Source organism: Nocardioides silvaticus (genome assembly GCF_003160695.1).
Lineage (GTDB): Bacteria > Actinomycetota > Actinomycetes > Propionibacteriales > Nocardioidaceae > Nocardioides > Nocardioides silvaticus.
Genome location: NZ_QGDD01000008.1, coordinates 1 through 57,122, shown reverse-complemented (window position 1 = coordinate 57,122; position 57,122 = coordinate 1). Strand labels below are relative to the sequence as shown.

The following is a 57,122-nucleotide window of genomic DNA, read 5'->3' as shown; positions in this document are numbered from 1 at the left end:
CGCTGGACGAGCCGAGCGCCTATGAAGTGGTGGGCCCGAGCTCGGTTCTGAACGTCCAGCAGGCCCGCGTAACCTAAGGGTCTCGACAAGCTCGACCAGCGAGAAAAGAGCGCTCCGCAGCCGGCGGAGCGCCCCCTGAAGAAGGAACCACCGTGGCCAAGCCCCCGCCGTCCGCCGTCGACCAGGTCGTCTCCCTCGCGAAGCGCCGAGGTTTCGTCTACCCGTGCGGCGAGATCTACGGCGGCACCCGGTCCGCGTGGGACTACGGCCCCCTGGGCGTGGAGCTCAAGGACAACATCAAGCGCCAGTGGTGGAAGTCCATGGTGCAGATGCGCGACGACGTGGTGGGTCTCGACTCCTCGGTGATCCTGCCGCGCCAGACCTGGGAGGCCAGCGGCCACGTCGCGACCTTCTCCGACCCGCTGACCGAGTGCCAGTCGTGCCACAAGCGGTTCCGGGCCGACCACCTGCAGGAGGAGTACGCCGAGAAGAAGGGCCTCGACGACCCCGACTCGGTCGACCTCGCCACCCTCGCGTGCCCCAACTGCGGCACCCGCGGCGCCTGGACCGAGCCGCGCCAGTTCTCGGGCCTGCTCAAGACCTACCTCGGCGTGCTCGAGGACGAGTCCGGCCTGCACTACCTGCGCCCCGAGACCGCCCAGGGCATCTTCCTCAACTTCGCCAACGTGCTGACGTCGAGCCGGATGAAGCCGCCGTTCGGCATCGCCCAGGTCGGCAAGAGCTTCCGCAACGAGATCACGCCGGGCAACTTCATCTTCCGCACCCGTGAGTTCGAGCAGATGGAGATGGAGTTCTTCGTCAAGCCGGGCGAGGACGAGGAATGGCACCAGTACTGGATCGACAACCGCACGCAGTGGTACGTCGACCTCGGGGTGAACAAGGACAACCTGCGCCACTACGAGCACCCGAAGGAGAAGCTCTCCCACTACTCCAAGCGCACCGTCGACATCGAGTACCGCTTCCGGTTCGCGGGCTCGGAGTGGGGCGAGCTCGAGGGCATCGCCAACCGCACGGACTTCGACCTCTCGACCCACGCCGAGGCGTCCGGCCAGGACCTCAGCTACTTCGACCAGGCCGCGGGCGAGCGCTACGTGCCCTACGTCATCGAGCCGGCCGCCGGCTTGTCGCGCAGCCTGATGACGTTCCTCGTCGACGCCTACTCCGAGGACGAGGCGCCCAACACCAAGGGCGGCGTCGACAAGCGCACCGTGCTCCGTCTCGACCCGCGCCTGGCGCCGGTCAAGGTGGCTGTGCTACCGCTCTCGCGCAACGCCGACCTCACGCCGAAGGCCAAGGACGTGGCCGCCGAGCTGCGCCGGTCGTGGACCGTCGACTTCGACGACTCGGGCGCGATCGGCCGCCGCTACCGGCGCCAGGACGAGATCGGTACGCCGTACTGCGTGACGGTGGACTTCGAGACGCTCGACGACCACGCGGTCACCGTGCGCGAACGGGACAGCATGGCCCAGGAGCGGGTCGCTCTCGACCAGCTCACGGCGTACTTCGCCCAGCGCTTCGTCGGCTGCTGAGCCGGTCCTCTCCGGCGACGCACGCCTCCCAGCACGCCACTACTGCCACAATGACCACGTGACCACTGTCTCCTCGCTGTCGATGCGCGCCGGTGCGACGGCGCTCGCTGGTGTGCTCGCGCTGGGGGCGCTCGCCGGCTGCAGCGACGACGGCGGCGACCAGGCCGAGGCGGACGAGCCGACGACCGGGACGACCGCCACCGAGACGACCAGCGCGGCCCCGACCGACTACCTGACGGTGCCGAGCAGCGTCACGCTCACCGAGCCGGGCACCGACCTCGGGCTGACCGAGACGGCATCGGTCGCGTGGGAGCCGCGCCAGGACGCCGTGGTGGCGCTCGACCTGACCGTCGACCGGATCGACGAGACGTCGTTCAAGGAGTCGTTCGAGGGCTGGGTCGTCACCAAGCAGATGAAGGGGCAGACGCCGTACTTCGTCCACGTGACGGCGACCAACGTCGGCGACGCGCCGGTCGGCGGGCTGCTGGTGCCGCTGTACGCGCTGGCCGGGGGATCGAGCCTCTACGAGCCGCTGGACTTCCGCGACGAGACGTTCGAGCCGTGCCCCGGCGGCAAGCTGCCGAAGCGGCTGAAGGCCGGCAAGACGGCCGACCTGTGCTTCGTCTACCTGCTGCCGCAGGTCGAGCCGTTCATGTCCGCGGCGTTCGACCCGGTCGGCGACCTCGCGCCCATCACGTGGACCGGCGAGATCACCGAGATCGAGAAGCCGAAGAAGGACGAGAAGAAGCGCGCCAAGAAGCCGGGGAACGAGCAGCGCGGATGACGACGGGCCTGCAGCTGGGGCCGCTGCACATCGGGACGCCGGTCGTGCTGGCGCCGATGGCGGGGATCACCAACGCCGCCTACCGCCGGCTCTGTGCGGAGCACGGAGCCGGCCTCTACGTGTGCGAGATGATCACCAGCCGTGGGCTGGTCGAGGGGGACGCCACCACCAAGCGGATGCTGGTCTTCGACGACCTCGAGCAGGTGCGCTCGGTGCAGCTCTACGGCACCGACCCGGTCTACGTCGGCAAGGCCGCGGAGATCCTCTGCGCCGAGTACGGCGTCGCGCACATCGACCTCAACTTCGGCTGCCCGGTGCCGAAGGTGACCCGCAAGGGCGGTGGGGGCGCGCTGCCGTGGAAGCGGGGACTGCTCGCGCGCATCCTCGAGTCGGCGGTCGCCGCCGCGACGCCGTACGGCGTGCCCGTGACGATGAAGACCCGGAAGGGGCTCGACGACGATCACCTCACCTACCTCGACGCCGGCCGGATCGCCCAGGAGGCCGGGTGCGCGGCGATCGCGCTGCACGGGCGCACCGTGGCGCAGGCCTACTCCGGCGCCGCCGACTGGGACGCCATCGCGCAGCTGGTCGACCACGTCGACATCCCCGTGCTCGGCAACGGCGACATCTGGGAGGCCGCGGACGCGGTCCGGATGGTCGAGCAGACCGGCGCCGCGGGCGTGGTCGTCGGCCGCGGCTGCCTCGGCCGGCCGTGGCTGTTCCGCGACCTCGCCGCTGCCTTCCGGGGCCCGTCGTCGGTCGAGCCTGTCGAGACCACGCTCCCGACCCTCGGCGAGGTGGCGGCGATGATGCGTCGCCACGCCGAGCTGCTGGTGGAGCACATGGGGGAGGAGCGCGGCTGCAAGGAGTTCCGCAAGCACGTGACGTGGTACCTCAAGGGGTTCGGCGCCGGCGGGGAGATGCGACGCTCGCTGGGCCTGGTCTCGACGCTGGCCGACCTCGACCGGCTGCTCGCCGACCTGGACCCGGGCGAGCCGTTCCCGGTGTCCGAGCTGGGTGCCCCGCGGGGCCGCCAGGGGTCGCCGCGGAGCCGGGTGGTGCTTCCCGAGGGGTGGCTGGACGACGCCGACGGCAGCGACTGCCACCTGCAGGAGTCGGTCGACGAGACGACCGGAGGGTGACGGGAAACACCCTCCGAGCACGGTGCGAGGATTCGGATTCAGCAAAAGTGCCGTGGTTTAGTCGACGTTCGTGCCTGGCGCCGCTACGGTGGCCCGGGCACTGTCATTGAAAGCGAAAGCAAAGGAATTCAGCGCGTGGCAACACATCGCCACAAGCGGGAAACCGCGCGACGCACCCCTCGGGCAGCGCTCATCGCGGCCCCCCTGGCAGTCCTCGCGACCGGTGCGGCCGTCTCGGCCGGCGTCGCCGGGTCCGCCCCCGCCCCCGACCTCCTGTCGGCCGACCTCTCCGTCGCCGCCGCCGGCACGGGTGACCGTGACCGCGACCGCCCGCTCGGCGTGGTGTCGCGTGAGTCCGGCGCCTCGCGCGGCGAGTCCGCCGAGAAGGCGCCGGCCATGGTGCTCAGCCCGGTCGAGAAGCTGCTCACGCCCAAGGCCGTGTCGACCGCGGTCAAGCAGGCCGACAAGCGGCTCTGGACGACCACGACGCTCAACCTCTGGACGCGCCCGGACGCCAAGGCCAAGAAGATCGGCGAGATCGAGAGCGCCGAGAAGGTCCTGGTCACCGGTCGCACCATGAAGGGCCGCGAGGAGATCGTGCTGGACGGCGAGGCCCGCTGGGTCACGGCCGGCTACCTCAGCGCCGAGAAGCCCTTCGCCCTCGGCGGCGAGTGCACCAACGGCACCTCGGTGCCCGCGGCGGTCAGCCCGAACATCAAGAAGGTCCACGAGGCCGTCTGCGCGGCGTTCCCGGAGATCACGGTCTACGGCACCTTCCGCAGTGACGGCGAGCACTCCCAGGGCATCGCCGTCGACATCATGGTGTCCGGCGACCGCGGCTGGCAGGTGGCCGAGTTCGTCCGGGAGCACTACGCCGACCTCGGCGTCAGCTACCTCATCTACTCCCAGCAGATCTGGTCGGTCGAGCGCTCGAGCGAGGGCTGGCGGGGCATGGAGGACCGCGGGTCCGCCACCGCCAACCACTACGACCACGTGCACGTCACGACCTACTGACACCGAGCCCGGTGCCGGTCACCCTCGCCCATCCCGCGGCGATCCTGCCGCTCCGGCGGATCGGGCTGCCCGTGAGCGCGATGGTCGCGGGCGCGATGGTGCCCGACATCCCGCTGTTCGTCTGGTGGATCGCGGGGTACGACGCCACGCACAGCCTGGTCGGCATCCTCCTCATCGACCCGGTCGTGGTGACCGGCGTGCTGCTGGGGTGGTTCCTGCTGGTCCGGGACGCGGCCGTCGACCTGGCGCCCGGGCCGGTGCGGGCGCGACTGGCGGAGCGAGCCCGGCTGACCACGCGTCAGTGGCTGCTCGTGCCGGTCGGCGGCGCCGTCGGCGCCGCGACCCACCTGGCCTGGGACTCCTTCACGCACCCGGGCCGGTGGGGGCCGGACCACATCGAGTGGCTGCGGGCGGAGCACGCCGGGCTCGAGGGCCTGCGGTGGGCGCAGTACGTCTCCGGCGTCGTCGGCATGGCCATCGTGGTCTGGGCGGTGGTCGCGCACCTGCGCTCGCTCCCGCCGCTGGCCGAGCCGCGCAGGGCGCGGGCGCTGCCCGCCCCGACGCTCCCGGCAGTGGTCCTCGCCTCGCTCGGCATCGGGGTCGTGTCCACGGTCCGCAGCGTGCCGGAGGGGTTCCACGTGATGGCGTTCAACGGGGTCGTGGACAGCCTCACGGCGGTGGTACTCCTCGGCGCGGCGACGTGCGCGGTGTGGCAGGCGGTGCGGCTACGTCAGCCGCGCGTGCCAGCTCAGCGCTGAGGCGTCGGTCAACGACGCGACCTGGTCGATGACGACGCGCAGCCGGGCGCCGTCGTCCGCTGCAGCGCGCCAGTCGCCGAGGAAGGCCTCGTCGAGCTCGTCCGGGGCGCGGTCGAGCAGCATCGCGACCAGCTCGGCCAGGAGCTCGCGCTGACGGGCCTGCAGGGCGACCCGGTCGTCAGCCTGCATCACGTAGTGGGCCGCGATGCCCTTGAGTGCGGTGATCTCCGTCCAGGTGTCGTCCGGGATGACCAGGTCGGCCTGGTAGCGGACGAACGGGCCGTCGCTCGCGGCGAACGTCGCCTGCTGGACCGCGCCGCAGAACCTGCCGATGAGGTCGCTCGTGAGGTTCTTCAGCGCCGCCAGGCTGGCCCGGGTGCCGTCGTACGACGAGCGCGGCCAGCTGCCGACCCGCTGCAGCCGGTCGAGCACCTCGTCGAGCTCGTCGTCGGTCGCGTCCGGGGCGTACCACGCCCGCACCGTCTCCCAGACCGCCGGACGGTCGAGCTGGGTGAGGTCGATCCGGCCGGCGACGGTGCCGTCCTCGACGTCGTGCACGGAGTAGGCGACGTCGTCGGCCAGGTCCATGACCTGAGCCTCGACGCAGCGCCGACCGTCCGGAGCGCCGGTGCGCAGCCAGTCGAAGGCGGGCCGGTCGTCGTCGTACACCCCGAACTTCGCGCCCTCTCGCGTCATCCCGTCGCTGTGCACGCCGCCGGGCACGGGCGCGTCGGCCAACGGCCAGGGGTACTTCGTGCACGCGTCGAGCGTCGCGCGGGTCAGGTTGAGCCCGACGGAGGCGCCGGCATCGTCCATGGACTTCGCCTCCAGCCGGGTCAGCAGCCGCAGGGTCTGCGCGTTGCCCTCGAACCCGCCGCAACCGGCCGCGAGCCGGTGGAGCGCACGCTCGCCGTTGTGACCGAACGGCGGGTGCCCGAGGTCGTGGGCCAGCGCGGCCGTCTCGGCGATGTCGGGGTGGGTGCCGAGGGCGCGGGAGAGGTCACGGGCGATCTGGGCGACCTCGAGGCTGTGGGTGAGCCGGTTGCGCACGAAGTCGTCGCTCTGCGGCCCGACCACCTGGGTCTTCGCCGCCAGCCGGCGGAAGGACGCGGCGTGGACGACGCGGGCGCGGTCGCGCTCGAACGGCTTGCGCTCCGGCGCGTCGACCCGCTTCGGCGGCTCGGGGACGATCCGCTCGCGATCGGCCTCGCCGTACCGCTCCTCGACAGCGTGCACCGGCTCCACCGGCGGGACACTACCGCCCGTCCCCGGACGCGTAGGCTCGCGGACCGTGAGTGCACTGGTCTGGCTGCCGTTCGAGCCGGCGCTGCTCGGTGACGCCCCTGCCGGCCTTCGCTACGAGGTGGTCGACCCGACCGTCGAGGTGCCCGACTCGGTCGGCGAGGTCGCGTTCTACGTGCCGCCCTACCAGGTCGGGCCACGGCTGGCCGAGGTCATCGGGCAGATGACCAGCGTCCGGGTCGTGCAGACGCTCACGGCCGGCGTCGACAACATCCGCGACCGCATCCCGGAGGGCGTGACCCTCTGCAACGGGCGCGGCATCCACGACGCCTCGACCGCCGAGCTCGCGTTGACCCTCACCCTGGCCTCGCTGCGCGGGATCCCCGCCTTCGTCCGCGCCCAGGGTCGGCACGAGTGGACGCCCGGATGGCGGCCGGCGCTGGCGGACAAGCGGGTCCTCGTCGTCGGGTACGGCGCCGTCGGGCGGGCCGTCCACGCCCGGCTGACGCCGTTCGAGGCCGATGTCGTCCCGGTCGCGCGGACGGCCCGCGACGGGGTGCACGGGATCGACGAGCTGCCGGCGCTGCTGCCGGAGGCCGACGTCGTCATCCTGATCGTCCCGCTGACGACCGAGACCCGTGGGCTGGTCGACAGCTCGTTCCTCTCGCGGATGAAGGACGGCGCGCTGCTCGTCAACGTCGCCCGCGGACCGGTGGTCGTGACCGACGACCTGGTCGCCGCGCTGGCCACCGACCGGATCTCCGCCGCCGTCGACGTGGTGGACCCCGAGCCGCTGCCCGCCGACCACCCGCTCTGGCAGGCCCCCAACCTGCTGATCTCGCCCCACGTCGGCGGCGCGAGCAGCGCCATGTGGCCGCGCGCCCACCGGCTGGTGCGCGACCAGCTGCGCCGGTTCGCCGCGGGCGAGCCGCTGGCGAACGTGATGGTGGGGGAGTACTGACGCCTCGTCGGAGCCTGCGCCTAGGATCGCCGCATGGCCGGCCGGATCCGCGATGAAGACATCGCCGAGGTGCGCGAGAAGGCCAAGATCGAGGACGTCGTCTCGGCGTACGTCACGCTCCGTAACGCCGGTGGGGGTTCACTCAAGGGCTTGTGCCCGTTCCACGACGAGAAGTCCCCGTCGTTCAACGTGCGCCCAGGCCGCGGATTCTACTGTTTCGGCTGCGGAGAGGGCGGCGACGTCATCGGCTTCCTTCAAAAGATCGACGGGCTGACCTTCGTCGAGGCGGTGGAACGGCTGGCGGACAAGTACGGCGTTCAGCTGCGCCGGGAGGAGGGCGGCTACGAGGACCGGCCCAAGGGCCCGCAGCGGCGACGGCTGATCGAGGCGCACGCGGTGGCGCAGGAGTACTACGCCACCCAGCTCGGCACGCCGGAGGCGCTCCAGGCCCGGCAGTTCCTCGACCAGCGTGGGTTCGACCAGGCGGCGGCCCAGCATTTCGGTGTCGGCTTCGCGCCGCGCGACGGCGACGCCCTCTGGCAGCACCTGCGAGACCGGAGGTTCACGCTCGACGAGGTGGTCGCCGCCGGGCTGGTGGCGGTCGGGCGCGGGCCCTACGACCGGTTCCGTGGCCGCCTGCTGTGGCCGATCCGGGAGACCAACAGCGACACGATCGGCTTCGGCGCCCGGCGGATCTTCGACGACGACAAGATCGAGGCGAAGTACCTCAACACCCCCGAGACGCCGATCTACAAGAAGAGCCAGGTGCTCTACGGCGTGGACCTGGCCCGGCGCGACATGGCGCGGACGTCGCAGGCGGTCGTCGTCGAGGGCTACACCGACGTGATGGCGTGCCACCTCTCCGGCGTGACGACAGCGGTCGCCACCTGTGGCACGGCCTTCGGCGACGAGCACGCGAAGGTGCTCCGAAGACTGCTGGCCGACCACGAGGAGTTCCGCGGCGAGATCATCTTCACGTTCGACGGCGATGAGCCCGGGCAGAAGGCGGCGCTCAAGGTGTTCCAGAGCGATGAGAAGTATGTCGCGCAGACCTACGTCGCCATCGCCCCCGACGGCATGGACCCTTGCGATCTGCGGATCAAGAAGGACGACGCCGCCGTGCGCGAGCTGATCGCGACCCGCCAGCCGCTCTACCGGTTCGTCCTCGGCAACGTGGTGCGGAAATTCGACCTCGACCGTGCAGATGGGCGGATCGACGCGATGCGCGACGCTGCACTTCTGGTGTCCTCCGTCCGCGACCAGTCGAAGGTGACCGCCTTCGCACAAGAGATCTCGAGGATGATCGGCGCGGACATCGACACCAATACCGTTCTCGCCGAGGTGCGACGGGCCTCCGGACGCAGATCCAAGAACGGGGACCGTCCCGCCCCGCCCGTCGAGGACGTATCGGCGAGGCCGCGCAAGGAGCTGCCGGACCTGCGCGACCCGCGTTTCAAGCTCGAGCGGGAGACGCTCAAGCTCGTTCTCCAGCACCCGATCGCCATCGGTCGCACCACGGCCGACATCGGCGCCAACGACTTCACCCACCCGACCTACCGCAGCGTGTGGATGTTGGTTGAGGCTGCGGGCGGCGTGGCCGCCGGTGACGGCGACGCGGACTGGGCCAACAAGGTCCGTGACAGCGCGAACGACCCCGAGGTCGCGAGTGCCGTGAGCGCACTCGCGGTCGAGCCGATCCCGACGCGGGGCGAGCCGGACGCGTCGTACGTCGGGTTGCACGTGTTCCGCCTGCTGGAGCTCACCGCGCTCCGGCGGATCGCGGCGGTGAAGTCACGGCTCCAGCGCACCAACCCGGTGGACGAGGCGGCGGAGTACAACAAGATGTTCGGTGAGCTCGCCGCGCTCGAGCAGCACCGTCGTGGCCTCCGCGACCGGATCGTGGGGGCTTGAGTGGGTCTCGTGAGGCTCGACCACCGACGGAAGGCCCGGGTGCCCACGCTGGCCCGCGGTGAGCGGCTGCTCGCCTGGGCCGCGACCGCCGACGGCGCAACGGTCGGTGGCTCCCGCGACGCCCTCCACCTGCCCGACCCGGAGCCGCTCCGACTGCCCTGGGAGGAGATCGCTACCGCCGAGTGGGACACCGACGAGAGCGTGCTCCACGTGGTCGAGGTCGGCAGCTACGGCGAGGTCCGCCCCGAGCACCTGCTCCGGCTGACCGACGCCGACCGGTTGCTATCGCTGGTGCGCGAACGGGTGACCGCGAGCATGGTCGTCCAGCGCCACGTGCCCGTCCGCGGCCGGCTCGGTGCCCGGGTCCTGGGTCGTCGGGCGCCGTCCGGGCGCGGCCCCGTCGCGTGGTTCGTCGAGTACGACGCCGGCCTGGACCCTGACGACCCGGCCGTCGCGACGGTGGTCGACGAGGCGCTCACGCTGGCCCGGGGCGACGTCGGCGGTTGAGGGACCCCTCCGATTTTCTCGCCCCGGCGTGACCTTGCTAACCTGTGCGGGCCGTCGGCGAGACCGGCGGTCGATCCCCTGTAGCTCAACTGGCAGAGCATTCGGCTGTTAACCGGAGGGTTGTTGGTTCGAGTCCAACCGGGGGAGCCAGACAGAACGGCCCGCGACCTGTGGCGACACAGGACGCGGGCCGTTCCGCATCTCCGCGACCGCGAGCTCCTCGGGACACGCCGACACAACATGTGGTCCCAGGAATTGCCGCCGCCCCTACATATCGTGTGCAACGCAGCTGGTTCGACCGGTCAGCCAGACCGGTCGAGGCAAGAGGGAACCCGGTGTGACTCCGGGACTGCCCCGCAGCGGTGAGTGGGAACGACCGCCGTCAACAGCACTGGGTCGCACGGCGACCTGGGAAGCGACGGCCAGTAGGCGTCCGCGAGGACGTGCCCGCGAGTCCGAAGACCTGCCAGCGCACCGCACCCGTCGGGCGCGGTGGTCCGAGGCCTCGTGGGAAGGCCGACGCCGCTCACTCGCGACGTGTCCTCGGGCCTTCCGGACACGTTCTCGCGAGGAGAGAGACGATGCAGGTTCGCAAGAGGAACGGCGACGACGAGGCCGTCGACGTCAACAAGATCGTCCGGGCGGTCGACCGCGTCAGCGGCGACCTGAAGGACGTCGACCCGATGCGGGTCGCGACGCGCACGATCAGTGGCCTGTACGACGGCGCGACGACCGCCGAGCTCGACCGGCTGTCGATCCAGACCGCCGCGGAGCTGATCGGCGAGGAGCCCGAGTACTCGCGGCTCGCAGCCCGCCTGCTCGCGGGCTACATCGACAAGGAGGTCCGCAACCAGGGCGTGGCGTCGTTCAGCCAGTCGGTCTCCCTGGGCCATGCGGAGGGGCTCATCGGGGACGAGACGGCCCGGTTCGTGAAGGACAACGCCCGCAAGCTCGACTTCGCGATCGACGGCGAGGCGGACCGTCGGTTCGAGTACTTCGGTCTGCGCACGGTCTACGACCGCTACCTGCTCCGCCACCCCACCACCCGCCAGGTCGTCGAGACGCCGCAGTACTTCCTGCTCCGTGTCGCCTGCGGGCTGGCGCACCACCCGGCCGAGGCGATCGAGTTCTACCGGCTGATGTCGCGCCTGGCCTACCTGCCGTCCAGCCCGACGCTCTTCAACTCCGGCACCCGCCACACGCAGATGTCGTCCTGCTACCTCGTCGACAGCCCGCGCGACGAGCTGGAGTCGATCTACAGTCGCTACACCCAGGTCGCGCAGCTCTCGAAGTTCGCCGGTGGCATCGGGCTGGCGTTCTCGCGGGTGCGCTCCCGCGGAGCGCTGATCCGGGGGACCAACGGCCAGTCCAACGGCATCGTGCCGTTCCTGCGCACGCTCGACGCGAGCGTCGCCGCCGTCAACCAGGGCGGCCGGCGCAAGGGGGCCGCGTGCGTCTACCTCGAGCCGTGGCACCCCGACATCGAGGAGTTCCTCGAGCTGCGGGACAACACGGGGGAGGACGCGCGCCGCACCCACAACCTCAACCTCGCCAACTGGATCCCTGACGAGTTCATGCGCCGGGTCGAGGCCGACGAGGACTGGTCGCTCATCGACCCCGACGTCGCGCCGGAGCTGCCCGACCTGTGGGGCGAGGCGTTCGACCGGCGCTACCGCGAGCTCGAGCAGGACGGCGCCGTGGTCCGCACCCTCAAGGCGCGCGAGCTCTACGGGCGGATGATGCGGACGCTGGCGCAGACCGGCAACGGCTGGATGACGTTCAAGGACGCCTCCAACCGGTTGTGCAACCAGACCACGGACGCGACGGGCACCGGCCTCGGCTCACCGGGAGGGCCGGTCGTGCACCTCTCCAACCTGTGCACGGAGATCATCGAGGTCTCCTCGGACGCCGAGACCGCGGTGTGCAACCTGGGCTCGATCAACCTCGCGCAGCACGTGGTCTCGACGGGCTCGACCACCTCGGACATCGACTGGGAGGCGCTCCGTGCCACCGTCCGTACGGCGGTGCCGCTGCTCGACCGGGTGATCGACATCAACTACTACCCGAGCGAGCAGGCGGCTCGCTCGAACCCGCGCTGGCGACCGGTCGGCCTCGGCCTGATGGGTCTGCAGGACGCGTTCTTCGCGCTCGGGCTGCCCTTCGACTCCGAGGACGCCCGGGAGCTCTCCACCAGGGTGCAGGAAGAGATCTACCTGACCGCGCTCGAGGTGTCGGCCGACCTCGCCGAACGGCACGGCGCGCACCCGTCGTTCCCGGAGACCCGGGCGGCAGGAGGCAGGCTGCAGCCCGACCTGTGGGGCGTGACGCCCACCCAGACCGAGCGCTGGGACCAGCTGCGGGAGCGGGTCGCGGCGACCGGCCTGCGCAACTCGCTGCTCGTGGCGATCGCACCGACGGCGACCATCGCGTCGATCGCGGGATGCTACGAGTGCATCGAGCCGCAGGTGTCCAACCTGTTCAAGCGCGAGACCCTGTCCGGAGAGTTCCTGCAGGTGAACTCCGCGCTCGTCCGCGAGCTCAAGTCCCGTGGCCTGTGGACCGCGGAGGTGCGGGAGGCGATCAAGAAGGCCGAGGGCTCGGTCCAGGGCATCGAGGCGATCCCGGCCGACGTCCGTGCGCTCTACCGGACCGCGTGGGAGCTGCCGCAGAAGGCGCTGATCGACCTCGCGGCCGCGCGCTCGCCGTACGTCGACCAGAGCCAGTCGCTCAACCTGTTCATCGCCGGGCCGACGATCGGGAAGCTGTCGTCGATGTACCGCTACGCCTGGCAGTCCGGCCTGAAGACGACGTACTACCTCCGGTCGCGCCCCGCGACCCGGATCCAGCAGGCGACGGTGAGCGTCGCCGAGCCCACCACCCTGACCGTGAGCGCGGAGGCGGCGATCGCCTGCTCGCTCGAGAACCCCGAGACCTGCGAGGCCTGCGAATGACCACCACGACCACGACGACCACCGGCACCGGCGCCCAGATGCTGCTCGACCCCGGCATGAACCTCACGCTGCGGCCGATGCGCTACCCGCACTTCTACGACCGCTACCGCGACGCGATCAAGAACACCTGGACCGTCGAGGAGGTCGACCTGCACTCCGACCTCAAGGACCTGCAGCGGCTCAGCGACGCCGAGCGGCACCTGGTGTCCCGCTTGGTCGCGTTCTTCGCGACCGGCGACACGATCGTCGCCAACAACCTGGTGCTCAACCTCTACCAGCACATCAACTCGCCGGAGGGCAGGCTCTACCTGAGCCGACAGCTCTTCGAGGAGGCCGTGCACGTGCAGTTCTACCTGACGCTGCTCGACACCTACGTGCCCGACGAGAAGGAGCGGCACGAGGCGTTCGCCGCCGTCGACAACATCCCGTCGATCAAGCACAAGGCCGACTTCTGCTTCAAGTGGATCGACTCGGTCTTCGACAAGCAGGAGCTGGTGTCGCAGGACGACCGTCGGGCCTTCCTGCTCAACCTGATCTGCTTCGCGGCCGTCATCGAGGGGCTGTTCTTCTACGGCGCGTTCGCCTACGTGTACTTCCTGCGGTCCCGCGGCTTCCTCAACGGGCTCGCCTCCGGGACCAACTGGGTGTTCCGCGACGAGTCGATGCACATGGCGTTCGCGTTCGACGTCGTCGACACGGTGCGGGAGGAGGAGCCGGACCTGTTCGACGACGCGATGAAGCAGCAGATCCGGGAGATGCTGATGGAGGGCGTCGACGCCGAGGCGCAGTTCGCCGAGGACCTGCTGGGCCAGGGTGTCGCGGGGCTGTCGACCGCCGACATGCGCTCCTACCTGGAGTACGTCGCCGACCGGCGGATGGAGCGCCTCGGCCTGCCCCAGATCTACGGCTCGACGAACCCGCTCGCGTTCATGGAGCTCCAGGACGTCCAGGAGCTCTCGAACTTCTTCGAGCGGAAGGTGTCGGCCTACCAGGTCGGCGTCACCGGCGCGGTCGGGTTCGACGAGGAGTTCTAGACCGCTGCCAAGATCTCGGATCCGATACCGGATGCACGACGTGGCGGCGGGTACCGCGCGGACGGCTCAACCGCCACGTCGTGCTCGGGCGGCCTCCGGCGGGTGGGTCAGACTCCCTCCAACCCGAGAAAGACAGCGACATGAAGCGTCTACTTTGTGCTGCCCTCATGGTCGTGGGAACCATGACCGCAGCAGGCATCGCTCTGCCCGCCTCCGCACAGGCCGCCCCACCCAACCGGCTGATCTGCGACAACCAGAAGAACGACCCCTACACGGGCACCTACGCCAGCGTGACCGTTCCCAAGGGCGCCTCCTGCTACCTGGAGAACGCCGTGGTACGGGGCAACGTCAAGGCCCTCCACGGCTCGGGCGACGTCTACATCCTCGACACCGAGGTCCGCCGCAACATCATGGTCCGCAAATCTCGGGGGACCGTGAAGATCGGCGCGGCCGGCTGCCGTATCGACCCGCCTGCCGGCAACAACATCAAGGTCACCCGCTCCCACAACGTGCTCATCTGCTGGATGACCGTCGGCAACAACATCGCGGTCACCCGCAACGACGGGCGGATCTCGCTGTTCCACAACACCGTCGGCAGCAACATCAAGGTCTCGAAGAACCTGCCCTACGACCGCAAGCCGGGCGACGGGCAGCACCAGCAGATCGACGCCATCCGGCTGCGTCACAACGTGGCCGAGCGGCACATCTGGGTCACGGACAACGCCGACCGTCCGGTGCTGCAGGTCAACAACACGCCGGAGCCCATCATCTGATCGAGACCGCACCGCGTCGACGGGCACGCCCATCGGCTAGCGTCCGGCCATGTTCCCAGAGCTGGGCTTCTACGGACTGGCCGGCCATGCTGCCGACCCCGGCGTGCTCGTCGACGAGGTGCAGCAGGCAGAGCGCCTCGGCCTCGGAGCGGTCTTCCTCTCCGAGCGCTTCAACTTCAAGGACGCCGCCGTCCTCGCAGGAGCGGCGGCGGCGTCCTCGAGCACGCTCGGGATCGCCACGGCGGCGACCAACCACAACACCCGGCATGCCCTGATCACCGCCACCATGGCGACCACGCTGCACCGGATGTCGAAGGGCCGGTTCGCGCTCGGTCTCGGCCGCGGGTTCGACGCGCTCTTCGACGTCATGGGCGTCCCCCGGATCACCAACGCCCAGCTGCGCGACGCGATCGCGGTGCAGCGTCGGCTCTGGGCAGGGGAGCGGTTCGACCACACCGGCCCGTCCGGCAGCTACCCCTACCTGTTCCTGATGGACGAGGACATCGCCGAGGACATCCCCGTGCTGATGGTGGCGCTCGGCCCGAAGGCGCTGACGCTGGCGGGCGAGCTCGCAGACGCCGTCGTGCTACACACGTTCATGACCGACGAGGCCGTCACGCGGAGCGTGGCTGCCGTCCGAGCGGGCGCCGAGGCCGCGGGACGCGATCCGGCCGCCGTCCGCGTCTGGGCCTGCACCGCGGTCGTCCCCGACGCGCTCCCGCACGACGTCGTCCTCAAGAAGACGGTCGGCAGGCTGGCGACGTACCTCCAGGGGTACGGCGACCTGCTCGTCCGCATCAACGACTGGGATCCCGCCGCGCTCCGGCGGTTCCGCGAGGACCCGCTGGTCACCGGGTTCGCCGGCGCGTTCGACGCGGCTGCGACGCCCGACCAGCTCGAGCACCTCGCAGAGAAGGTGATCCCGCAGGAGTGGCTGGACTGTGCGATCAGCGGCTCCGGCGTCGCGTGCGCCCGACAGGTCGCCGACTCCTTCGCCACCGGCGTCGACAGCGTGATCCTGCACGGCGCGACGCCGGTCGAGCTGGCGCCCGTCCTCGAGGCGTACGGCGACGTCCGCGACCCCCGAAGGATGGAGCTGCCCGCCAACCCGGGGCGCACGAGGCGCTGACGTCAGGACAGCCCGACGATGGTCCCGTCGTCGAGCAGGTCGATCCGGGCGGCGGCGGGGGTGACGGGAAGTCCGGGCATCGTCATCACGTCGCCGCAGACCAGCACGACGAAGCCCGCGCCGGCGGAGAGCCGGACCTCCCGCACGTGCAGGTCGTGGCCGGTCGGGGCGCCGCGCAGCGTGGCGTCGGTCGAGAAGGAGTACTGCGTCTTCGCGATGCAGACCGGAAGCCCGCCGTACCCGTCCTTCTCGAGGCGCTCGATCCGCCGCTTGGCCTTGTTGTCCCAGGTGACGATCGACGCTCCGTAGAGCCGGTGCGCGATGGTCTCCGCCTTCTCCTTCAGCGGCAGCTCGTCGGGATAGGTGAAGGAGAACTTCAGGCCCTCGGCGTTCTCGAGCAGCTTCAGGACCCCGTTCGCCAGGTCGGTCGCGCCCGCGCCGCCGTCGGCGAAGTGGGTGGCGGGATAGGTGCGGACGCCGAGGGCCTCCACCAGCTCGACCACCCGCGCCACCTCGGCGTCGGTGTCGCCGGGGAACCGGTTGAGCGCGACCACGCACGGGATGCCGTAGACCTCGCGGACGTTGCGCAGGTGGCGGGCAAGGTTCTCCATCCCGCGCTCGATCGCGCCCAGGTCCTCGCTCGCCAGGTCGGGCACCTCGACGCCGCCGTGGAACTTCAGGGCACGGACCGTCGCCACGACCACCGCAGCGTCGGGGCGCAGCCCGGACTTGCGACACTTGATGTCGACGAACTTCTCCGCGCCGAGGTCGGCGCCGAAGCCGGCCTCGGTGACGACGTAGTCGGCCAGCCGCAGTGCCGCCCGCGTCGCGACGACCGAGCTGCACCCGTGCGCGATGTTGGCGAACGGCCCGCCGTGCACGAACGCCGGCGTGTGCTCGAGCGTCTGCACCAGGTTGGGTGCGAGCGCGTCGCGCAGCAGCACCGCCATGGCTCCGTGCGCGTCGAGCTCGCGGGCGGTCACCGGCGTCTTGTCCCGGGTGTAGCCGATGACGATGTCGCCGATCCGCCGCTTGAGGTCGGCCCACGACTCGGTGAGGCAGAAGATCGCCATCAGCTCCGACGCGACGACGATGTCGAAGCCGTCCTCGCGCGGGTAGCCGTTGGGGGTGCCGCCGAGGCCGACGACGACGTCGCGCAGCGCGCGGTCGTTGAGGTCGAGGACCCGTTTCCAGTCGACGGAGCGGACGTCGATGCCCAGCGTGTTGCCGTGCTGGAGGTGGTTGTCGATCAGCGCTGCCAGGAGGTTGTTCGCCGCTGCGAGCGCGGCGAAGTCCCCGGTGAAGTGAAGGTTGATGTCGGTCATCGGCACCACCTGGGCGTAGCCGCCCCCGGCCGCGCCGCCCTTCATGCCGAAGACCGGGCCCATCGACGGCTCGCGCAGGCACGCCATCGAGCTGAGCCCGAGTGCGGACAGCGCGTCGGCCAGCCCGACCGTGGTGGTCGTCTTGCCCTCACCGGCCGGCGTCGGCGACATGGCCGTCATCAGGATCAGCTTCCCGAGCGGGCGGTCGTCCAGCGACTGCAGGTAGCCCAGGTCGACCTTCGCCTTGTGGTGCCCGTAGGGCACCAGGTGCGCCGGGTCGATCCCCAGCGCCTCCTTCGCCACGTCCACGACCGGACGCAGCTCCGCTGCGTCCGCGATCTCGATGTCCGACAGCACTAGTCCCTCCCCTTGGTCACGCCCATCCGGCGCAGCAGCGCCGATCGGCTCTCGGAGTCCGGCACCGTGCGCAGGTTGGACTCCACGTTCATCCGTGCGATCGCCGAGGCGGCCCGCGCCACCTCCGCGGCTGCGACCAGGTCGGACCGCAGCCCGGGCCGCGCGGCGGGCCGGAGCCCGTCGATGAGGACGAGCACCTCGACCGCCGTCTCGACGACCTGGGCCTGGGGCTCCGACGCCATCAGCAGCGCCTCGCCGATGGCTGCGCGTCGCTCGTCGTCCGCGCCTTCCCCGCGCGGGATCGCCCAGGCGTTGGCCACCACCTGGAACGACGCCTCGTCCTCGACCGCCAGCTGCTGGGCGCTCTCGACGAGCCGTTCGGCGCGCTCGACGAGGTCGGGCGTGCCGCAGTAGCGCGCCACCATCGCGACGAGGGCGGCGGCCTGCGCCGTGCAGAGCGCGGCGACCGCTCCGCCGGCCGGCGTCGGGCTGCGGGCGGCGAGGCGGGCGAGGAACTCGGCGACCGTGCCGCCGTCCTGGATGTCCTCCTCGCCCGACATCAGCGCTCCAGGTCCCGCAGGATCCGCCTGCTGGCGAGCTTGCCGGGCGCGCCGATCACGCAGCCGCCCGGGTGGGTGCCCGACCCGCACTGGTAGTAGCCCTCGATCGGCGTCGCGTACTGGCTCCAGCCCGGGGCGGGCCGGAAGAAGTACATCTGCGGGGCCAGGAACTCGCCGGCGAAGATGTTCCCCTCGGTCAGCCCGGTCCGGGCCTCGATGTCGACGGGCGTGACGACCTCGCGGTGCAGCACCAGGTCGCCGAAGCCGGGGAAGTGCGACTCCAGCACGGCCTGCGCGTTGTCGCCGAAGCTCTCGCGCTCGGTCGTCCAGTCGCTGCCGCGCAGCTCGTAGGGCGCGTACTGCACGAAGCAGGACATGACGTGCTTGCCGGGCGGGGCCATGTCGGGGTCGACGACCGACTGGATCGCGGCGTCGATGAACGGCTGCTCGGAGTACCAGCCGTACTTCGCGGCGTCGAAGGCCCGTTCGACGTACTCGATCGTCGGACCGATGTTGAGGAACCCGCCATAGTGGTCGACGGTGTCCGGCAGCGCCGGGAACACCGGCAGCCCGTCGAGGGCGAAGTTCACCTTGGCCGAGACGCCGCGGAACTTCATCCGCCGCACGTTGTCGACCAGGTCGAGCGGCAGCTCGCGCGGCTCGACGAGGTCGAGGAAGGTGCGTCGGGGGTCGAGCGCGGAGACCACCACCGGTGCCCGGAGCTCCGTCCCGTCCTCGAGCGCTACGCCCACGGCCCGGCCGTTCTCGGTGAGGACCGAGGACACGGCCGCCCCGAGGCGGATCTCGGCGCCGTACGCCTCCGCGGCCCGGGCCAGCACCTGCGTGAACCCGCCGTTGCCACCCTTGTGGAACGACCACGAACCGAGGTGCCCGTCGTGCTCGCCCATCTTGTGGAAGAGCAGCACCAGCGCCGAGCCCGGCGACATCGGGCCCACCTTGGAGCCGATGATCGAGGAGGAGGCGTGGTAGCCCTTGATCGCCTCGTGCTCGAAGTAGTCGTCGAGCCAGTCGGCCGCGCTGCCGGTGAGCAGCCGTACCACGTCGTGCATCGTCTTGCGGTCGACGCCCCTGAGGTGGTCGACCAGCCACTTCACGTCGACGGCGTCCTCCGGGTCGCTGCCGAAGACGTCCGGCGGCGCGTTGTCGAACAGTGGTCGCACCGCGCGGCAGGCCGCGTCGAGGTCGTGGTGGTAGCGCTCGTAGGCGTCGGCGTCGCGGGGGGAGTGGCGCCGGACCTCCTGCAGGTTCTGGCCGTGGTCGTCGCCGAACAGCAGGTAGTCGCCGTCACCCGTCGGGTGGAACGAGGAGGGCATCATCAGCGGCAGGAAGCCGTGCTTCACCAGGTCGAGCTCGTGGATGATCTCCGGCCGCAGCAGGCTGAGTGCGTAGGAGAACGTGGTGAACGAGAACCCGCTCGGCAGGGTCCCGGCACTCACCCGCTCTGTTATCGCGGCGCCGCCGACCAGGTCGTTCTTTTCGAGCACGAGCGTGCGCAGCCCCGCCTTGCCGAGGTAGGCCGCGTTGGTGAGGCCGTTGTGACCACCACCGACGACGATCGCGTCAAAGTTCCTCCGGCGATCGAGCTTGTCGAGATCCATGCGCTCCACTCAGCCTTTCTTGCGGGGCGGGTCGAAGAACGGCATCGGGCTCGTGGCGACCCGGACCGTGGTGTTGTGGTGGGCGATCGCGAGCTCCAGCCGCAGCTCGGTGCCGGCGGCGGCGAGGTCCGGACGGACCCGGGCGATGCCGATGTGGCGCTGGAGCACGGGCGAGTAGACGAAGCTCGTGCAGTAGCCGATCTCGGCCCGGTCGTCGTCGAGCAGCATCGACTCGTAGGGCAGCGGGTGCTCGGACTTCGGGGGGAACAGCCCGACCTCGCGGTGGATCCGGTCCCAGTCGGCCTCGTCGACCACGATGCCGGTGGTGGCCCAGCGTGACGTGCCGTCGACCAGCTCGCGCCGGATCGCCTCCGATCCCACGAACCGGCGGGAACCGTCGCGGACGCCTCGGAGCATCCAGCCGAACCCGAGCTCCCTCGGGGTCACGCAGTCAGCGTCGCTCATCGCCAGCCGAGCGTCGTGCCACTCGACGTCGACGAGCGGGAGGCCGGCCTCGATGCGCAGCGTCATCAGCGCCTCCTCGCCGAACGGACGGATGCTGTGCGGCGCGCCGGCCTCGAGCACGGCGTCGAGCACCGCGACCGCGCTGTCGGCCTCGACGGTGAGCTCAAAACCGAGGTCGCCGGTGTAGCCAGTGCGGGACAAGGTCACCGCCGTGCCTGCCACCTTCGCCGGCAGGTGGTCGAAGTAGGCGAGCGACTCGGCCTCGGGCATCAGCGCCGCCAGCACGGCGCGCGAGCGCGGCCCCTGGACGGCGAGCATCCCGTAGGCGCCGGTGACGTCCTCGAGCTCCACCCGCATCGCCGTCGCCAGCTCCTGGAACCACGAGAGGGCGGGCCGGCCGGCGGTGAGGAGGAAGTCGTCGGGGGAGTGGCGGAAGGCCACCCCGTCGTGCATCACGTAGCCGCGGTCGTCGCACCACGCGGTGTACTGCGCCTGTCCCGGCCGGCAGGTGCGGATGTCGCGCACCAGCGCGCCGGACAGCAGCCGCTCCGCGTCCGGCCCGGTGATCCGGTACTTGTAGAGCGGAGAGGTGTCGAAGACGCCGACCGCGTTGCGCACCGCGAAGTACTCGTGCTTCGGCGCGTGCGTGTAGCGCAGCGCGGACAGCTGTCCCTGCCAGTGGGTGTAGAGACCCTGGGAGTTCAGCTCGCTCAGGCGCGGGTGGAACGGGGTGGTCGTGATCATCGTGGCCAGGCTAACCCTTACTGACCTTCGAGTCAGTACGCATCGGCGTCTCGATACGCCCTCGCCTGGCGGCTCGGGCTACTCGACGACCGAACAGTCGAGGCGATCGAGGACCCACGCGTACACCTCGGCCTCGTAGCCGAGGTGGGCGAACCTGCCGGCGGGGCCGACGTGCGCCCCGGCGCCGGTCTCGACGCGGAACAAGCATCGCGGCGACCACCCGGGGTCGGTCTCCCGCAGCCGGGCGACCCACTTCGCGGGCTCGAACACCAGCACCCGCGGGTCGTGCAGGGCGCCGGTCACCAGGAGGTCGGGCCGCGGGCCGTCGGGCGGGTTGTCGTACGGCGAGTACGCGCGCATCCAGTCGAAGTCCGCGCGCCGGTGGGGGTCGCCCCACTCGTCCCACTCGGTCACGGTCAGCGGGATCGACGCGTCGAGCATCGTGCTGACCACGTCGACGAACGGCACCTCGGCCACGACGGCCCGCCAGCGGTCCGGCCGCTGGCTGAACACCGCGCCCTGCAGCAGGCCGCCGGCGCTCAGCCCCCGGGTCGCGATCCGATCGCCGTCCACCAGCCCGCTCGCCAGCCCGTCGGCGACGGCGGCGTAGTCACCGAACGAGTTCTGCTTCTGCTCCAGCCGGCCCTCCAGCCACCAGCGGCGCCCGCCCTCGCCGCCACCGCGCACGTGGGCGTGCGCGTAGACGACGCCGCGGTCCAGCAGTGCGGGGAGCGCCGGGTCCCACTCCTGGTCGGGGTAGACGGCCTCGTAGGCGCCGTACCCGTAGAGCAGCGCGGGCGCCGACCCGTCGAGCGCGGTGTCGCGGTGACGGACCAGGGTGACCGGCACGGCGGTGCCGTCGGGCGCCGGGAAGGTCCGGGCCTCGCAGACGTACGACGACGCGTCGTGCCCGGGTGACTCGCGCCGGAGCAGCTCGGTGCGCTCCCCGCTGACCAGGTCGACGGCCGACCACGCCGGCGGCTCGACGTACGACTCGTCCTCGACGGTGACCGCCACGGCGTCGTACTCGGCGTTCGGACCGATGTGGACGCCGCCGCATGCGAACGCCGAGGAGATCACGAGACCCTCGCCGTCGAGGTCGTCGAGTGGCAGCACCCGCAGCCGGTGCTCGGTCTCCGACCGGTAGCTCAGCACGGCGTGCCCGGCGAACCCGTCCACCCGCTCGAGCCGCTCGTGCGGGCGCTCCGCGCGGGCCGGCGACCACGCGGTGTGGTCCAGGTGCGCCCCGCGGGGGACCGGGCAGCGGGCCAGCCGGAACTCCTCTGCACCGTCGTTGGTGACGACCAGCAGCACCTCGCTGCCGTCGGCCAGCACGACGTGCTCGGCGTGGTACTCGACGCCCCCACGCCGTCCGCCGACCGACAGCGGCAGAGCAGTCGGGTCGGCGGCGTCGACGACCCACACCTCGCGGGTGTCGCGGCTCTCGGCCCAGACCACGACGAGGGCGCCGCTGCGGGTCGCCCGTAGGTTCAGCTCGAACCGCTCGTCCTGCTCCTCCAGCACCAGCACGTCGTCGGCGACCGGCGTGCCGAGCGCGTGCCGCCACACCTGGAACGGGCGGTAGGCCTCGTCGTGGACGGTGTAGAAGAAGTGGTCCGACCCTCTGCTCCACGCGCCGCCGTAGTAGGTGCGCGGTGCCACCTCGGGAAGGTCCGCGCCGGTTGCCAGATCACGGAACCTGAGCTCGTAGACCTCGTCGCCAGTGCGGTCCACCGAGTAGGCGAGCAGCCGCCCGTCGGGGCTCACGACCTCGAGCCCGAGCTCGACGTAGCCCGAGTCGTCCGCGAGGTCGTTGACGTCGAGGAGCACCTCGACCCCTTCGGAATCGTGCTTTTCCCGCACCAACTGCGGGTGTTCTCTTCCGGCAGGCATGACCGTGTAGTAGGAACAGCCATGGAGTTGCCAACTGACTGTCCGATCAGTAGTGGGGACTCTGCCCAACATCTCGGACTGCAAGGTCTCGACGAGGGAGTTCAGATGTCCGCTGGCGGTGTCGTACCAGAGTCGCTCGGCCTCGAGGTGAGCCAGCAGCCTGGGGTCCTCGGTGTTGCGCATCCAGTGGTAGGGGTCCGGGCGCACCACCCCGTGCTCGGTGTGCTCGTACGGTTCGCGGGGCGCCTGCGGCGGAGTGCTCACGGAGGGCACCGTAGACCGCTTCGGCGGTCGCTGGCAGCGATCGGAGCGCTGATCTCGGCGCTGCTCCTCACCACGTTCGGCGCCGGGACGGTCCAGCCGCCGGGTGCCGTGGCGGCCGACGACGACACGTTCACGGTCGCGATCCTCGACGAGGTCGACTCGTTCAACCCGTTCAACGGCTACCAGGCGGCGTCGTACGAGGCCTGGGCGCTGATGTACGACTTCATGGTCGGCTACACGATGGAGGACATGTCGCCGGCGCCGGCGCTGGCGACGGAGTGGGAGACCTCCGACGACGGCCTGACCTGGACGTTCGACATCCGCGAGGGCGTGACCTGGTCCGACGGCGAGCCGCTGACCGCCCACGACATCGCCTACACCTACACGCGGATCCTCGACGGCGGCCCGGAGGCCGGCAACTGGGGCACCTACCTGACGTCGGTGGAGACCGCCACGGCACCGGACGACACGACGGTCGTGCTCGAGCTGGAGAAGCCGAACGCCGTGCTCCCGCTGCTGCCGATCCCGATCCTCCCCGAGCACGTCTGGAAGGACGTCGACGAGAAGGACGTGAAGTCCTACCGCAACGAGCCGGACGGCGGGCCGGTCGTCGGGTCGGGGCCGTTCCGGCTGGTCGAGGGCACCGCCGGCGGGTCCAGCTACGTGTTCGAGGCCAACCCCGGCTACTGGCGCGGTGCGCCGCACGTCGACCGCGTCGCGTTCGTCGTCTACAAGAGCGAGGACCCGGCGATCCAGGCGATCATCAAGGGCGAGGTCGACTTCGTCGACGACATCACCCCGATCCAGGTCGAGTCGCTCCAGAACCGCGAGGGCATCCACGCCCAGAACGGCATCTCGCCGTACTTCGAGGAGATCGCCTTCAACGTCGGCGCCGTCGACCCGGAGTCCGGGGAGCCGCTCGGCGACGGCAACCCGGCGCTGCAGGACCCGGCGTTCCGCTACGCGCTCGGCTACGCCCTCGACCTCGACCGGATCGTCGAGGCCGCCTACCAGGGGGCGGCCGAGCCGGGAACCACGTTCATCCCGTCGGCCTACGGCTCCTTCCGGTGGGAGCCGCCCGAGGACCTGGCGTTCACGTTCGACCTCGACAAGGCCGGGGAGCTGCTCGACGAGGCCGGCTACACCATGGGCGACGACGGGCTGCGGACGATGCCGGACGGCAGCCCGATCGGAACGCTCCGGCTGTTCGCACGGTCCGAGGAGGAGCGCTCGCAGACCGTGATGGAGTTCTTCCAGGAGTGGCTCGGCGAGATCGGCATCGAGGCCGAGGTCAGCGTGATGGAGAGCAACCAGCTCACCGACGTGGTCCTCGAGGGCAACTTCGACGCGTTCCACTGGGGCTGGTTCGTCGAGCCCGACCCCGACGCGATCCTGTCGGTGTTCCTGTGCGACGCCCGCGGAGGGTCGTCGGACTCCTGGTACTGCAACGAGGAGTACGACCGGCTCTACGAGTCCCAGAACGCCGAGGTCGACGACGCGAAGCGGATCGAGACCATCAAGCAGATGCAGGAGATCATCTACCGCGACGCGCCCTACCTGGTCGTGGCGTACACGACCTACGGCCAGGCCGTGCGGACCGACCGGTTCGCGTGCTTCCAGCCGCAGCCGGACCCGGGCGGGGTGCTGCTCGTGCAGTACGGATCGTTCAACTACACGCTGCTGCGGCCCGCGGACGAGGCCGGCGACTGCGACGGCATCGAGTCCGCGGTCGGCGCCTCGAGCACCTCCGGCGAGGACGACGAATCGAGCAACACGGTGCTGATCATCGGTGGCGCCGCGCTCGCGGTGCTGCTGGTCGGGGGCGTCGTGGTGGCCCTGCGCCGACGGTCGACCGCCGACGCCCGGGAGTGATCGCCCCTTGACGACGCTCGCCGCCGCGGCCGGCACCGAGGCCGCACCGGAGCCAGCGGAAGCCTCCGGGCCCCGACGCAGCTTCGGGCGCTACTTGGCCGGCAAGGTGCTCGGTGCGCTCGGCAGCCTGCTGTTCGTGCTCGTCGTCAACTTCTTCCTGTTCCGGGTGCTGCCCGGCGATCCCGCCCGCAGCCTGACCCGCGGACGAGTGGTGTCGAAGGAGCAGATGGACGCGTTCCGCGAGCAGTACGGCCTCGACCAGCCGCTGGCGCAGCAGTTCCTGACCTACCTGAAGAACACCGCGCAGGGCGACCTCGGCGTCTCGATCCGCTACAACGTGCCGGTCTCGGAGCTCATCGTCGACCGGATGTGGCCGACGATCGCGCTGGTCGGCGTCTCGACGCTGCTCGCGACCGTGATCGGCGTCTACCTCGGCATGGTCAGCGCCTGGCGGCGGGGCGGCGGCTTCGACCGGTTCTCCACCGGGATCACGCTCACCCTCTACTCGATGCCGGAGTGGTGGCTCGGGCTGCTGCTCATCGCGGGGCTCTCGGTCGGGTTCGGGCCGCTCCCCGGCATCTTCCCGACCGGCGGGCTCAACTCGATCGACGCCGATCCGTCGAGCCTCAGCGGGATGCTCGACTCGGCCTGGCACCTGACGCTGCCGGTGATCACGCTGACCCTGGCCTACCTGGCGGAGTACTCGTTGATCATGCGCTCCTCGCTGCTCGACGAGCTGGGGGAGAACTACCTGACCACCGCCCGGGCCAAGGGCCTGCGCGACGTCGAGGTGCGCCGGCGCCACGCCGTGCCGAACGCGCTGCTGCCCACCACCACGCTCGCCGCGCTCAACATCGGCTTCGTCGTCTCCGGGGCGATCACGATCGAGACCATCTTCTCGATCCCCGGCTTGGGCCTGCTGTCCTACGAGGCGCTGTCGATCCCCGACTACGACGTGCTGCAGGGCACCTTCCTGCTGGCCTCCGGCGCGGTGATCGTGGCCAACCTGGTGGCCAACCTCATCTACGGCGTCCTCGACCCGAGGGTCAGGACGTGACGCGATGAGCACGACGTCCCCGCCCCTCTCCGCGCGCCAGATCGCCCGGCGTCGTCGTACCGCCGCGTGGCGACGCAACTGGGCCCTGTTCCGCGGCCACCGGGCCGGGCTGGTCGGGCTCTGCATCCTCGCTGTCTTCGTCGTCGTCGCACTGGCCGCGCCACTGCTCGCCGACGGCGAGGGACTCAAGGTCACCAAGGCGACCGGCGGCGTGCTGGAGAGCCCGTCGGGGGAGTTCTGGCTCGGCACCGACGAGAGCGGCCGTTCCGTGCTGACGATGCTGATCTGGGGCACCCGGATCTCGCTGCTCGTCGGCCTGCTGGCGACCGCGATCTCGATGGTGATCGGCACCGTCGTCGGACTGGTCGCGGGGTTCTTCGAGGGCTGGACCTCGCGGTTGCTCTACCGGCTGACCGAGTGGTTCCTGGTCATCCCGTTCCTGCCACTGGCGATCATCCTCGCCGTGGTCCTGGGCCGGTCGCTGCTCAACATCGCGATCGTCATCGGGGTGACCAGCTGGCCGGCCACCGCCCTGCTGATCCGCAGCCAGACCCTGTCGATCAAGGAGCGCCCCTACCTGGAGCGGGCCCGCGTCCTCGGCGCGGGGCGATGGCACCAGATGACGCGGCACGTGCTGCCCAACGTGATGCCGATGGTCTTCGCCAACACCACGCTGACGGTGGCGGTGGCGATCCTGTCCGAGACCACGCTCAGCTTCCTCGGTCTGGGCGACCCGGGCCGGGTGTCGTGGGGATCGATGCTCGAAGGAGCGTTCGGTGTCGGGGCGATGACGACCGGCTCCTGGTGGTACATCGTGCCGCCCGGCATCTGCGTCGTGCTCGTCGTGCTGGCGTTCACGCTCATCGGGCAGGCGCTCGAGGAGGTCTTCAACCCACGGCTGCGGGAGCGCTGATGGACCACCTGCTCGAGCTCGACGGGCTGTCCGTGTCCTACCGGACCGCCGACGGGCCGCTGCCCGCCGTCCGCGGTGTCGACCTCGTCGTCGACGCCGGTGAGGTGGTCGGCATCGCCGGCGAGTCCGGCTGCGGCAAGTCGACCCTCGCCAGCACCGTGCTGCGGCTCCAGCCCAAGGACGCCGTGGTCGAGGGCGAGGTCCTCGTGGCCGGTCGCGACGTGCTCACCATGGGCTGGGGCGACCTCCGCGCACTGCGGTGGGCCGAGGCATCGATCGTGTTCCAAGGTGCCCTGCACTCGCTCAACCCGGTGCGTCGGATCGAGACCCAGATCGCCGAGCCGATCCAGCTCCACGAGCCGGGGCTCTCCACGGCGGAGGTCACCGCCCGGGTGGGGGAGCTGCTCGAGCAGGTCGGCATCCCCGCGGCCCGGTCCCGGGTCTATCCCCACCAGCTCTCGGGCGGTCAGCGGCAGCGGGTGATGATCGCGATGGCGCTGGCGTGCCGGCCGCAGCTGATCGTGGCCGACGAGCCGACCACGGCGCTCGACGTGATGGTGCAGGCGCAGATCCTCGACCTGATCTCGGGGCTGGTGAAGGACCTCGGCGTCGGGATGCTGATCATCAGCCACGACCTCTCGGTCCTCTCCGACGTCTGCGACCGGGTGGCGGTGATGTACGCCGGGCGCGTGGTCGAGTGCGGCTCGGCCGAGCAGGTGTTCCGCGCCCCCGCGCACCCCTACGCGAAGGCGCTGGCCCAGGCGTTCCCGCGGGTCGGCGACCCGGCGGCGAGGTACGCCCCAGCGGGCCTCGCCGGCGACCCGCCCGACCCGCACGCCCCGCCACCGGGCTGCACGTTCGAGCCCCGCTGCACCCTGGCGGTGGACGCCTGCCGCGAGGCCGAGCCGCCGCTGCTCGATATCGGCGGCCGCCAGTCGGCCTGCATCCGGGTGGGGGCGGCATGACGGCGTCCGACGGGGTGACGCCGTTGCTGGAGTCGTCCGGGCTCGGCGTGCGGTTCACGACGCGCACCGGGAAGGTCGCCGTCGCCCTGGACGACGTGGACGTCGAGGTACGGCCCGGCGAGATCCTCGCGTTGGTGGGGGAGTCCGGCTCGGGGAAGACCACCCTGGCCCGGACCCTGGTCGGGCTGCAGCGCCCGACCTCGGGCGAGGTGCTGTTCGACGGCCGGCCGCTGTCGTACTCGAGCAAGTCGCTGCGGAAGCTGCGCAGCGAGGTGCAGATGGTGCTCCAGGACGCGGTCGGCTCGCTCAACCCGAAGCAGACCGTCTACGAGTCCGTCGCCGAGGGGATCCGGCTCCACAAGCGGGTCGCCAGCGACCCCGCGGGTCGCACCGAGGCCGAGCTGGTCGCCGCAGCGCTGTCGGAGGCGGGCCTCCGGCCGCCCGAGCGGCTCTTCCTGCGCTACCCGCACGAGCTCTCCGGCGGCCAGATGCAGCGGGTGCTCATCGCCGGGGCGTTGGCGCTGCGGCCACGGCTGCTCGTCGCCGACGAGCCGGTCTCCTCGCTCGACGCCTCCATCCGCGGCGAGATCCTCGCGCTCCTGCTGGGCCTGCGCGAGTCGCTCGGGCTCGGCATCATCGTCGTCACCCACGACCTCGGCCTGGCCTGGAACATCGCCGACCGGATCGCCGTGATGTACCTCGGACGGGTCGTCGAGTGCGGCTCGACCGAGGAGGTGCTCGAGTCGCCGCGGCACCCCTACACCCGGGCGCTGCTGTCGGTCGTGCCCGAGATCGAGCAGCTGACGCCGGTCGTGCTGACGGGAGAGGTGCCCGACCCCACCCGCATCCCGAGCGGCTGCCGGTTCCATCCCCGCTGCCCGGCCTACGCCGACGGCACCGCGGGGGCCGCCGGGATCGCCGAGAAGTGCCGCACCGCACCGCTGCCGGTCGTCACGGCCGGTGGCGACCACCGGGTCGCCTGCCATCTGGCGGCGACGCCGGAGTCATGAGACGATCCTCTTACTGACTCACGAATCAGTAAGGAGGCGCGGTGCAGGAGGCGCTCCCGAAGGAGATGTACGTCGACGAGGCGGCGTGGCGCGTCGAGCGCGAGGCCGTGCTCCACAGCGAGTGGTTCTGCGTCGGCCGGCTCGACGCGCTCGGTCTGGCCGAGCCGTCGCGGGTCGTCGTGGTGGACGTGGCGGGAGAGTCCGTGCTCGTCACCAGCGACGAGGACCGGGCCCTGCACGCGTCGTACAACGTGTGCCGCCACCGGGGCAGCCAGCTGCTCGCCGCCCCACCCGACGACGCGCCGCCGGTCGCGTGCGCTGCATCGGCGCTGCGCTGCCCCTACCACTCGTGGACCTACGCCCTCGACGGCCGACTGCTGCGCGCACCGCACGCCGACCTCGACGACACGACGGCGTTCGCGCTCGACCCGGTGGGCGTCGACGTGTGGGGCGGCTTCGTCTTCGTGCACCTGACGCCGCAGCGGGCGGCGCCGCTCGCGGAGGCGGTGGCGCACGCGGCCGGCACCCTCGCCAACTACGGCTTGGCCGACCTGGTGGTCGGCGCCACCTTCCGCTACGAGGTGGCGGCCAACTACAAGGTGCTGCTGGAGAACTACAACGAGTGCTACCACTGCGGACCGGTGCACCCCGAGCTGTGCCGGCTGGTGCCGTCGTTCGCCGGCGGGGGTGACGACCTGGACTGGGACGCCGGCATCCCGCACCGTGAGGGGGCGTGGACGTTCACGACGACCGGCACCACCACCCGGGCGCCGCTGCCGGGCCTGGACGAGGAGGAGCGCACCCGTCACAAGGGCGACCTCGTCTACCCGAACCTGATGGTGTCGGCCTCGGCCGACCACGTCGCCGCGTTCGTGCTGCGGCCGCACGCACCCGACCGGACGACCGTCGAGTGCTCGCTGCTCTTCGCCCGTCAGGCCGTCGAGGCCGCCGACTTCGACCCGGGCGACGCCGGCGACCTGTGGGACCTCGTCAACCGCCAGGACTGGGCGGTGTGCGAGTCGGTGCAGCGGGGGATGTCGTCGCGCAGCTATCGGCACGGGTGGTTCGCGCCGATGGAGGACGACAGCCTCGACATCCGGCGCTGGCTGCTGCCGAGGCTCGCGGGACCCGCAGGTGGTGCGTCGTGACCACGCGCGCCGACTACGTCGTCGCCGGTCTGGGTGCGCTCGGCTCGGCCGCTGCCTATGAGCTCGCTTCGCGCGGGCACGAGGTCGTGGGCCTCGAGCGGTTCGAGCTCGGCCACGCCCACGGCGCCAGCCACGACAGCAGCCGGATCCTGCGGCACAGCTACCACACGCCGGCGTACGTCCGGCTCACGCAGGAGGCGTACGCCGACTGGGCTCGGCTCGAGCAGGTCAGCGGGCGCGACCTCGTCACGACGGTCGGCGGCCTCGACCTGTTCCCGCGCGACGCGGCGATCCCGCCCGTCGACTACGTCGACTCGCTGCGCGAGGTGGGGATCGAGCACGAGATGCTGGACCCCGCCGAGGTCACCCGGCGCTGGCCGCAGCTCGCCCTCGCCGACGACGTGATGGCGCTCTACCAGCGCGACGCCGCCATCGTCCCGGCGGCGCTGGGCACCCGGACCCTGCAGGAGCGGGCGACGAGGTTCGGCGCCCGGCTGCAGCCGCACAGTGCGGTGGTCGGCGTGACCGACGTCGGCGACGGCTTGGAGGTCGCCACCGCGGAGGAGACGTTCGGGTGCCGGGGGCTCGTCGTCACTGCGGACGCGTGGGTCAACGACGTGCTGCGCCACCTCGACCTCCACGTGCCGGTGGAGGTGACGCTCGAGCAGGTGACCTACTTCCGTCCGGCGGACCCCGCGCGGTTCGCCCCGGGCCGGATGCCGTTGTGGATCTGGATGGACGACCCGTCGTACTACGGCTTCCCGACGTACGGCGACGCCACGGTCAAGGCCGCCCAGGACTGTGGCGGGCCGACCGTGGACCCCGACGACCGCACCTCGGAGCCCGATCTCGCGATGGAGCAGCGGCTGGCCTCGTTCATGGCCGAGCTGCTGCCGGGGAGTGGTCCGCCCGTCCGGTCGCTGCGCTGCCAGTACACGCTGACCCCGGACCGCGACTTCGTGCTGGCGCCGGTGCCGGAGCTGCCGTCGGTCGTGGTGGGGCTCGGCGCCGCGCACGGCTTCAAGTTCGCACCGACGTTCGGGCGGCTGCTCGCCGACCTCGCCGTCGACGGCGGCACGGCCACCGACCTGACCGACTTCCGGCTCGACCGGCCGGCCCTCACCGACCCGGCCTACGCCGCGCACTGGCTGGTGTGACGTGCGAGGCGTCTCAGGACAGCGCTGCCGGGTCGATCCCGAGCTCGCGGGCGACCGTCTCCGCCACCCAGCCGCGCAGCTGCTCGCGGGAGATCGTGCGGTAGACCAGCGCGGCCACGCACAGGCCGTCGATGAGCGCGGAGATCCGGGCGATGGCGGCGTCCGGGTCGGGGCAGGTGAACGAGCCGTCGGAGACGCCCTCGTCGATCATCGCGCGCAGCACCTCGCACCAGCGCAGCTCCATGCCGCGCAGCACCTTGCGGATCCCCGGCTCGCGCTGGGCCAGCGCCCACGCGTCGATCCAGATCCGCCAGCCCTTGGCCGCACCGGTCGGCCCGTAGGAGCGCAGCGCGCGTCGCAGCTTGTCGACCGGGTCCTTGCCCGCGCCCGTGGCCTTGTCGAGCCGGGCCAGGTCGCGCTCGACCGCGTAGGCGAAGGCCTCCGAGACCAGCGTGTCCTTGGTGCCGAAGTGGTAGAAGATCAGCGCCGGGCTGACGTTCAACGCCTTCGCGACGTCGGTGACCCGCGTCGCCTCGAGCCCGATCCGGTCGACGGTCTCGGTCGTCGAGGCGAGGATCTCGTCGCGCCGCAGCTCGACGCTGCGGCGGCGCCGCCGACCGGCGGTCCCGGTCCCGGTCACGCTCCACCGCACATGGCTCGCAGCATAGGACCAGCAGTACCCCGATCGCCGGAGGAGGCACCATGACGAAGACGGTGCAGATGATGCCCGCCGTGGCCTACACCTCGCCCGAGGTGCTGGACTGGGAGCGGCGACACCTCTACGCCGGCAGCTGGACCTGCCTGGGCCGGGTCGAGGACCTGTTCCCCGGGGCCGAGCGGCCGGTGCGCCAGCGTGCGGTCGTGGTCGGCGACGTCCCCGCCCTGGTCGTGCAGGACGCGGGCGAGCCGGGCACGGTGCGGATGTTCGCGAACACCTGCCGGCACCGCGGCCACGAGCTGTTGCCCGACGGCGGCACGTCCGACCGGCGCAAGGTCACCTGCCCCTACCACGGCTGGACCTACGACCTCGGTGGGCGGCTGGTCGGCGCTCCCGGGTTCCGCGACGTGGACGGCTTCGACGCGGGCGACCACGGCCTGGTCGAGCTGCCGGTGCGGGTCTGGCAGGGCTGGGTCTTTGGTCACGCCCTGCACGCGGCGGGCTCGCCCGAGGTGCCGTCGTTCGACGAGCACCTCGGCGCGTTCGAGTCGGTGCTGGCGCCGTACGGCGTGGGGACGCTGGTCGTCGGCGACCGCCACACCTACGTGGTCGAGGCGAACTGGAAGGTGATCGCCGAGAACTACCACGAGTGCTACCACTGCCCGCTCATCCACCCCGAGCTGTGCCAGGTGACCCCGCCGACGTCGGGGGACAACTACGACCTGCCGGGCGGCTGGGTCGGCGGCTCGATGGAGCTCCGCGACGGGATGCGCACCATGTCGCTCACCGGCGAGCTGGCCGCGACCCCGCTGCCGGACGCGCCGCCGGCGACCGTGGAGTACGTCCACCTGCTCCCCAACCTGCTGGTCTCGGCCCACCCCGACTACGTGATGACGCACCGGATGGTGCCGCTCGCGCCCGACCGGACCTGGGTGGAGTGCTCGTGGCTCGTCCTCCCGGGCGCCGACGGCACCGCCCCCGACGCCGCGGCCGCCGTCGAGTTCTGGGACCTCACCAACAAGCAGGACTGGGCGGCGTGCGAATCGGTGCAGCGCGGCCTCGCCAGCCCCCACTTCCGGCCCGGGCCGTTCGCGCCCAACGAGGACGCAGTCTCCCAACTGGTGACGATGATCGAGGGCGCCTACCGGGACGGGGGGCTGCGGCTTCCGGTCGTCGAGTAGTCCGAGCCGCCAAGCGACCTCCGGTCGTCGAGTAGTCCGAGCCGCCAAGCGACCTCCGGTCGTCGAGTAGTCCGAGCCGCCAAGCGACCTCCGGTCGTCGAGTAGTCCGAGCCGCCAGGCGAGGACGTATCGAGACGCCGTCCTGGCTCCCTCGGGCCCTAGTCGAACCCGAAACCCTTGCGTCCGAGCACGAACGCCCCGGCTCCGAAGAAGCCCAGCAGCGCGAAGCCGAGCGCCTGACCGCTGTCGGAGAACACCATCGCGGCGCCGAGGAGTGCGGTCATCAGGCACAGGGCGGCGACGACGAGCATCGGCGCCTTGATCGGTCGGGTTGCCACGTCCTCAGCGTCCCACAGCGGTTCAGGGGCGCACGGGAGCGGCCGTGCAGTCGTGGTGGGCAAGGGCGGCGCGGCGGCGTGCGGTCGGTGGGCAGAACGGCAGGGCCGCGGCGGTCAGCACGGCCGCACCGGCCAGCGCCGCCGCGTGGCCGGACTGCTCGATGACCGCGCCCGCCGCGACCGGCCCGGCCAGCATCCCGAGCGTCAGTGCGGTGCTGACGGCGGCGAGGCCGGCCGCCGGGTGGTCCTCGAAGACCCGGGCGCTCCACACGCCGTGCGCGGCGATGATCGCGGCGTAGCAGGCGCCGAAGAGGACCGCCGCCCCGAAGGCGGCCACGAGGTGCGCGGTGGCGGCGCCGAGCAGGCCGAGGGAGACGGCGAGCAGGAGGATCGAGCCGAGGTACGTCGTGCGCAGTCCCATGCGCTCGAAGGCGAACCCGCTCACCGACCCGAGGAGCATCGCGGCACCGCACACGGCGTACACCGCGCGGGCCGGGGTGGCGGCGATCCCGGCGTCCTGGAGGGCGTCGACGCTGTAGACCCACCACACCGAGCTGCCGACACCGACGAGCACGGCCGAGGTGAGGAGCGGTCGGGACCGCGGGCAGAAGAACCAGCTCGGGCTCAGCTGCGGCCGTCGCAGCGTCGAGTCGTCGTTCGGTGGCGCGAGCCTGGTCGCTGCGACACCGGCGACGGCCGCGAGGACCACGAACGCCGCCCAGGCCGCTCGCCACTGGTCGCCGGCGAGGATCGCGACGGGTCCGGCGAGCGCGACGCCCCACCCGGTCCCGGAGCTGATCACCGACCAGACCACGGCCCGGCGTGGGGCGTCGACGTGTCGGTCGACGATGTCGGCGTACGGCGGGAAGGCCATGCCGGCCGCTGCGCCGGCGACGAGCACCCCGACGGCGACGGTCCATGCGGTGGGAGCGACGGCGATGACCGCCATCCCGACCGCTGCGGACCCCGCTGCGCCGCGACGGCCACCCGGGCGCCGAGCCGCGACGTGAGCGGCACGACGGCGGCGTTGGCCACCAGGTAGGAGAGGTAGCCGAGAGCGGAGATGAGGCCCGCGATGCTCGGTCCGATGCCGACCTCCGCCTTCATCTCGGGCAGGAGCAGCCCGTAGCCGTAGCGGGCCAGGCCGAAGGTGATCGCGATCATCGCGGTGCCCGGCACCACGACGGCAGCGGTGGTGACGGGTCGCGATGCCGCGCTTGTCGCCGTCATCGCTCGTCCTCGCCCTTCGTGTGGTCCAGCGGACAGTCGTTGCCCTCGGCCCGGCAGGCGGTGCGGTCACAGAGACGGCAGGTCCGCATCGCGACCGGCAGCGCCTCGGTCGACGACCCCAGCAGCCGGTCGAGCGCCCGCTCCAGCTGCCCGCGGGTGCGGTCGTCGAGCGGCGCGAGGCAGTCAGCCAGCGTCGCACCGCGCGCGTCCACCACCCGCTGCGCGAGGTCTTCCCCCACTTCCGTGAGCCGCAGCCGGCGCTGGCGGGCGTCCTCGCCGGGGGAGCGCACCACCCACCCCGCCGCGACCAGCCGGTCGACCAGCCGGGTGACGCCCGAGCTGGTCAGCGCCAGCACCTCGCCCAGCCACGAGACGGTGCGGTCGGGATGCGCCAGCAGCGTCACCACCGCCGCCTGGTCGGACGCCGCCAACCCGGTCTCACGACCGGCGGCCGCCATCCGGTCGGCCACGGTCAGGGACCAGGCGCCGAGGAGGTTCTCGAGACGAGCCATCACTCCACGGTACGCCATTGCCTGACTCAGTCAAATAATCAGCTCAGCCTCACCGCGGCACGTGCTCCGACCACTCGCGGTGCGAGACCTGCTGGTCGCCCTCGTAGGCGGTGACGTCGGTGGTGACGTCGTAGCCGGCGCCGGTGACGTCGACCCGCAGGGACGAGGTGACGCGGACGTCGGTGCCGGGCCAGGTGAGGCGGTAGGTGCAGGTGGCCTCGGCGTGCTGGGCGAAGGTGCGGTTGTCGACGACGACGTCACCGGCGTACTCCTCGGTGGCGGTGCCGCCGTGGGGGACGTCGTAGGTCGAGCCGTGGCGCACCGAGCAGGTCGTGGTCTCGCGCAGGACGTCGCGGGTGACCGTCCACGAGACCCCGGACGGGTCCTCCGACGACTCGTCGGCGCCCGGCGCGAAACCCGGGTCCCACGGCTCGGGGGAGTACCGCGGCAGCTCTAGCTCACCGCCGTGGATGGTCAGCGTGACCGGGGCCGGGGGAGCGATGGTGTTCGGCCAGTCGGCGCCGGCGATCGAGAGCCGCACGGTCTGGCCGGGCGTGAACTCGTAGGCGCACGCGTCGAGCTCGACCGCGACGTCGTAGACCTCGCCGGGCACCAGGGGTGACGGAGCGGCAGGTGCGTGCACGCCGTCGCGGTAGGCGAGGTCGAGGCTGCCGCGCGAGACCAGCGCCGAGGCGCCGTCGGGGAAGACGTCGTTGAGCTTCACCGACAGGGAGGCGAGCGGGGCGTCGGCGGACACCTGCAGCCGCGCGACCGGATGCCCCACGACCACCTCGCCCTCGGCCGGCCAGTCGAAGGTCAGCGAGTGGGCGTCGTCCTCCCGCTGGTCTCCGGAGAGGCCCCACGGAAGGTGGCCGGCGCAGTCGATCCAGGCAGCGGTCCCGACGTCCGGTCGTACGACGAGCGCCCGCGGTCCCGGGAGCGGCCGGGTCTCCACCGACGAACGCGGGGAGGGCCAGGTGTCGCGCACCCAGTAGCCCTCGTGCTGGTCGAGGAACGCGGCGGGGCGGGTCGGCGTCCGCACGAACACCTCCACCCTGCTGTCCTGTGCGCCGGTGCCGCGCAGCCAGCGGTCGAACCACGCCATCATCTCGACGTCGAGGTCGATCCGCGGCCCTGGGTAGGCGGTCGTCGGGTCGGCGTGCACCCACGGCCCGGCCAGCAGCCGGTAGGGCACCCCGGCCCGGCCGAGCGCCCCCACGGTGCGGAAGGAGTTGTTGCGGTAGCCGTCGGCCCAGCCAGCGACCAGCATCACCGGGCACTGGATCCGGTCGTAGCCCGCGTCGGAACCGTCGCGTCGCAGCGACCCGTGCCGCCAGTAGGGCCCGTCGCGGTTCTCGCGCAGCCAGGTGAGCACCCACGGCTCGACCGTCGCCAGCCGCCGCCGCCACTCCTCGCGCCAGTCCTCGCCCCACACCGCGGGCACAGGCGGCAGCACCGGCATCGGTGTCATGTAGTGGTCGTAGTCGACGAGGTCGACCAGCCGCAGCGCCCCGCCGCGCCAGTGCACGTCGTCGGTCCACCGGTCGTCGCTGGAGTAGATGGCGCACACCGCCTTGAGCGCCGGCGGCCGCTCGGCGGCGATCTGGAGCGAGTTGAAGCCGGAGTACGACGTGCCCCACATCCCCACGCCGCCGTCGCACCACTCCCGCGCGGCCAGCCAGGCGATGACCTCGACCAGGTCGCGCTGCTCGGCCTCGGGGTACTCGTCGGTCGGGTCGCCCGAGGACGACCCGGTGCCCCGCACGTCGACCCGGCAGACGGCGTACCCGAACTCGTCCCGCAGTCGCCGGTAGCTCTCGGAGTACGACGACGTCAGGTCGTCCTTGCGGTAGGGGAGCGCCTCGAGCAGGCACGGCTGCGGGCCCCGGGCGGGGTCGGGGAGGTAGAGGGTCGCCGCGAGCTCGGCGCCGTCCGACATCGGGATCCGGACGTCCAGCTCAGTCACGGGCGTGCTCGCTCAGCAGTCGGGCGACGACCGCGGGATCGAGCCCCTCGCTCGTGTTGCCGTCCCTGCCGGTGGTGGTCGGGGCCGTCAGCATCGAGTTGAGCACCGCCTCCTCGGTGGCGTCGACGACGCCCTCGAAGAGGTCGTTGAGGCCGGGCCCGGAGACGACCGCGCCCCCCTCCCACGCCAGCTCCTGCGCCCGGCGCGTGGTGGAGACGCCGAGGAAGATCTCACCGCTCCCGTTGTGGGCGGTCGAGCCGGTCCGCGCCAGTCCCAGCCCGATCCGGCGGGCCAGTCGTGCGCAGTCGGCGCTCTGCACCGGCGCGTCGGTGACGACGATCCCGATGCAGGACCCCTCCGCCCGGTCCGGGTCAGGATCCTCGGGCAGCAACCGGCCGACGTGGTGGCCGTCGACCGTCAGCCGCTTCCGCTCACCGAAGTTGGTGAGGAGCAGCACCGCGACGGTGTGCCCCTCCGGGGTGACCCGCGACGCCGTACCGATCCCGCCCTTGAAGCCCAGGCACGACATCCCGGTGCCGGCGCCGACCGCGCCCTCGTCCGGCGCTGCGGAGGCGCCCCGCGCCGCGAGGGCAGCGGCATGCGCGGCGACCACGTCCTCGTGCTCGACCTGCATCCGCCGGCAGTCGTTGAGGAAGGAGTCGTCGCACTCGCCGACCACGGGGATCACCACGCCGTCGGCGACGCGCACGTCGCGCTCGAGCTCGATCCGGCAGGCGGAGTCGTAGACCCGTCCCAGCTGCATGGTCGACGTCAGGTAGATCGGTGTCTCGAGCATCCCCCACTCGCCGGCGCCCACGGAGCCGGTGAGCTCGCCGGCGCCGTTGAGGACCGCACCGCCGGTGGCCAGGGGCCGGTCGTAGGCGTCCTCGGCAATCACGAGCGCGGTCACCCCGGTGCGCGCGATGCCGCGCCCCTGGGGCGGCGGTGCCTCGTCGCGATGGAGAGTGGTGTGCCCGACCCCGACGCCGGGCACGTCGAGGACGGAGTTGGTCGGCCCGGTCGGGAGGACGCCGATCTCGATCCCGATCTCTCGTGCGCGCGGCATGCGCACATCCTCGCGGGAGGGACCGCTCGGACGCCATACTGCTGACTCATGAATCAGTACCGGATGCCCGTCGTGTGGTCGCCCGCCACCCGTGGCCACGACCCGCAGCACGAGGTGTGGGTGGGCGTCGCGACGAGCGGCACCGAGGTCCCGGCCCGCGTGGACACGATCCTGACGGCCGTGACCGAGGCCGGACATCCGGTGCACGAGGCCGCGCCACAGCCCGACGACGTCCTCGCCCGGGTGCACGACCCGGGGCTGGTGACCTTCCTCGCCGAGGCGCACGAGCGCTGGAGCCAGGGCCCGTACGCCGAGCTGGTCGGCCAGCGGCGCGTCGTCCCCTACTTCTTCCCGACGCCCGCGATGTCGGCGGGCCTGCCGCTCCGGCCAGCCGCCGCGGTGCACGCCGAGGCGGGGCGCTTCGCCTACGACACGATGACGCTGGTCGGCGACGGTACCTGGGAGGCGGCGCGGGCCGCCGTGGACTGCGCGCTGGCGGCGGCCGACCTGGTGCTCGGGGGCGAGCGGGCGTCGTACGCCCTCTGCCGGCCGCCCGGCCACCACGCCACCCCGGCGGGCTACGGCGGCTCGTGCTACCTCAACAACGCCGCGGTCGCAGCCGAGGCCCTGCGGGCCGGCGGGCACGACCGGGTCGCGGTGCTCGACGTCGACGCCCACCACGGCAACGGCACGGCGGCGATCTTCTACGACCGGGCCGACGTGCTCTACGGGTCGGTGCACGTCGACCCGGGGGCCGGCTGGTTCCCGCACTTCGTGGGCTACGCCGACGAGACCGGCGCGGGTGCGGGGGTGGGCGCGACGAGGAACGTCCCCCTGCCCGAGGGCGCCGGCGACGACCTGTGGCTGGAGGCGGTCGGCGGGCTGGCCGACTGGGCCACCGCCCAGGGCTGCAGCGCGCTGGTCGTCTCGCTCGGCGTCGACGCCGCGGCCGACGACCCGGAGAGCCCGCTCGAGGTGACCGCGGAGGGCTACCGGGCCGCCGGCGTCGCGCTCGGCGGCACCGGTCTGCCGGCGGTCGTCGTCCAGGAGGGCGGCTACCACCTGCCGACCCTGGGCGGCCTGGTCACTGCCTACCTGGGCGGGCACGGCGAAACTCGATAGCGCTGGAGGGGTCCGAGGGGGAGGCTTCGCGCTATGACCACCTCCGCCAGCGCGTGGACGAGCGCCATCTGGGAGACCCCCGCGTTCCGGGCCGAGCTCCGGGACTTCGTGGTGCGCGCGGTCGGGGAGCCCTCGACGTTCGAGCCGGTGAAGGTCCGGCCGTGGTCGACGGTGTGGCGGGCCGAGGCCGACGGCGCGACCTGGTTCGCGAAGCAGAACTGTCCCGGGCAGGCGCACGAGGCGCGGCTGATGGCGGCCCTGACACGGATCGACCCGGAACACGTCGTACCCGTGGTGGCCGCCGACCCGGCTCGCGACCTGCTGCTCACCGAGGGCATCGGCTCCACCCTCGGAGACGCGGGCGAGGCGCACGACGTCGACGCCTGGAGCCGCATCCTGCGCGACGGCGCGGCGCTCCAGCGGGCGGTCGCACCGCACGTCGACGAGCTGGGTCTGACGGTGATGCCGCCGGAGTGCGCGACGACGTACGTCGGCGACGCGATCGGCCGGCTCGGGGCGCTGCCCGCCGGCGACCCGCGGCGCGTCCCGGAGGACGTCGTCGACCGGATCAGGGCCCTGTTGCCGCAGATCGAGCGGTGGTCCGACGTGGTCGGGGACCTCGACCTGCCGCTCACCATCAACCACAACGACCTCCACGCCTTCAACGTGATCGCCCCGGGTGGGGCCGCCGAGCCGCTCCGGTTCTTCGACTTCGGCGACGCGGTCGTCACCGACCCGCTCGGCGCGCTGATCGTCCCGCTCACCTCCTGCGCCGGTGAGCTGGACGCGGGGCCCGACGACCTCCGGATGCGCCGGATCGCCGACGCGGCGCTGGAGGTCTGGACCGACCTGGCACCCGGTCGGGCCCTCCGGGCCGCCCTCCCGGCGGCCCTGCAGCTGGGCCGCCTGGCGCGGGTGGAGTCCTGGCGTCGCTGCGTGACGACGATGACCACGGCCGAGCGCGCCGAGTTCGGATCGGCTCCTGCGGACTGGCTGGGTACTCTCGACGCCGACCCGCCGGTGGGCCACCTGTCACCAATGTGACCTGGGACGCCCCCGGCGGTGATACTGGAGCTGCAGTTGGTCTGGTCGGGGACGAGTGGCGTGGCGGACATGGGGTGCCGCGCTGTTGCGAGAGGTACGGATGTCGGGTACGGCGAGCCCTGGGCGCCCTGGTGGCGCCCGACGCGCGTCCCGGTCTGTCCGGATGTCGCGTCGGGACCGACGTCGGCTCCGCAACGCCCCCGCGAGGTCGGGCGGCAAGCGGGCCCTCCGCCGCGGTGACGCTCCGCCCACCCCTGCAGCGCCGCCCGTCCCCGCGGCACCGACCGCGCCGCGCGGGGGCCGCCGCGCGCTGCGACGGCGCGAGCGTCGTACCCGCGGGCTCGCGGGGACCCTCGGTCTGACCTTCGTCTCGGCGATGGTCCCGGGCACCGGCTACCTGTTCGCCAAGCGCAGGCTCCTCGGATGGATCGTGCTGGGCGGCTGGGCGGCCGTGATCGGCTTCGTGCTCTGGTACTTCGGCCGCGACCTCGACCTGGCGGCCGCTCGCACCCGGGCCGTCGACCTGGCCTTCGACCCGCAGCTGCTCCGGATCGTGACCGCCGTGGTCGCGGTGCTGCTGATCGTCTGGCTGTTCGTGGTCTGGACGTCCTACCGGCTGATCCGCCCGCGCGAGCGGCCCCGGTCGCACACCGTGATCGGCAACCTCGCCGTGATCGTCTTCTGCGTGATCTTCGCGGCCCCGGTCGTGCGCGCGGGGCAGTACGCCGTCGCGACCGCGAACTTCGTGACCAACGTCTTCGACAACAACGAGGTCGCGACCACCCCGAAGGACGTCACTCCTGAGGACCCCTGGGCCGGTCAGGACCGGGTCAACGTCCTGCTGCTCGGTGGTGACGGCGGCGACGGACGCGACGGAGTCCGCACCGACAGCATGATCCTGCTCAGCATGGACACCCGGACCGGCAAGTCGGTGACGTTCAGCCTGCCGCGCAACATGGCCAACGCGCAGTTCCCCGAGAACAGCCCGCTGCACGACGTCTACCCCTACGGCTTCCAGAACGGCGACCCGGCCGACGGCGAGTACATGCTCAACGCCGTCTACCGCAACGTCCCCGCCGCGCACCCCGGCATCCTCGGCAAGAGCTCCAACGAGGGCGCTGACGCGATCAAGCAGGCGGTCGAGGGCACGCTGGGCCTTCCGGTCCACTACTACGTGCTCGTCAACCTCGAGGGCTTCAAGGCTGTCGTCGACGCGATGGACGGCGTGACGGTCAACATCAACGAGCCGGTCGCGATCGGCGGCGACACCAGCGCCGGCGTCCCGCCCGACGACTACCTCGCGCCCGGGCCCGACCAGCACCTCAACGGCTTCCAGGCGCTGTGGTTCGCCCGTGGTCGCTGGCGCTCGGACGACTACGAGCGCATGGAGCGCCAGCGCTGCATGATCGACGCGATCGTGGAGGCCGCCGATCCCGGCAACCTCCTCGTGCGCTACCTCGACCTGCTCAAGGCGGGGGAGGAGATCGTCTACACCGACATCCCGAAGGAGCTCGCCTCGGCGTTCGTCACGCTGGCTCTGCGGGTCAAGGACGCCAAGGTCAAGTCGGTGGTCTTCCGGTCCTCGGAGAGCTTCAGCTCGGCCGACCCCGACTTCGACTGGATGCAGGAGACCGTGCAGCGCGCGATCGACCCGCCGCCGAAGAAGCAGGGCTCCGGCAACCGCAACCCCGCCGCCGACCCCGAGGACGCCTGCGCCTACCGGCCGACGGGCGAGACCGTCGAGGACGCCATCGCTGCTGACGGCGGTTACTGATCCGGCCACTGGCTACATTGCCCGGGTGACGACCAACGACGAGGCTCACCGGATCGCGCGCGAGAAGGGCGTCAGTGGTCCGCTCTACCTGGTGGTGAAGGTCGTTGCCGCCCTGGTCTTCCGTGTGGTCTGCGGGTTCACCGCGTCCGGCAAGGAGAACGTGCCGAAGAAGGGGCCGGTGGTCATCGTCCCGAACCACAAGAGCTTCTGGGACCCGTTCTTCGTGGCAATCGTGCTGCGCCGGCCGGTTCACTTCATGGGCAAGGCCGAGCACTTCGACGGGCCGATGGCCGGGATCTTCCTCCGTCTCGGCGCGTTCCCCGTGCAACGGGGAACCTCCGACGCCGAGGCGCTCGAGACGTCCCGCGCGATCCTCGCCCGCGGCGACGCGCTCGCACTGTTTCCCGAGGGCACCCGCGTGCGCGACGAGGGCCTGGGTACGCCGAAGCGCGGCGCGGCGCGGCTCGCCATCGAAGCCGGGGCGCCGCTGGTGCCCGCCACGCTCACCGGCACCGAGAAGCGACGCTGGCCGCTTCCGCGCAAGGTGCGGATCGTGTTCGGGACCCCGGTGTCCGTCAAAGGCCTGGAGGCGACTCCCGAGGACGCCGCGCTGGCGATGGGCCAGGCCTGGCCGCAGGTCACCGAGGAGTACGCCCGCTGGCAGGACCGCACGGGGCTGATCGCCGCCGGCGCCGCCGCCGTCGGGCTCGGGGCGTGGGTCGTGAGGAAGCGGCGTTCGGGCTAGTCCTCGTCGGTCCCGCCCCACACCAGCGAGTACACCTCGAACGCCGCGGCGAACCTCGTGCCGAGCCGCGAGCCGGCCTGCCGCATGTTGCCCTCGAGGAACTCGCGGGCGCTCCAGCCCTCCCAGCCCAGACCCTTGATGTAGGCGTCGTGCGCCTCGAGCGAGGCGACGCCGACGTCGAAGGTCTCGGTGGCGTCGGCCGCGTGCCGTGCCTCCGGCGACCCCGCTGCCCACACCGCGCGCACCCCGCCCCAGGGCTCGAGCCCGTCGGTGAGCTGCTCGGGGAAGATCCACCGGTTCCCGGCGTCGCGGACGCCGTCGAGCACGGCCTGCCCCACGGCGATGTGGTCGGCCTGGTTGAGGGCGCCGGGCCCGAACCGGTCCCGGAAGTTGCCGGTGACCACGATCTCCGGGCGGTGCCGGCGGACCACCTGCGCGACGGCCGCCCGCAGCTCGAGCCCGTACATCACCGTCCCGTCGGGGAACCCGAGGAACTCGACGCTGTCCACACCGACGATGCGCGCCGAGTCGATCTCCTCCTGCTCGCGCAGCGCGCGGCACTCGTCGGGGTGGAGCCCGTCGATCCCGGCCTCCCCGCTGGTCACCATGACGTACCGGATCGTCTTGCCCTGACCGGTCCACCGCGCGATCGCGGCGGCGGCGCCGTACTCCACGTCGTCGGGGTGGGCCACGATCACCAGTGCGCTGTCCCAGTCCTCCGGCAGCGGCTTCAACGGAGTCGGCTTCTCGTCCATGCGCCGAGCATCGCACCGCGGGCGTCGTTCGGGAACGGTCCGCGCCGCTCGATAGGCTCCCGTCCGCAGGGGCGGTAGCTCAGTCGGTCAGAGCAGAGGACTCATAATCCTTGGGTCGTGGGTTCGAGCCCCACCCGCCCCACCAGGTGCGTCGCGCGCCGTCACCGTCGTGGCCAGTGGTCCTTCCGGACTACGAGAAATGATCACAAAGGACGAGGTCTCGCCCTGGAACGCGCGGGTACCTGCCGGCCAACCGCGCAGCTCGATCGGCAGGGCGCAGCCGAACGAGGTGCGCGGTTCTGCGTCTGGGACCCGACTGCGGTCACTCCTCCGACGCCGGGTCCCCGCGTCGCTCGTCACGCCCCGGCAGCTCGGCCAGGACGGCCTGGGCGGCGTCGAAGATGTCGTCCGCCTGGTCCGGGGTGATGTCCCCGTCCACGCGGGCTTGCGCAGTGCGGGCGATCAGGTCCTCGACCGCGTCCCGCGCACGACGGGCCTTGCCCGCCTCGATCGCGTCGTCGACCGCTTCGGGAGCGGCTTCGATCTCGGGCACGCTCTCGGCCGGGCTCGGGTCCTCGGAACACGCGGTGAGGCCCAGGCCCATCGCCACGACGGTCGTCGCCAGCACGGTGCGGAGTCGGCTCGTCGGGTTCATCCCTGTCCTCCGACTGCTTCGTGGAGCTCGGTCAGGGGTTCGCGGAGGTTGTCCGGTGTGTTCGCCGGGATCTCCGCGGTCTCCGAGCCGCCCCGGGCGAGCGCCAGTGCGATGAGCAGGACGACCAGGGCGACGAAGGCGCCGACGACTCCCCAGGTCTCCGTTCCGGCGCCGCGAAGTCCCCGGAGACGGCTGGCGGCATGGGTGACCCGTCGGGCCAACGCGTCGCCTGACCTGTCGATGACCGACGTCCGGCCCGGAGCGACCTGCGGGCCGGTGACCGGGGCCGGTGGTGGGAGCCGTGGGCCGGCGGCGAGGGCGTCGTGGGTCTGGCTGCGCAGGAGGATCGCCAGCTCTGCAGCGGTCGGTCGCTGCTCGGGCTCCAGGGCGGTCGCGCGCGCGATCAGGTCACGCCACCCGAACGGCAGGTCGTGAGGGATCTCCGGCGCGCGCTGGAGGCGAGCAAGAGCGGCCTCGGCCGGGGCGCCGGCGTACTCCCGTCGGTTCTTGATCGCCTCGAGCAGCACGAGGCCGAGGGCGTAGATGTCGGCGGCGCCGGAGACGTCCTTGCCGCTGACCTGCTCGGGAGCGATGTAGGCGGCCGTGCCGATGGCCGATCCTGGCCGGGTGTGCCGGGTGTGCTGCTCGACCAGCCGGGCGATCCCGAAGTCGGCCAGCTTCACGCGCTCCTCGGCGTCGAGCAGGACGTTGCCCGGCTTCACGTCGCGGTGCACGACCCCGCGGGCGTGGACGTAGGAGAGCGCCTCCGCGATCTGCAGACCGACCGAGGCGAGCCGGTGCAGCGGCATCGGGCCCTCGCGCATGACGTCACCGAGGGTGGCACCGTCGACCAGCTCCATCACCAGGAACGGTCGTTCGTGCTCGCCGACAGCGGTGGCCGCGGCAGCGGTGCCGGGCCCGAAGCCGGCGTCGAGGACCGTCACGAGGCCGCTGTGGGACAGCTTCGCCAACGTCCGTGCCTCGGAGATGAACCGCGCGCGGTCGACCTCGTCCCCGGCACTGTCGAGGAGCAGCTTGACCGCGACCGGACGGACGAGCTTCAGGTCGAGGGCGCGGTAGACCTCGGCCATCCCGCCGCGGCCGATGATCTCCTCGAGGCGGTAGCGACCGGCAAGGACGAGTGCCCCAGCCTGGTCTGATGCGGTCACAGAGGTCGACGGGTGTCGCGGTGCTCCTCGACCACCGTGCTGCGGGTGCGCTGCTGGTTGACGATGAGCGAGATGACGATCGCGAGCACGCCGGCGACGAGCAGGATCCAGCCGAGCGTGCCGGTGTCGACCGCCGAGGTGTCGATGTTGACCGCGTCGAGAACGAGGACGAGACCAGCCACGATGAGGACGATGCCAAGACCGATAGCCATGCGAGGCTCCTTCAGGTAGGGGAGACCCGGTCTCGGGAACCGGGCCCTGCCAACGCGAGGCAGTACCCCCGAAATGCCGCGACAGACCGTCCTCGTTACATCCGCCGGCGGCGGTACGGCGCCCAGCCGAGCTCGCGCGCGGCAGGCGCAACGACCTCCTGGTCGAGCGCCAGGGCCTCGGCGAAGGGCTCGCCGAGCTCGGTGGCGGCGTCGTCCACCGGCCAGGCCTCGGCCTGCCCGCTGCCACCGGCAGCCAGGTCCGCCTCGACGGCGAGCTCCTTGACCGCGACGGAGGATTCGCTGACCGCGTGCAGCACGGAGCCCGCCCGCGCGCGGTCGAGGGCCAGCAGGACGAGGTCGGCAAGGTCGTCGACGTGCACCATCGGCCAGCGGACCGTCGGCTCGCCGACGTACCTGCCGGTGCCGGCGGCCCGGGCCCAGGCGACCATCATCCCGGGGATGCCGCCGCCCGCGCCGTGGACGATGCCGGGTCGGATGACGACGCCGCGCACCCCGGTGGCGTCGAGGACGTGGCGCTCCAGCCGGGGACGCTCGGAGACGATCGGGATCGGGTTCGTGTGGGCGGACTCGTCGACGGCCTCCGCGGACCGTCCGAGGACCCAGATCCCGCTGAGGTAGACGAGGGTCCGGCCCTCGAGCGTGTCGGTGAGTGCGGCGAGCGCGGCGAGGTCGGTGTCCCAGCTGTCGGTCGGCGTCGCCGCGTGGACGACGGCGTCGATCTCCGGGGTCACGGCCCTGCGGAGGCTGGCGGGGTCGGTGAGGTCGCCGGTGCGGCTCGGAGCCGCGGGTCGCTCATCCGGATCACGCACGAGCACGAGCGGCTCGTGCCCGGCCTCGCTCAGCCTGCGCACGACGGCGCTCCCGATGTAGCCGGTGCCTCCGATGACGAGGATCTTCATGACGCTGCTCCTTCGATGGGTCGAGATGAGGGGAGAGGGGTGATGGGCGAGCCGGCCGAGCGCGGCTCGGGCAGCTGACTGCCGAGGATCGCGACCAGGGCGAGGCTGAAACCGGCGACCTGGAGTGGCGCGAAGGTCTCGCCGAGCACCAGGGCGCCGAGGGCGGCGGCGACGATCGGGGAGAGCAGGCCGAGCATCGCCACCGAGGTGACCGGCAGCCGGCCGATGCCGCGGAACCAGAGGGTGTAGGCGACCAGCCCGCCGACGATCCCCAGCCACAGGTAGCCGGCCACCCCGCCGCCGTCGACGTGCGCCGGCGGACCCTCGACCACGCTGAGCGGGACGAGGACGACGCCGCCGGCGGTGAGCTGCCAGCCGGCGAAGCCGACCGCCGAGACCTCCGCTGGCCGACCCCAGCGCTTGGCGAGGGTCACGCCGAGGGCCATCGACACCGCGCCCGCGACACCAGCCGCGACGCCGACGGCGTCAAGGCCGGCGTCCGGGCCGAGCACGACCAGCGCCACGCCGGCGAGGCCCGCCACGCCCCAGCCGAAACGCCACACCGACGGCCGCTCGTGCAGGAGCACGATCGCGAGCCCGGCGACGACCAGCGGCTGGACGGCGCCGAACGTGGCCGCGACGCCGCCGGGCAACCGCTCGGCGGAGACGAACAGCAGCGGGAAGAAGATGCCGATGTTCAGGGTGCCGATCACCAGGGACCGCCACCACCACACGCCGTGGGGGAGCTGGCGGGCGATGAGCAGCGCGAGCAGGCCGGCGGGTACGGCGCGCATCGCCGCCGCAAAGGCTGGGTGACCCGAGGGCAGCAGCTCGGTGGTGACGAGGTAGGTGGTGCCCCAGACGACCGGGGTCAGGGCGGTGACGGCGGTGAGGCCGGCTCGTCCCTGTCCGCCGGAGGAGGCCGATGTCGGTGGCGCTGCGGGGGCGGTGATCGTCATGCTCACAATCTCCCGGTTCCGCAGTCATGAGTCCAACACATGCTTGTCACACGATTGATCGTGATTCACGATGGATCTCGTGGAGCTCCAGCAGATGCGCTACGTCGTCGCGGTCGCCGAGCTCGGCAGCTTCACGCGGGCGGCCGAGCGGTGCTTCGTCGTGCAGTCCGCGCTCAGCCACCAGGTCGCGCGTCTCGAGCAGGAGCTGGGCGTCCGACTGTTCCACCGCACCAGCCGGCAGGTGCGGCTCACGGCTGCCGGAGAGGCGTTCCTCCCCGAGGCGCGTCGCTGTCTGGAGGCGGCGGACCGGGCGCGGGACGAGGTCGCGGCCGCCACGGGGGAGATCAGGGGGCGGCTCTCGGTCGGGGTGATTCCGACGACGGCCGCGGTCGACGTGCCGGTGGCGCTACGGAAGTTCCACGACCGTCACCCGGAGGTGCGGGTCGGGCTGAGCACCGGATCCAGCGACGCGCTGGTCCGCCGCGTCGCCGACGGGAGGCTGGACCTCGCGTTCCTCGGGCTGCCCGTCGGCACCGAGGTGACCGGTGTCTCCGGGCACGTGTTCGCCCAGGACCGCCACGTCGCCCTGGTGGCGCCGGACCACCGGTTCGCCGCCTCGAAGCGTCTGCGCCTGAGCCGGCTGGCCGGCGAGCCGTTCGTCGACTTCCCGGCCGGCACGCCCGGCCGTGAACAGACCGACCAGGCGTTCGACGCCGCCGGACTGCGCCGGGACGTGTCCTTCGAGGTGACCGACGTCCAGGTGATGGCAGGCCTGGTGCGGCAGGGCCTCGGGCTCGCGCTGCTCCCGTCGTCGTACGCGCCCTCGCTGCCGGGCCTCATCGCGATCCCGGTGGAGCGGGGGCCGGTCCGTGCGGAGCACCTGGTCTGGAGCCGGCTCGGCCCCTCGCCCGCTGCCGCCGCGTTCCTCGACCAGCTCGGCATCAGCCGATAGCCCGCCGCCGGCCGCCGGTGCGTTTTCCGCGCAGAAGCCTGCGTTCGGTGCGCTGTCGGCGCGGCGGCAGTGGACCTAGCGTGGGTGGGTCCGCGTCGATGGCTGGGTCCTGGCACCCCCGGTCCCGGCACCCAAGCGCCGACAGGAGACCGCGTTGTCCGACGAGACCACCTTCAGCGGCACCCACGAGGTGGCCGTCGAGCCGCCGGGGGCGATGGAGACCGACTACGGGCTGGTGCTGAAGTGGCGCCGCCGCGGCGACCTGTGGGAGGGCCTGGTCACCCGGGAGGTCGACGGCAGGGTCACCACCGAGTGGCTGCCCGCGCTCGTCCTGAACCCGCTCACGACTTCCTGAGCCCGCCCGGGCACGGCGCCCGTCAGTCGAGGCGCACGAAGCCCGACCGGTAGGCGGTGACGACCAGCTGGAGCCGGTCGCGCACCTCGACCTTCTGGATCAGGCGCGCGATGTGGCTCTTCACGGTGGCGACCGAGATGAACAGGGCCTGCGCGATCTCGGTCGTCGACAGACCGTCGGCGATGCAGTGGAGCACCTCGACCTCGCGGTTGGAGAGTCGCCCGGCCCAGAGGGGAAGCGGGGCGGGGGAGGTCGCGACCGGCCGCGGTGCCACGGGCGGCGGGACGACCTGGAGGTGACGACGGTGGTGGACGCCGTACGTCGCCAACGTGGTGCGCATCGACTCGGTCATGTCATCTCCTCGGTCGGGGTTGCACCGAAACTACGAAGCAGGGACCCGTCCCGAATCGGGGAAAACCCTCTGCTTGTCGATCACCGTGCTCCGCCCACGGCGAACGCGGCCCTGACGCCGCTCACGTTGTGATGAGGTGGGGACATGAAGTGGCTCACGTTGGGTGGCACCGTCTTCCTGTCGCGCGCGGTCGCGGCCGAGGCGCTCCGGCGCGGTCACGAGGTGACCTGCGCCTGTCGCGGCGTCTCCGGCGAGGTTCCCGAGGGCGCGACGCTGCTGCCGTGGGACCGGGCGGACGAGCCGCCGGCCGAGCTGGCCGCGGACTACGACGTCGTGGTCGACGTGTCCCGCCGTCCCTCCCACGTACGACGCGCGGTCGCTGCCGTGCCGGACGCGCACTGGGTCTTCGTGTCGACCGTCAACGTCTACTCGGACGAGAGCGAGCCCGGGGGGCCGGGCACCCTGCCGCTGCACGAGCCGATCACCGAGGACGTCGACCTCGCGACCGACCCGGAGGCCTACGGTCCGATGAAGGTCGCCTGCGAGGACGCGGTGCGCGAGGGTGCGGCCTCGGCGGCGATCGTGCGACCCGGCTTGATCGTGGGTCCGGGCGACCTCACCGGGCGGTTCAGCTACTGGCCGGCCCGCCTCGCCGAGGGCGGAGAGGTGCTCGCGCCCGGGGACCCCAAGGACCCGGTCCAGGTGATCGACGTGCGCGACCTGGCGGCGTGGATCGTCACCCTCGGCGAGCAGCGCACCACGGGAGACTTCGACGGCGTCGGCCGGCCGACACCGATCGGCCACCTGCTCCGCGCGTGCGCGCCCGAGGCCGAGCTGACCTGGGTCGACCAGGAGTTCCTGGCCGAGCAGGGTGTCGAGCCCTGGATGGGACCCGACTCGGTGCCGCTGTGGCTGCCGCGTCCCGAGTACGACGGCATGATGCAGCACTTCGTCGAGCCCGGCCTGGAGGCCGGTCTCGCGCTCCGCCCGATCGCGGAGACCGCGCGCGACACCCTGGAGTGGCTCCGCGCCCACCCCGGGGAAGGCACGACCGGCATGGGCCGCGAGCGCGAGCGGGAGCTGCTCGCCGCCTGGCACGCTCGCGCCTGACGGCTGCGGGGGCGCGCTCGCCGTACGCTCCCGGTGTGATCAAGTACCTCGGCTCCAAGCGCACCTTGGTGCCGGTGCTGGGGGAGCTGGCGGTCGGCGCCGGCGCCCGGACGGCGCTCGATCTGTTCACCGGCACGACGCGGGTCGCCCAGGAGCTGAAGCGCCGCGGGCTGCACGTCACCGCCAACGACTTGGCGACCTACTCCGCCGTCCTCAGCGACTGCTACGTCGCCACCGACGCGAGGACGATCGACGAGGCCGAGCTCGATGCGGCGCTGGCGCGGCTCGACGGCCTGCCCGGCGCGCCCGGCTACTTCACCGCAACCTTCTGCGAGAACGCCCGGTTCTTCCAGCCTCGCAACGGCGCCCGGGTCGACGCGATCCGCGATGCGATCGAGCGCGACCACCCGCCGGGGGACCCGCTGCGACCGGTGCTGCTGACCAGCTTGATGCTCGCGGCCGACCGGGTGGACTCGACCACCGGCCTGCAGATGGCCTACCTCAAGGAGTGGGCGCCGCGGGCGCACCGCGAGCTGCGGCTCGAGCGGCCGGCGCTGCTGCCCGGACCGGGCGCCACCGTGCACGGCGACGCGACGCGGATCGTCGACGAGGTCGGTCCGGTCGACCTGGCCTACGTCGACCCGCCCTACAACCAGCACCGGTACTTCACGAACTACCACATCTGGGAGACGCTGATCCGCTGGGACGCGCCGGAGCACTACGGCGTCGCCTGCAAGCGGATCGACAGCCGCGACGACCACACCCGCAGCGTCTTCAACACCCGGCGCGCGATGCCGTCGGCGTTGGCCGACCTGCTCGCGCGGACGCGGGCGGAGGTCGTCGTCGTGTCCTACAACGACGAGTCGTGGATCACCGCCGACGAGATGACCGGCATGCTCCACGAAGCCGGCCATCCCGAGGTGCGGCTGCTCGCGTTCGAGCGGAAGCGGTACGTCGGCGCGCTCATCGGCATCCACAACCCGGCCGGGCAACGGGTCGGCGAGGTCGGCCGACGCCGCAACGTGGAGCACGTGTTCGTCGCCGGCGACCGCGACCGGGTCGAGGCCGCGGTCGCCGCAGCGGCGGGGCTTCAGCCGCTTCCCGGCTGATCAGTCGTCGTCGCGGTCGTCGTCGCGGTCGTCGTCGGCGCGGTCGTCGCGGTCGTCGCGGTCGTCGTCGTTGTCGTCGGTGTCGTCGGTGTCGTCACGGTCGTCCGGGCCGTCGGTCTCGGTGCCCACGACGGTGAAGTCGTCATCGAGGCGCACGTCGACCTCGGTGCCGTCGTCGAGGGTGACCTCGACGTCGTAGCGGCCCGGCTCGTCGCGGTCGTCGTCGAGATCGGTGTCGGTCACGGTGCCACCGCCCGTCTCGGCAAGGGCGACCCGCTCGGCCTGCTCGCGGTCGGCGGTCGGGATCGGTCCGTCGTCCTCGCCGGAGGTCAGGGCGTAGCCGCCACCGGTGGTGACCGCGACGAGCGCGACCGCGCCGGCGCCGCCGAGGAGGAGCTTGCGGGAGAGGTTGATCTTCTTCATGGCGACGACGCTAGGTCGCGAGGATGAGGGCACGATGAGCCTCTCATCCGTCCCTCATCCCCAGCCCTAGGGTGGTGCTCGTGCGAGTGCTGCTGGTGGAGGACGAGGCCAAGCTGGCCCGGCTGGTCGCGCGTGGCCTGACCGAGCGCGGTGACCTCGTGACCGTCGCGGGAACGGGCCAGGAGGCGCTCGACGCGGCCCTCGGCGAGGAGGAGTACGACGTCGTGCTGCTCGACGTACGTCTCCCCGACATGGAGGGCTTCGAGGTCTGCCGGCGGATCCGGCGGGCGCGGGTGTGGACGCCGGTGCTCATGCTCACCGCCCGCAACGCCGTCGCCGACCGGATCACCGGCCTCGACAGCGGTGCCGACGACTACCTCGGCAAGCCGTTCGCCTTCGACGAGCTGCTCGCCCGGATGCGAGCCCTCGCGCGGCGCGGGCCGGTGCCGCGGCCCACCGACCTCGAGGTGGGTGACCTCCGGCTGGACCCCGCTTCGCGCCGGGTCTGGCGCGGGGAGACCGAGATCGAGCTGTCCACCCGCGAGATGGCGCTGCTCGAGGCGCTGATGCGCCGCCCCGACCAGGTGCTCAGCCGCGACCAGCTGCTCGCCCTCGCCTGGGGCGACACCCACGAGACGTCCTCCAACGTCGTGGACGTCTACATCCGCTACCTCCGCGAGAAGATCGACCGGCCGTTCGGGGCCGACTCCGTCCGCACGGTGCGCGGCGTGGGCTACCGGCTGACCGGGGGATCGGGTGCGTAGCCCCGCCTGGTCGCTGCGGCTCCGCGTCGCGCTCGCCTTCCTGCTCACCACGGCCCTGGCCATGGTCGCGCTCGGGGTGTTCGTCCAGCTGCGCGTCTCGAACGCGCTCGAGGAGCGGTTGCGCGACCAGGTCGAGACGGAGCTCGACCGGCTGCTGCTCGTGCCGCCGCCGGAGCGCGCCACTGCCGTCGGTCGCCTCGCCGCCGACGTGCACGCGCAGGTGCTCGACGCCGACGGCGACGTGCTGGGCTCCTCACCCGAGCTCCCCGGCCGGATGGTCGACCCCGACGAGGTCGGCACCGGCTACTCCGACGCGCGGATCAGCGTCTACGACGACTTCTACGACGAGGACGACGACGAGGGGGAGCCCGACGAGGGCGAGCCGCCGGAGGTCGAGGGCGAGAACGTCGTGCTCTACGTGAAGCGCGACGGCGACCAGGTCCTGGTGGTGGCGACCAACCGGCAGGACGCAGACCGGGCGGTGTCCGCCGTGCGCCGGCAGCTCCTCGTCAGCGGGCCGGTCGCGCTCGCCGTGGCCGGCCTGCTCGGCTACTTCGTCGCCGGGCTGGGGCTGCGGCCGATCGAGCGGATGCGGGCCCGCGCGGCGACGATCTCCTCCCGCAGCGCCGGCGAGCGGCTGCCGGTGCCGGCCGCGGCCGAGCTGCGCCGGCTGGCGCTCACCCTCAACGCGATGCTCGACCGCCTCGACGAAGGCCTGGAACGGGAGCGGCGGTTCGTCGCGGATGCCAGCCACGAGCTGCGCACCCCGCTGGCGCTGCTCCTCACCGAGGTCGAACTCGCCCTCTCCGGCCCGCGCTCCCAGGACGAGCTGGTCGAGGCGCTCCAGTCCGCCGAGGAGGAGGTGCGCCGGCTCATCGCCATGAGCGAGGGCCTGCTCGCCCTGGCGAGCGCCGACGCCGGCCAGCTCCAGCTGCAGAGCGAGGAGCTCGACGTCGCGGCGGTCGCGGTCGACGTCGTACGCCGGTTCCGGGCGACCGCCGAGGCGTCATCGCGCTCCGTCACGTTCACCGGCGACCCCTCCGTGCCGGTGGCCGGCGACGAGGAGCGACTGACCCGCGTGGTCTCCAACCTCGTCGACAACGCGCTGCGGCACGGTGCCGGCGACGTCGAGGTGCGGGTCGTGAACGGGCCCGAGGTGGTCGTCGAGGTGAGCGACGAGGGCGCGGGGTTCCAGGAGGAGCGGCCCTTCGAGCGGTTCGCTTCAAGCCACGGCTCCGTCGGGCTGGGCCTCGCGATCGTCGACGAGATCGTCCGCGCCCACGGCGGCACCATCGGCATCGACCGCGTGCGCGGCCGGACCGTCGTGCGCCTGACGCTGCCGCCGCTCAGCCGGCGGTGACGGCGTCGTCGATCAACAGCTGGTCGCCCTCCTGCACCAGCTGGAGGGTGACGGTCTCGGTGATGTTGCCGTCCGCCGGCCAGTCGTACTGATAGGTGTAGGTGACCGTCATGGCCGCCGGGTCGGCGGAGACGTCGAGCATCTTCGGGTTGGACATGGTGCCCCAGAAGTCGGCGTACTCAGGGCTGCGCTCCTGGTAGGCCGGGGTCAGCAGGGCGAAGCCGGCGTCCGGGTCCTGCGCCGCCGTCGTGACGTACGTCGACGCGAACGACTCGAGCTCCTCGGCCGTCGGCTCCTCCGCTGGTGACTGCGACTGCGACCCGGAGGTCGAGCTGCTCGCGGCGCCGGTGTTGTTGGGGAGCGTCGTCGGTCCGGGGTCCTCGTCGCCGCCGATGAGCAGGACGGCTGTGGCAACCGCTCCGACGACGAGCACGGCGGCCGCGGCCATCAGCGCCACCCGCGTCGTCCGGCGCGAGGACCCGGGCCGCGTGGCCGGGCCGGTCCGGTCGTGCTCGCCGGTCGCGGTCCGGACGGCGGTCCGTTCCGGCACCGGCTCGTCGTGGACGGTCGGCGGGGGCGGCGTCGGAGGGTCGACGGCGGCGAGCACCCGGGTCCGGTCCGTCGCCTCCGGGCCGGCGCGCAGGTAGGCGACGACGTCCTCCATCGACATCCGGTCGGCCGGTTCCTGCTGCATGGTCCCGCGGACCAGGGGTGCGAGCCAGCCGCCGTCGTCGAGCTGCGGCGTGGGTTCGTGCGCGACCCGGTAGAGCACGCCGAGCACGGCGTTCTCACCTTCGGGCGCCTCGTACGGTGGACGGCCGGCGAGAGCGTGGAAGACCGTCGCCCCGAACGACCAGACGTCGCTCGCGGTGGTCGCGGTCGCGCCGGTCGCGACCTCGGGCGCGATGTAGGCGGGCGATCCCGTGATGAGCCCGGTCTGGGTGAGCGAGGCGTCGGCGACGGCTCGGGCGATCCCGAAGTCGGCGAGCTTCGCGGTGCCGTCCAGACCGACCAGGATGTTCGACGGCTTGACGTCTCGGTGGACGATCTCCGTCGCGTGGGCGGCGGCCAGCGCCTCGGCGACCTGGAGCAGCAGCGGAGTAGCCTCGTCCGGTGTGAGCGGCCCGCGGTCGCGGACGAGCTGGGCCAGCGTGGTGCCTTCGACGTACTCCGTCACGAGCCAGGTGTGCTCGCCGTCGTTGACGAAGTCGAAGACCGAGACCACGTTGGCGTGGTTGACCTGAGCGGAGATGCGCGCCTCGCGCTCGGCGCGGACGGAGTCGTAGGCCGACGCTCCCGGCGGCAGCCCGATCCGTTTGATCGCCACGGACCGGTCGAGGATGTCGTCGCGCGCGAGCCAGACCGCACCTGACCCGCCGCGGCCGATCTCGCGCTCGAGTGTGTATCGGTCCGCCACCTTGACACTGCTCATCTCGTGGGGAGGGTACCCAGCGGGGCGAGGTTGACCGCCCTGCTTCCGTCCGCCTCCCGACCAGGCGCGGACGAACCCGCTGGGCAGCGCGGGAGCGCATGCGGCAGGCTTGGCGTCAGCCCGAACCGACTGGAAAGGACCACCGTGTCCGTCGACCCGACCCTTCTCGATGACCTGGAGTGGCGCGGCCTGCTCGCCCACACCACGGACCGCGACGCGCTCTCCGCGGCGCTGGCCGAGGGAAGTGTCCGGTTCTATGTCGGCTTCGACCCGACCGCGCCGAGCCTGCACATGGGCAACCTCGTGCAGCTGGTCACCGCGCGCCGCCTGCAGAACGCCGGCCACACGCCGTTCGCACTCGTCGGCGGCGCGACCGGGATGATCGGTGACCCCAAGGAGGCGGGGGAGCGGACGCTCAACTCGCTCGACACGGTGAAGGACTGGACCGAACGGGTGCGTTCGCAGGTCGAGCCGTTCCTGGCGTTCGAGGGCGTCAACGCGGCCACGATGGTCAACAACTACGACTGGACCTCGTCGCTCTCGACCATCGACTTCCTGCGCGAGATCGGCAAGCACTTCCCCGTCAACCGGATGCTCGCCCGCGACGTGGTGAGGAGCCGGCTCGAGGCCGGCATCAGCTACACCGAGTTCAGCTACGTGCTCCTGCAATCGATGGACTTCCTCGAGCTCTACCGCCAGCACGGCGTGACGCTGCAGTTCGGCGGCTCCGACCAGTGGGGCAACCTGACCGGCGGGGTCGAGCTGATCCGGCGGGCCGAGGGCGGCAAGGCGCACGCTTTCGCCACGCCCCTCATCACCAAGGCCGACGGCACCAAGTACGGCAAGACCGAGGGCGGAGCCCTGTGGCTCGACCCGCAGATGCTGTCGCCGTACGCCTTCCACCAGTTCTGGCTCAACGCCGAGGACGAGAAGGTGGGCGAGCTGCTGCGCACCTTCACCTTCCTGCCCCGCGCGGAGATCGAGGCGCTCGAGGCCCGGCACGCCGAGAAGCCGTTCCTGCGCGAGGCCCAGAAGGTGCTGGCCGACGAGGTCACGACGCTGGTCCACGGAGCCGCGGAGACCGACCAGGCCAAGGCCGCTGCCCAGGCGCTCTTCGGCGGAGGCGACCTGGCGGGCCTGTCCGGCGCCACCATCGCCGCCGCCCTCGAGGAGGCGGGATCGGTCGACGTCGACGGCGCGGGCGGCATCCCCGGCATCGTCGACCTGCTGACCCTCAGCGGGCTCGCGGCCAGCAAGGGGGAGGCACGGCGCACCGTGGCCGAGGGCGGCGTCTACCTCAACAACGAGCGCGTCGAGGACGTCGACCTGGTGCCCTCGAGCAGCGACCTGATCGGCGGTTCCTGGCTGGTCCTCAGGCGGGGGAAGAAGCGGTTCGCCGGCGTCCGGCTCCGTTGACCCACCCCCGATTTGTGCAACCCGCCATGGGTCTGTAATGTTCTCTGAGTCGCCAGGGAGCGGCGGGGAGCAAGATCCTTCGGATCGGGCTCCCGGCCCCGAGGCGGCCGCCCCTCTCTCACCAAACTCGGTGACAACGAGCACGCGACAGCGAGCTCGAAGTTCATCGGGGTGCGGTGCTGCGGGTGGGTGATCACCAGCGCGAGGACTGACCGCAAGCGATGCCTCGGTGCGTGTGATGTTTGAGAACTCAACAGTGTGTCATGCAATTTATGTCGTTGTGATTTGTTTGTGCGGCATCTGCATCTTTGGGTGTGGGTGTTCGTGGTTTTTGGCAAGTCAAATGATTCTGGCGAATGCTAGTTTGTTTGGTTCTTGCTGGGTTCAGCTTTTTATGGAGAGTTTGATCCTGGCTCAGGACGAACGCTGGCGGCGTGC

General features: G+C 71.8%; 53 protein-coding genes, 2 tRNA genes and 1 riboswitch (1 of these 56 running past the window's edge). Of the genes, 34 read left to right on the top strand and 21 right to left on the bottom strand.

Annotated features, from left to right (window positions below):
* The 6 genes from DJ010_RS16580 to DJ010_RS16555 all read left to right on the top strand — a co-directional run.
* Positions 1-77, top strand: the 3' end of a protein-coding gene (locus tag DJ010_RS16580) for an antibiotic biosynthesis monooxygenase family protein (RefSeq protein ID WP_109695804.1). The gene continues 244 nt to the left of window position 1, outside the view; only the last 77 of its 321 coding nucleotides appear in the window; its start codon lies off the left edge, out of view; the stop codon is at positions 75-77.
* A gap of 75 nt (positions 78-152) precedes the next feature.
* Positions 153-1,550: a glycine--tRNA ligase gene (locus tag DJ010_RS16575; RefSeq protein ID WP_109695802.1), complete on the top strand. Its 1,398-nt coding sequence runs from the start codon at positions 153-155 to the stop codon at positions 1,548-1,550.
* Positions 1,551-1,608: 58 nt separating this feature from the next.
* On the top strand, positions 1,609-2,334 hold the full coding sequence (locus DJ010_RS16570) for a hypothetical protein (RefSeq protein WP_109695800.1): 726 nt from the start codon (positions 1,609-1,611) through the stop codon (positions 2,332-2,334).
* Positions 2,331-3,476, top strand: coding sequence for a tRNA dihydrouridine synthase DusB (gene dusB / locus DJ010_RS16565; protein WP_109695797.1), 1,146 nt, complete (start codon positions 2,331-2,333; stop codon positions 3,474-3,476). The genes DJ010_RS16570 and dusB overlap by 4 nt, the downstream gene beginning before the upstream one ends.
* A gap of 135 nt (positions 3,477-3,611) precedes the next feature.
* On the top strand, positions 3,612-4,490 hold the full coding sequence (locus DJ010_RS22940; protein ID WP_109695795.1) for a VldE C-terminal domain-containing protein: 879 nt from the start codon (positions 3,612-3,614) through the stop codon (positions 4,488-4,490).
* A gap of 11 nt (positions 4,491-4,501) precedes the next feature.
* Complete coding sequence (locus tag DJ010_RS16555; protein WP_109695793.1) at positions 4,502-5,248, top strand: DUF4184 family protein; 747 nt, start codon at positions 4,502-4,504, stop codon at positions 5,246-5,248.
* Here the strand turns inward: DJ010_RS16555 and DJ010_RS16550 are convergent.
* Positions 5,216-6,493, bottom strand: a complete 1,278-nt coding sequence (locus tag DJ010_RS16550; RefSeq protein ID WP_245927630.1) for a deoxyguanosinetriphosphate triphosphohydrolase — start codon at positions 6,491-6,493, stop codon at positions 5,216-5,218. The two genes, DJ010_RS16555 and DJ010_RS16550, sit on opposite strands and share 33 nt — an antisense overlap.
* 46 nt (positions 6,494-6,539) lie before the next feature.
* Between DJ010_RS16550 and DJ010_RS16545 the strand changes: the two genes are divergently transcribed.
* The 8 genes from DJ010_RS16545 to DJ010_RS16510 all read left to right on the top strand — a co-directional run bounded on the left by DJ010_RS16545 (position 6,540) and on the right by DJ010_RS16510 (position 15,756).
* A complete protein-coding gene (locus tag DJ010_RS16545; protein WP_170124661.1) occupies positions 6,540-7,451 on the top strand; it encodes a 2-hydroxyacid dehydrogenase in 912 nt (303 codons plus the stop codon).
* 33 nt (positions 7,452-7,484) lie between these two features.
* Positions 7,485-9,362, top strand: coding sequence for a DNA primase (dnaG, locus tag DJ010_RS16540; protein ID WP_109695791.1), 1,878 nt, complete (start codon positions 7,485-7,487; stop codon positions 9,360-9,362).
* 9 nt (positions 9,363-9,371) lie between these two features.
* Positions 9,372-9,869, top strand: coding sequence for a hypothetical protein (locus DJ010_RS16535; RefSeq protein ID WP_146207380.1), 498 nt, complete (start codon positions 9,372-9,374; stop codon positions 9,867-9,869).
* Positions 9,870-9,943: 74 nt separating this feature from the next.
* Positions 9,944-10,019, top strand: a tRNA-Asn gene (locus DJ010_RS16530).
* Positions 10,020-10,141: 122 nt separating this feature from the next.
* A riboswitch (cobalamin riboswitch) is annotated at positions 10,142-10,354 on the top strand.
* A gap of 96 nt (positions 10,355-10,450) precedes the next feature.
* Positions 10,451-12,820: a ribonucleoside-diphosphate reductase subunit alpha gene (locus DJ010_RS16525; RefSeq protein WP_109695786.1), complete on the top strand. Its 2,370-nt coding sequence runs from the start codon at positions 10,451-10,453 to the stop codon at positions 12,818-12,820.
* Complete coding sequence (locus DJ010_RS16520) at positions 12,817-13,854, top strand: ribonucleotide-diphosphate reductase subunit beta (protein ID WP_109695784.1); 1,038 nt, start codon at positions 12,817-12,819, stop codon at positions 13,852-13,854. Before DJ010_RS16525 ends, DJ010_RS16520 begins: the two co-directional genes overlap by 4 nt.
* 173 nt (positions 13,855-14,027) lie before the next feature.
* A complete protein-coding gene (locus DJ010_RS16515; RefSeq protein ID WP_146207379.1) occupies positions 14,028-14,627 on the top strand; it encodes a hypothetical protein in 600 nt (199 codons plus the stop codon).
* Between the two features lie 49 nt (positions 14,628-14,676).
* On the top strand, positions 14,677-15,756 hold the full coding sequence (locus DJ010_RS16510; RefSeq protein WP_109695780.1) for a TIGR03857 family LLM class F420-dependent oxidoreductase: 1,080 nt from the start codon (positions 14,677-14,679) through the stop codon (positions 15,754-15,756).
* A gap of 2 nt (positions 15,757-15,758) precedes the next feature.
* Here DJ010_RS16510 and DJ010_RS16505 read toward each other — a convergent pair whose 3' ends face one another.
* The 5 genes from DJ010_RS16505 to DJ010_RS21845 form a co-directional block, all read right to left on the bottom strand.
* Positions 15,759-17,438, bottom strand: coding sequence for a formate--tetrahydrofolate ligase (locus DJ010_RS16505; protein ID WP_109695778.1), 1,680 nt, complete (start codon positions 17,436-17,438; stop codon positions 15,759-15,761).
* Entirely contained in the window at positions 17,438-17,998 is a 561-nt protein-coding gene (locus DJ010_RS16500) for a cyclodeaminase/cyclohydrolase family protein (protein ID WP_109695777.1), read from the bottom strand. Before DJ010_RS16500 ends, DJ010_RS16505 begins: the two co-directional genes overlap by 1 nt.
* Positions 17,998-19,617: a phytoene desaturase family protein gene (locus DJ010_RS16495; protein WP_109695775.1), complete on the bottom strand. Its 1,620-nt coding sequence runs from the start codon at positions 19,615-19,617 to the stop codon at positions 17,998-18,000. Before DJ010_RS16495 ends, DJ010_RS16500 begins: the two co-directional genes overlap by 1 nt.
* 9 nt (positions 19,618-19,626) lie before the next feature.
* Entirely contained in the window at positions 19,627-20,826 is a 1,200-nt protein-coding gene (locus DJ010_RS16490) for an aminomethyl transferase family protein (protein WP_109695773.1), read from the bottom strand.
* 78 nt (positions 20,827-20,904) lie between these two features.
* Positions 20,905-22,983 (bottom strand): prolyl oligopeptidase family serine peptidase, encoded by a 2,079-nt coding sequence (locus DJ010_RS21845; RefSeq protein ID WP_158283041.1) that lies wholly within the window; start codon positions 22,981-22,983, stop codon positions 20,905-20,907.
* A gap of 108 nt (positions 22,984-23,091) precedes the next feature.
* Between DJ010_RS21845 and DJ010_RS16475 the strand changes: the two genes are divergently transcribed.
* From DJ010_RS16475 to solA, 7 genes are read left to right on the top strand one after another with little or no spacing between them, the layout of a single operon-like run.
* On the top strand, positions 23,092-24,855 hold the full coding sequence (locus DJ010_RS16475; protein ID WP_158283040.1) for an ABC transporter substrate-binding protein: 1,764 nt from the start codon (positions 23,092-23,094) through the stop codon (positions 24,853-24,855).
* Positions 24,856-24,862: 7 nt separating this feature from the next.
* The gene (locus DJ010_RS16470) at positions 24,863-25,912 is read left to right on the top strand and encodes an ABC transporter permease (protein ID WP_109695769.1); all 1,050 of its coding nucleotides are present in this window, start codon (positions 24,863-24,865) and stop codon (positions 25,910-25,912) included.
* 4 nt (positions 25,913-25,916) lie between these two features.
* A complete protein-coding gene (locus DJ010_RS16465; RefSeq protein ID WP_109695767.1) occupies positions 25,917-26,825 on the top strand; it encodes an ABC transporter permease in 909 nt (302 codons plus the stop codon).
* Positions 26,825-27,790 (top strand): ABC transporter ATP-binding protein, encoded by a 966-nt coding sequence (locus DJ010_RS16460; protein ID WP_109695765.1) that lies wholly within the window; start codon positions 26,825-26,827, stop codon positions 27,788-27,790. The genes DJ010_RS16465 and DJ010_RS16460 overlap by 1 nt, the downstream gene beginning before the upstream one ends.
* Positions 27,787-28,800: an ABC transporter ATP-binding protein gene (locus tag DJ010_RS16455; RefSeq protein WP_109695763.1), complete on the top strand. Its 1,014-nt coding sequence runs from the start codon at positions 27,787-27,789 to the stop codon at positions 28,798-28,800. Before DJ010_RS16460 ends, DJ010_RS16455 begins: the two co-directional genes overlap by 4 nt.
* Positions 28,801-28,841: 41 nt before the next feature.
* Positions 28,842-29,948, top strand: coding sequence for an aromatic ring-hydroxylating oxygenase subunit alpha (locus DJ010_RS16450; RefSeq protein ID WP_211318837.1), 1,107 nt, complete (start codon positions 28,842-28,844; stop codon positions 29,946-29,948).
* Entirely contained in the window at positions 29,945-31,105 is a 1,161-nt protein-coding gene (gene solA / locus DJ010_RS16445) for an N-methyl-L-tryptophan oxidase (RefSeq protein WP_158283039.1), read from the top strand. Before DJ010_RS16450 ends, solA begins: the two co-directional genes overlap by 4 nt.
* Positions 31,106-31,118: 13 nt before the next feature.
* Here the strand turns inward: solA and DJ010_RS16440 are convergent, their stop codons facing one another.
* Positions 31,119-31,745, bottom strand: coding sequence for a TetR/AcrR family transcriptional regulator (locus DJ010_RS16440; protein WP_158283038.1), 627 nt, complete (start codon positions 31,743-31,745; stop codon positions 31,119-31,121).
* 62 nt (positions 31,746-31,807) lie between these two features.
* Between DJ010_RS16440 and DJ010_RS16435 the strand changes: the two genes are divergently transcribed.
* On the top strand, positions 31,808-32,944 hold the full coding sequence (locus DJ010_RS16435) for an aromatic ring-hydroxylating oxygenase subunit alpha (protein WP_211318836.1): 1,137 nt from the start codon (positions 31,808-31,810) through the stop codon (positions 32,942-32,944).
* 158 nt (positions 32,945-33,102) lie between these two features.
* On the opposite strand, the gene DJ010_RS16430 is transcribed toward DJ010_RS16435, so the two are convergent.
* From DJ010_RS16430 to DJ010_RS16410, 5 genes are all read right to left on the bottom strand, one after another.
* On the bottom strand, positions 33,103-33,282 hold the full coding sequence (locus tag DJ010_RS16430; protein ID WP_109695757.1) for a hypothetical protein: 180 nt from the start codon (positions 33,280-33,282) through the stop codon (positions 33,103-33,105).
* Positions 33,283-33,304: 22 nt separating this feature from the next.
* A complete protein-coding gene (locus tag DJ010_RS16425; RefSeq protein WP_245927629.1) occupies positions 33,305-34,231 on the bottom strand; it encodes an MFS transporter in 927 nt (308 codons plus the stop codon).
* A gap of 277 nt (positions 34,232-34,508) precedes the next feature.
* Positions 34,509-35,024, bottom strand: coding sequence for a MarR family winged helix-turn-helix transcriptional regulator (locus DJ010_RS16420; RefSeq protein WP_158283036.1), 516 nt, complete (start codon positions 35,022-35,024; stop codon positions 34,509-34,511).
* Between the two features lie 49 nt (positions 35,025-35,073).
* Positions 35,074-36,990, bottom strand: coding sequence for a CocE/NonD family hydrolase (locus DJ010_RS16415; RefSeq protein WP_109695753.1), 1,917 nt, complete (start codon positions 36,988-36,990; stop codon positions 35,074-35,076).
* A complete protein-coding gene (locus DJ010_RS16410) occupies positions 36,983-38,056 on the bottom strand; it encodes a P1 family peptidase (RefSeq protein WP_158283035.1) in 1,074 nt (357 codons plus the stop codon). The genes DJ010_RS16415 and DJ010_RS16410 overlap by 8 nt, the downstream gene beginning before the upstream one ends.
* Before the next feature lie 48 nt (positions 38,057-38,104).
* Here DJ010_RS16410 and DJ010_RS16405 point away from each other — a divergent pair, with 48 nt between their 5' ends.
* The 4 genes from DJ010_RS16405 (at position 38,105) to DJ010_RS16390 (ending at position 42,741) form a co-directional block, all read left to right on the top strand.
* The gene (locus DJ010_RS16405) at positions 38,105-39,178 is read left to right on the top strand and encodes a histone deacetylase family protein (protein ID WP_109695751.1); all 1,074 of its coding nucleotides are present in this window, start codon (positions 38,105-38,107) and stop codon (positions 39,176-39,178) included.
* A gap of 33 nt (positions 39,179-39,211) precedes the next feature.
* Positions 39,212-40,222, top strand: coding sequence for a phosphotransferase (locus tag DJ010_RS16400; protein WP_109695749.1), 1,011 nt, complete (start codon positions 39,212-39,214; stop codon positions 40,220-40,222).
* 163 nt (positions 40,223-40,385) lie between these two features.
* The gene (locus DJ010_RS16395; RefSeq protein ID WP_158283034.1) at positions 40,386-41,996 is read left to right on the top strand and encodes an LCP family glycopolymer transferase; all 1,611 of its coding nucleotides are present in this window, start codon (positions 40,386-40,388) and stop codon (positions 41,994-41,996) included.
* 25 nt (positions 41,997-42,021) lie between these two features.
* Positions 42,022-42,741, top strand: a complete 720-nt coding sequence (locus DJ010_RS16390) for a lysophospholipid acyltransferase family protein (RefSeq protein ID WP_158283033.1) — start codon at positions 42,022-42,024, stop codon at positions 42,739-42,741.
* Here DJ010_RS16390 and DJ010_RS16385 read toward each other — a convergent pair.
* Positions 42,738-43,496, bottom strand: coding sequence for a PIG-L deacetylase family protein (locus DJ010_RS16385; protein ID WP_109695743.1), 759 nt, complete (start codon positions 43,494-43,496; stop codon positions 42,738-42,740). The genes DJ010_RS16390 and DJ010_RS16385 overlap by 4 nt on opposite strands.
* 68 nt (positions 43,497-43,564) lie before the next feature.
* Here DJ010_RS16385 and DJ010_RS16380 point away from each other — a divergent pair.
* Positions 43,565-43,641: transfer RNA gene (locus DJ010_RS16380), tRNA-Ile, on the top strand.
* A 177-nt stretch (positions 43,642-43,818) separates the two neighbouring features.
* Here the strand turns inward: DJ010_RS16380 and DJ010_RS16375 are convergent.
* From DJ010_RS16375 to DJ010_RS16355, 5 genes are all read right to left on the bottom strand, one after another.
* A complete protein-coding gene (locus DJ010_RS16375) occupies positions 43,819-44,151 on the bottom strand; it encodes a hypothetical protein (RefSeq protein ID WP_109695741.1) in 333 nt (110 codons plus the stop codon).
* Positions 44,148-45,320: a serine/threonine-protein kinase gene (locus DJ010_RS16370; RefSeq protein ID WP_109695739.1), complete on the bottom strand. Its 1,173-nt coding sequence runs from the start codon at positions 45,318-45,320 to the stop codon at positions 44,148-44,150. The genes DJ010_RS16375 and DJ010_RS16370 overlap by 4 nt, the downstream gene beginning before the upstream one ends.
* Positions 45,317-45,532, bottom strand: coding sequence for a DUF6458 family protein (locus tag DJ010_RS16365; protein WP_109695737.1), 216 nt, complete (start codon positions 45,530-45,532; stop codon positions 45,317-45,319). The genes DJ010_RS16370 and DJ010_RS16365 overlap by 4 nt, the downstream gene beginning before the upstream one ends.
* A 95-nt stretch (positions 45,533-45,627) precedes the next feature.
* Complete coding sequence (locus tag DJ010_RS16360; protein ID WP_109695735.1) at positions 45,628-46,452, bottom strand: NAD-dependent epimerase/dehydratase family protein; 825 nt, start codon at positions 46,450-46,452, stop codon at positions 45,628-45,630.
* Entirely contained in the window at positions 46,449-47,411 is a 963-nt protein-coding gene (locus DJ010_RS16355) for an EamA family transporter (RefSeq protein WP_109695733.1), read from the bottom strand. Before DJ010_RS16355 ends, DJ010_RS16360 begins: the two co-directional genes overlap by 4 nt.
* A gap of 79 nt (positions 47,412-47,490) precedes the next feature.
* On the opposite strand from DJ010_RS16355, the gene DJ010_RS16350 reads away from it, so the two are divergent.
* Positions 47,491-48,363 (top strand): LysR family transcriptional regulator, encoded by an 873-nt coding sequence (locus tag DJ010_RS16350; protein ID WP_109696135.1) that lies wholly within the window; start codon positions 47,491-47,493, stop codon positions 48,361-48,363.
* A gap of 154 nt (positions 48,364-48,517) precedes the next feature.
* Entirely contained in the window at positions 48,518-48,718 is a 201-nt protein-coding gene (locus DJ010_RS16345; RefSeq protein ID WP_109695731.1) for a hypothetical protein, read from the top strand.
* 22 nt (positions 48,719-48,740) lie between these two features.
* Here DJ010_RS16345 and DJ010_RS16340 read toward each other — a convergent pair whose 3' ends face one another.
* Positions 48,741-49,070: a response regulator transcription factor gene (locus tag DJ010_RS16340; RefSeq protein ID WP_109695729.1), complete on the bottom strand. Its 330-nt coding sequence runs from the start codon at positions 49,068-49,070 to the stop codon at positions 48,741-48,743.
* Positions 49,071-49,214: 144 nt separating this feature from the next.
* Between DJ010_RS16340 and DJ010_RS16335 the strand changes: the two genes are divergently transcribed.
* Together DJ010_RS16335 and DJ010_RS16330 are read left to right on the top strand one after the other, a co-directional pair.
* The gene (locus DJ010_RS16335) at positions 49,215-50,180 is read left to right on the top strand and encodes an NAD-dependent epimerase/dehydratase family protein (RefSeq protein WP_109695727.1); all 966 of its coding nucleotides are present in this window, start codon (positions 49,215-49,217) and stop codon (positions 50,178-50,180) included.
* Between the two features lie 35 nt (positions 50,181-50,215).
* Positions 50,216-51,289, top strand: a complete 1,074-nt coding sequence (locus DJ010_RS16330; RefSeq protein WP_109695725.1) for a DNA adenine methylase — start codon at positions 50,216-50,218, stop codon at positions 51,287-51,289.
* On the opposite strand, the gene DJ010_RS16325 is transcribed toward DJ010_RS16330, so the two are convergent.
* Positions 51,290-51,712: a PepSY domain-containing protein gene (locus DJ010_RS16325; protein ID WP_109695723.1), complete on the bottom strand. Its 423-nt coding sequence runs from the start codon at positions 51,710-51,712 to the stop codon at positions 51,290-51,292.
* Between the two features lie 80 nt (positions 51,713-51,792).
* On the opposite strand from DJ010_RS16325, the gene DJ010_RS16320 reads away from it, so the two are divergent.
* Positions 51,793-52,476 (top strand): response regulator transcription factor, encoded by a 684-nt coding sequence (locus DJ010_RS16320; protein WP_109696133.1) that lies wholly within the window; start codon positions 51,793-51,795, stop codon positions 52,474-52,476.
* The gene (locus DJ010_RS16315) at positions 52,469-53,836 is read left to right on the top strand and encodes an ATP-binding protein (RefSeq protein WP_109695721.1); all 1,368 of its coding nucleotides are present in this window, start codon (positions 52,469-52,471) and stop codon (positions 53,834-53,836) included. The genes DJ010_RS16320 and DJ010_RS16315 overlap by 8 nt, the downstream gene beginning before the upstream one ends.
* On the opposite strand, the gene DJ010_RS16310 is transcribed toward DJ010_RS16315, so the two are convergent.
* Positions 53,823-55,268: a serine/threonine-protein kinase gene (locus tag DJ010_RS16310; protein WP_109695719.1), complete on the bottom strand. Its 1,446-nt coding sequence runs from the start codon at positions 55,266-55,268 to the stop codon at positions 53,823-53,825. The two genes, DJ010_RS16315 and DJ010_RS16310, sit on opposite strands and share 14 nt — an antisense overlap.
* 144 nt (positions 55,269-55,412) lie before the next feature.
* On the opposite strand from DJ010_RS16310, the gene tyrS reads away from it, so the two are divergent.
* On the top strand, positions 55,413-56,684 hold the full coding sequence (gene tyrS, locus DJ010_RS16305; RefSeq protein ID WP_109695717.1) for a tyrosine--tRNA ligase: 1,272 nt from the start codon (positions 55,413-55,415) through the stop codon (positions 56,682-56,684).
* The last annotated feature ends 438 nt before the right edge of the window (positions 56,685-57,122 follow it).

Bases quoted from the DNA above. Each gene is read 5' to 3' on its own strand.
- DJ010_RS16385 (WP_109695743.1), bottom strand. From the start codon at position 43,496: ATGGACGAGAAGCCGACTCCGTTGAAGCCGCTGCCGGAGGACTGGGAC.
- DJ010_RS16340 (WP_109695729.1), bottom strand. From the start codon at position 49,070: ATGACCGAGTCGATGCGCACCACGTTGGCGACGTACGGCGTCCACCAC.
- DJ010_RS16310 (WP_109695719.1), bottom strand. From the start codon at position 55,268: ATGAGCAGTGTCAAGGTGGCGGACCGATACACACTCGAGCGCGAGATC.
- DJ010_RS16395 (WP_158283034.1), top strand. From the start codon at position 40,386: ATGTCGCGTCGGGACCGACGTCGGCTCCGCAACGCCCCCGCGAGGTCG.
- DJ010_RS16460 (WP_109695765.1), top strand. From the start codon at position 26,825: ATGGACCACCTGCTCGAGCTCGACGGGCTGTCCGTGTCCTACCGGACC.
- DJ010_RS16510 (WP_109695780.1), top strand. From the start codon at position 14,677: ATGTTCCCAGAGCTGGGCTTCTACGGACTGGCCGGCCATGCTGCCGAC.
- DJ010_RS16405 (WP_109695751.1), top strand. From the start codon at position 38,105: ATGAATCAGTACCGGATGCCCGTCGTGTGGTCGCCCGCCACCCGTGGC.
- DJ010_RS16375 (WP_109695741.1), bottom strand. From the start codon at position 44,151: ATGAACCCGACGAGCCGACTCCGCACCGTGCTGGCGACGACCGTCGTG.
- DJ010_RS16365 (WP_109695737.1), bottom strand. From the start codon at position 45,532: ATGGCTATCGGTCTTGGCATCGTCCTCATCGTGGCTGGTCTCGTCCTC.
- DJ010_RS16495 (WP_109695775.1), bottom strand. From the start codon at position 19,617: ATGGATCTCGACAAGCTCGATCGCCGGAGGAACTTTGACGCGATCGTC.
- DJ010_RS16425 (WP_245927629.1), bottom strand. From the start codon at position 34,231: ATGGCGGTCATCGCCGTCGCTCCCACCGCATGGACCGTCGCCGTCGGG.
- DJ010_RS16325 (WP_109695723.1), bottom strand. From the start codon at position 51,712: ATGAAGAAGATCAACCTCTCCCGCAAGCTCCTCCTCGGCGGCGCCGGC.
- DJ010_RS16360 (WP_109695735.1), bottom strand. From the start codon at position 46,452: ATGAAGATCCTCGTCATCGGAGGCACCGGCTACATCGGGAGCGCCGTC.
- DJ010_RS16455 (WP_109695763.1), top strand. From the start codon at position 27,787: ATGACGGCGTCCGACGGGGTGACGCCGTTGCTGGAGTCGTCCGGGCTC.
- DJ010_RS16400 (WP_109695749.1), top strand. From the start codon at position 39,212: ATGACCACCTCCGCCAGCGCGTGGACGAGCGCCATCTGGGAGACCCCC.
- DJ010_RS16525 (WP_109695786.1), top strand. From the start codon at position 10,451: ATGCAGGTTCGCAAGAGGAACGGCGACGACGAGGCCGTCGACGTCAAC.
- DJ010_RS16435 (WP_211318836.1), top strand. From the start codon at position 31,808: ATGACGAAGACGGTGCAGATGATGCCCGCCGTGGCCTACACCTCGCCC.
- DJ010_RS16520 (WP_109695784.1), top strand. From the start codon at position 12,817: ATGACCACCACGACCACGACGACCACCGGCACCGGCGCCCAGATGCTG.
- DJ010_RS16500 (WP_109695777.1), bottom strand. From the start codon at position 17,998: ATGTCGGGCGAGGAGGACATCCAGGACGGCGGCACGGTCGCCGAGTTC.
- DJ010_RS16420 (WP_158283036.1), bottom strand. From the start codon at position 35,024: ATGGCTCGTCTCGAGAACCTCCTCGGCGCCTGGTCCCTGACCGTGGCC.
- DJ010_RS16490 (WP_109695773.1), bottom strand. From the start codon at position 20,826: ATGATCACGACCACCCCGTTCCACCCGCGCCTGAGCGAGCTGAACTCC.
- DJ010_RS16335 (WP_109695727.1), top strand. From the start codon at position 49,215: ATGAAGTGGCTCACGTTGGGTGGCACCGTCTTCCTGTCGCGCGCGGTC.
- DJ010_RS16355 (WP_109695733.1), bottom strand. From the start codon at position 47,411: ATGACGATCACCGCCCCCGCAGCGCCACCGACATCGGCCTCCTCCGGC.
- dnaG (WP_109695791.1), top strand. From the start codon at position 7,485: ATGGCCGGCCGGATCCGCGATGAAGACATCGCCGAGGTGCGCGAGAAG.
- DJ010_RS16465 (WP_109695767.1), top strand. From the start codon at position 25,917: ATGAGCACGACGTCCCCGCCCCTCTCCGCGCGCCAGATCGCCCGGCGT.
- DJ010_RS16410 (WP_158283035.1), bottom strand. From the start codon at position 38,056: ATGCCGCGCGCACGAGAGATCGGGATCGAGATCGGCGTCCTCCCGACC.
- dusB (WP_109695797.1), top strand. From the start codon at position 2,331: ATGACGACGGGCCTGCAGCTGGGGCCGCTGCACATCGGGACGCCGGTC.